At 73.8% G+C, this 55,961-nt stretch carries 53 protein-coding genes and 2 pseudogenes (2 of these 55 cut by a window edge); 35 read left to right on the top strand and 20 right to left on the bottom strand.

The features are described 5' to 3' along the window. The 3 genes in view from ACSHWO_RS32130 to ACSHWO_RS32120 are tightly spaced (at most 36 nt apart) and all read right to left on the bottom strand, a layout consistent with a single transcriptional unit that may run on beyond the window. On the bottom strand, positions 1–1,213 hold the 5' portion of the coding sequence (locus tag ACSHWO_RS32130; RefSeq protein ID WP_361086975.1) for an MAB_1171c family putative transporter. The gene continues 14 nt to the left of window position 1, outside the view; only the first 1,213 of its 1,227 coding nucleotides appear in the window; it begins with the start codon at positions 1,211–1,213; the stop codon falls past the left edge of the window. Between the two features lie 13 nt (positions 1,214–1,226). Next, positions 1,227–1,781, bottom strand: coding sequence for a hypothetical protein (locus tag ACSHWO_RS32125; RefSeq protein WP_438317613.1), 555 nt, complete (start codon positions 1,779–1,781; stop codon positions 1,227–1,229). 36 nt (positions 1,782–1,817) lie between these two features. Next, positions 1,818–2,318 carry a hypothetical protein gene (locus ACSHWO_RS32120; RefSeq protein WP_361086969.1) on the bottom strand — a complete coding sequence of 167 codons (501 nt, stop codon included), beginning with the start codon at positions 2,316–2,318 and terminating at the stop codon, positions 1,818–1,820. 147 nt (positions 2,319–2,465) lie between these two features. Here ACSHWO_RS32120 and ACSHWO_RS32115 point away from each other — a divergent pair, with 147 nt between their 5' ends. Then, positions 2,466–2,987: a hypothetical protein gene (locus ACSHWO_RS32115; RefSeq protein ID WP_361086966.1), complete on the top strand. Its 522-nt coding sequence runs from the start codon at positions 2,466–2,468 to the stop codon at positions 2,985–2,987. Here the strand turns inward: ACSHWO_RS32115 and ACSHWO_RS32110 are convergent. Next, positions 2,981–3,976 carry a class I SAM-dependent methyltransferase gene (locus ACSHWO_RS32110; RefSeq protein ID WP_438319320.1) on the bottom strand — a complete coding sequence of 332 codons (996 nt, stop codon included), beginning with the start codon at positions 3,974–3,976 and terminating at the stop codon, positions 2,981–2,983. The two genes, ACSHWO_RS32115 and ACSHWO_RS32110, sit on opposite strands and share 7 nt — an antisense overlap. A gap of 161 nt (positions 3,977–4,137) precedes the next feature. Here ACSHWO_RS32110 and ACSHWO_RS32105 point away from each other — a divergent pair, with 161 nt between their 5' ends. The 6 genes from ACSHWO_RS32105 (at position 4,138) to ACSHWO_RS32080 (ending at position 15,536) form a co-directional block, all read left to right on the top strand. Beyond that, complete coding sequence (locus tag ACSHWO_RS32105; RefSeq protein WP_361086963.1) at positions 4,138–4,914, top strand: ATP-grasp domain-containing protein; 777 nt, start codon at positions 4,138–4,140, stop codon at positions 4,912–4,914. Positions 4,915–4,998: 84 nt separating this feature from the next. After that, on the top strand, positions 4,999–8,661 hold the full coding sequence (locus ACSHWO_RS32100) for a DUF4132 domain-containing protein (RefSeq protein ID WP_438317608.1): 3,663 nt from the start codon (positions 4,999–5,001) through the stop codon (positions 8,659–8,661). Then, a complete protein-coding gene (locus tag ACSHWO_RS32095; protein WP_438317605.1) occupies positions 8,658–9,773 on the top strand; it encodes an AAA family ATPase in 1,116 nt (371 codons plus the stop codon). The genes ACSHWO_RS32100 and ACSHWO_RS32095 overlap by 4 nt, the downstream gene beginning before the upstream one ends. Beyond that, the gene (locus ACSHWO_RS32090) at positions 9,770–12,124 is read left to right on the top strand and encodes a DUF5682 family protein (protein ID WP_438317602.1); all 2,355 of its coding nucleotides are present in this window, start codon (positions 9,770–9,772) and stop codon (positions 12,122–12,124) included. Before ACSHWO_RS32095 ends, ACSHWO_RS32090 begins: the two co-directional genes overlap by 4 nt. Then, the gene (locus ACSHWO_RS32085; RefSeq protein WP_438317599.1) at positions 12,121–13,296 is read left to right on the top strand and encodes a VWA domain-containing protein; all 1,176 of its coding nucleotides are present in this window, start codon (positions 12,121–12,123) and stop codon (positions 13,294–13,296) included. Before ACSHWO_RS32090 ends, ACSHWO_RS32085 begins: the two co-directional genes overlap by 4 nt. Next, complete coding sequence (locus ACSHWO_RS32080) at positions 13,293–15,536, top strand: hypothetical protein (protein WP_438317596.1); 2,244 nt, start codon at positions 13,293–13,295, stop codon at positions 15,534–15,536. The genes ACSHWO_RS32085 and ACSHWO_RS32080 overlap by 4 nt, the downstream gene beginning before the upstream one ends. Before the next feature lie 103 nt (positions 15,537–15,639). Here the strand turns inward: ACSHWO_RS32080 and ACSHWO_RS32075 are convergent, their stop codons facing one another. Continuing rightward, positions 15,640–16,575, bottom strand: coding sequence for a 5'-nucleotidase (locus ACSHWO_RS32075; RefSeq protein WP_438317593.1), 936 nt, complete (start codon positions 16,573–16,575; stop codon positions 15,640–15,642). 109 nt (positions 16,576–16,684) lie between these two features. Then, positions 16,685–17,524, bottom strand: a complete 840-nt coding sequence (locus tag ACSHWO_RS32070) for a class II glutamine amidotransferase (protein ID WP_438317590.1) — start codon at positions 17,522–17,524, stop codon at positions 16,685–16,687. Positions 17,525–17,855: 331 nt separating this feature from the next. On the opposite strand from ACSHWO_RS32070, the gene ACSHWO_RS32065 reads away from it, so the two are divergent. From ACSHWO_RS32065 to ACSHWO_RS32010, 12 genes and pseudogenes are all read left to right on the top strand, one after another. Next, positions 17,856–18,311, top strand: a complete 456-nt coding sequence (locus ACSHWO_RS32065) for a DUF6325 family protein (protein WP_361086939.1) — start codon at positions 17,856–17,858, stop codon at positions 18,309–18,311. 47 nt (positions 18,312–18,358) lie between these two features. Further along, entirely contained in the window at positions 18,359–18,664 is a 306-nt protein-coding gene (locus ACSHWO_RS32060; RefSeq protein WP_361086936.1) for an SHOCT domain-containing protein, read from the top strand. Between the two features lie 52 nt (positions 18,665–18,716). Continuing rightward, complete coding sequence (locus ACSHWO_RS32055; RefSeq protein ID WP_438317586.1) at positions 18,717–19,697, top strand: hypothetical protein; 981 nt, start codon at positions 18,717–18,719, stop codon at positions 19,695–19,697. Positions 19,698–19,830: 133 nt separating this feature from the next. Further along, a complete protein-coding gene (locus ACSHWO_RS32050) occupies positions 19,831–22,371 on the top strand; it encodes a discoidin domain-containing protein (RefSeq protein WP_438317583.1) in 2,541 nt (846 codons plus the stop codon). Positions 22,372–22,543: 172 nt separating this feature from the next. Then, positions 22,544–23,098, top strand: a complete 555-nt coding sequence (locus ACSHWO_RS32045; RefSeq protein WP_438317580.1) for a YbaK/EbsC family protein — start codon at positions 22,544–22,546, stop codon at positions 23,096–23,098. A gap of 296 nt (positions 23,099–23,394) precedes the next feature. Continuing rightward, a complete protein-coding gene (locus ACSHWO_RS32040; protein ID WP_361086923.1) occupies positions 23,395–23,796 on the top strand; it encodes a GntR family transcriptional regulator in 402 nt (133 codons plus the stop codon). Then, a complete protein-coding gene (locus ACSHWO_RS32035; protein ID WP_438317577.1) occupies positions 23,793–24,659 on the top strand; it encodes an ABC transporter ATP-binding protein in 867 nt (288 codons plus the stop codon). Before ACSHWO_RS32040 ends, ACSHWO_RS32035 begins: the two co-directional genes overlap by 4 nt. Beyond that, positions 24,656–25,522, top strand: a complete 867-nt coding sequence (locus ACSHWO_RS32030; protein ID WP_438317574.1) for a hypothetical protein — start codon at positions 24,656–24,658, stop codon at positions 25,520–25,522. Before ACSHWO_RS32035 ends, ACSHWO_RS32030 begins: the two co-directional genes overlap by 4 nt. 244 nt (positions 25,523–25,766) lie before the next feature. Continuing rightward, positions 25,767–25,898: a hypothetical protein gene (locus tag ACSHWO_RS32025; protein ID WP_438317572.1), complete on the top strand. Its 132-nt coding sequence runs from the start codon at positions 25,767–25,769 to the stop codon at positions 25,896–25,898. Between the two features lie 261 nt (positions 25,899–26,159). Then, positions 26,160–27,356 (top strand): IS110 family transposase, encoded by a 1,197-nt coding sequence (locus ACSHWO_RS32020; RefSeq protein WP_438309625.1) that lies wholly within the window; start codon positions 26,160–26,162, stop codon positions 27,354–27,356. A gap of 426 nt (positions 27,357–27,782) precedes the next feature. Further along, a complete protein-coding gene (locus ACSHWO_RS32015; protein WP_438317569.1) occupies positions 27,783–28,100 on the top strand; it encodes a hypothetical protein in 318 nt (105 codons plus the stop codon). Continuing rightward, positions 28,061–28,295, top strand: a pseudogene (locus ACSHWO_RS32010) (VOC family protein); the annotation flags it as partial. The gene ACSHWO_RS32015 and the pseudogene ACSHWO_RS32010, both read left to right, overlap by 40 nt. A gap of 101 nt (positions 28,296–28,396) precedes the next feature. Here the strand turns inward: ACSHWO_RS32010 and ACSHWO_RS32005 are convergent. Beyond that, positions 28,397–28,909, bottom strand: a complete 513-nt coding sequence (locus ACSHWO_RS32005; protein WP_438317566.1) for a MarR family winged helix-turn-helix transcriptional regulator — start codon at positions 28,907–28,909, stop codon at positions 28,397–28,399. A 167-nt stretch (positions 28,910–29,076) separates the two neighbouring features. On the opposite strand from ACSHWO_RS32005, the gene ACSHWO_RS32000 reads away from it, so the two are divergent. From ACSHWO_RS32000 to ACSHWO_RS31985, 4 genes and pseudogenes are all read left to right on the top strand, one after another. Then, the gene (locus ACSHWO_RS32000; protein WP_438317563.1) at positions 29,077–29,373 is read left to right on the top strand and encodes a DUF1330 domain-containing protein; all 297 of its coding nucleotides are present in this window, start codon (positions 29,077–29,079) and stop codon (positions 29,371–29,373) included. A gap of 227 nt (positions 29,374–29,600) precedes the next feature. Beyond that, positions 29,601–29,903 carry a hypothetical protein gene (locus tag ACSHWO_RS31995; protein WP_438317560.1) on the top strand — a complete coding sequence of 101 codons (303 nt, stop codon included), beginning with the start codon at positions 29,601–29,603 and terminating at the stop codon, positions 29,901–29,903. A 68-nt stretch (positions 29,904–29,971) separates the two neighbouring features. After that, on the top strand, positions 29,972–30,319 hold the full coding sequence (locus tag ACSHWO_RS31990) for a hypothetical protein (protein ID WP_361086908.1): 348 nt from the start codon (positions 29,972–29,974) through the stop codon (positions 30,317–30,319). A gap of 2 nt (positions 30,320–30,321) precedes the next feature. After that, positions 30,322–30,468 (top strand): annotated as a pseudogene (locus ACSHWO_RS31985) (N-acetyltransferase); the annotation flags it as partial. A gap of 60 nt (positions 30,469–30,528) precedes the next feature. Here the strand turns inward: ACSHWO_RS31985 and ACSHWO_RS31980 are convergent. The 4 genes from ACSHWO_RS31980 to ACSHWO_RS31965 all read right to left on the bottom strand — a co-directional run bounded on the left by ACSHWO_RS31980 (position 30,529) and on the right by ACSHWO_RS31965 (position 34,973). Then, positions 30,529–31,224 (bottom strand): hypothetical protein, encoded by a 696-nt coding sequence (locus ACSHWO_RS31980; RefSeq protein WP_404232274.1) that lies wholly within the window; start codon positions 31,222–31,224, stop codon positions 30,529–30,531. An 89-nt stretch (positions 31,225–31,313) separates the two neighbouring features. Further along, the gene (locus tag ACSHWO_RS31975; protein WP_438317556.1) at positions 31,314–32,486 is read right to left on the bottom strand and encodes an NAD(P)/FAD-dependent oxidoreductase; all 1,173 of its coding nucleotides are present in this window, start codon (positions 32,484–32,486) and stop codon (positions 31,314–31,316) included. 31 nt (positions 32,487–32,517) lie between these two features. Continuing rightward, positions 32,518–34,149: a LodA/GoxA family CTQ-dependent oxidase gene (locus ACSHWO_RS31970; protein WP_438317553.1), complete on the bottom strand. Its 1,632-nt coding sequence runs from the start codon at positions 34,147–34,149 to the stop codon at positions 32,518–32,520. A gap of 68 nt (positions 34,150–34,217) precedes the next feature. Next, positions 34,218–34,973 (bottom strand): hypothetical protein, encoded by a 756-nt coding sequence (locus ACSHWO_RS31965; protein WP_385805692.1) that lies wholly within the window; start codon positions 34,971–34,973, stop codon positions 34,218–34,220. Positions 34,974–35,239: 266 nt separating this feature from the next. Between ACSHWO_RS31965 and ACSHWO_RS31960 the strand changes: the two genes are divergently transcribed. The 3 genes from ACSHWO_RS31960 (at position 35,240) to melC2 (ending at position 37,532) form a co-directional block, all read left to right on the top strand. Next, on the top strand, positions 35,240–36,184 hold the full coding sequence (locus ACSHWO_RS31960; RefSeq protein ID WP_438317550.1) for an AEC family transporter: 945 nt from the start codon (positions 35,240–35,242) through the stop codon (positions 36,182–36,184). A gap of 71 nt (positions 36,185–36,255) precedes the next feature. After that, entirely contained in the window at positions 36,256–36,690 is a 435-nt protein-coding gene (gene melC1, locus ACSHWO_RS31955) for an apotyrosinase chaperone MelC1 (RefSeq protein WP_438317547.1), read from the top strand. Then, positions 36,687–37,532 carry a tyrosinase MelC2 gene (melC2, locus tag ACSHWO_RS31950; RefSeq protein WP_385805698.1) on the top strand — a complete coding sequence of 282 codons (846 nt, stop codon included), beginning with the start codon at positions 36,687–36,689 and terminating at the stop codon, positions 37,530–37,532. Before melC1 ends, melC2 begins: the two co-directional genes overlap by 4 nt. Before the next feature lie 21 nt (positions 37,533–37,553). On the opposite strand, the gene ACSHWO_RS31945 is transcribed toward melC2, so the two are convergent. The 3 genes from ACSHWO_RS31945 to ACSHWO_RS31935 all read right to left on the bottom strand — a co-directional run bounded on the left by ACSHWO_RS31945 (position 37,554) and on the right by ACSHWO_RS31935 (position 40,066). Beyond that, entirely contained in the window at positions 37,554–38,510 is a 957-nt protein-coding gene (locus ACSHWO_RS31945; RefSeq protein WP_385805700.1) for a YhjD/YihY/BrkB family envelope integrity protein, read from the bottom strand. A gap of 110 nt (positions 38,511–38,620) precedes the next feature. Beyond that, positions 38,621–38,890, bottom strand: coding sequence for a protealysin inhibitor emfourin (locus ACSHWO_RS31940; protein WP_361086887.1), 270 nt, complete (start codon positions 38,888–38,890; stop codon positions 38,621–38,623). Positions 38,891–38,953: 63 nt separating this feature from the next. Then, complete coding sequence (locus ACSHWO_RS31935) at positions 38,954–40,066, bottom strand: M4 family metallopeptidase (RefSeq protein WP_438317542.1); 1,113 nt, start codon at positions 40,064–40,066, stop codon at positions 38,954–38,956. Positions 40,067–40,364: 298 nt separating this feature from the next. Between ACSHWO_RS31935 and ACSHWO_RS31930 the strand changes: the two genes are divergently transcribed. Both ACSHWO_RS31930 and ACSHWO_RS31925 read left to right on the top strand, forming a co-directional pair. After that, on the top strand, positions 40,365–41,699 hold the full coding sequence (locus ACSHWO_RS31930; protein WP_438317539.1) for a ricin-type beta-trefoil lectin domain protein: 1,335 nt from the start codon (positions 40,365–40,367) through the stop codon (positions 41,697–41,699). A gap of 113 nt (positions 41,700–41,812) precedes the next feature. Next, complete coding sequence (locus ACSHWO_RS31925; RefSeq protein ID WP_385805708.1) at positions 41,813–42,235, top strand: YjbQ family protein; 423 nt, start codon at positions 41,813–41,815, stop codon at positions 42,233–42,235. 46 nt (positions 42,236–42,281) lie between these two features. On the opposite strand, the gene ACSHWO_RS31920 is transcribed toward ACSHWO_RS31925, so the two are convergent. After that, the gene (locus ACSHWO_RS31920) at positions 42,282–43,706 is read right to left on the bottom strand and encodes a chloride channel protein (protein ID WP_438317535.1); all 1,425 of its coding nucleotides are present in this window, start codon (positions 43,704–43,706) and stop codon (positions 42,282–42,284) included. A gap of 269 nt (positions 43,707–43,975) precedes the next feature. Here ACSHWO_RS31920 and ACSHWO_RS31915 point away from each other — a divergent pair, with 269 nt between their 5' ends. Beyond that, positions 43,976–44,710, top strand: coding sequence for an RDD family protein (locus ACSHWO_RS31915; RefSeq protein ID WP_438317533.1), 735 nt, complete (start codon positions 43,976–43,978; stop codon positions 44,708–44,710). 94 nt (positions 44,711–44,804) lie between these two features. Here the strand turns inward: ACSHWO_RS31915 and ACSHWO_RS31910 are convergent, their stop codons facing one another. The 3 genes from ACSHWO_RS31910 to ACSHWO_RS31900 form a co-directional block, all read right to left on the bottom strand. Further along, on the bottom strand, positions 44,805–45,821 hold the full coding sequence (locus tag ACSHWO_RS31910) for a quinone oxidoreductase family protein (RefSeq protein ID WP_385805714.1): 1,017 nt from the start codon (positions 45,819–45,821) through the stop codon (positions 44,805–44,807). Positions 45,822–45,985: 164 nt separating this feature from the next. Next, positions 45,986–46,972, bottom strand: a complete 987-nt coding sequence (locus tag ACSHWO_RS31905) for a hypothetical protein (protein ID WP_361086869.1) — start codon at positions 46,970–46,972, stop codon at positions 45,986–45,988. Next, positions 46,969–48,276, bottom strand: coding sequence for an FAD-dependent monooxygenase (locus ACSHWO_RS31900; RefSeq protein WP_438317529.1), 1,308 nt, complete (start codon positions 48,274–48,276; stop codon positions 46,969–46,971). Before ACSHWO_RS31900 ends, ACSHWO_RS31905 begins: the two co-directional genes overlap by 4 nt. A 358-nt stretch (positions 48,277–48,634) precedes the next feature. Between ACSHWO_RS31900 and ACSHWO_RS31895 the strand changes: the two genes are divergently transcribed. Beyond that, entirely contained in the window at positions 48,635–49,249 is a 615-nt protein-coding gene (locus ACSHWO_RS31895) for a hypothetical protein (protein WP_438317526.1), read from the top strand. A gap of 69 nt (positions 49,250–49,318) precedes the next feature. Here ACSHWO_RS31895 and ACSHWO_RS31890 read toward each other — a convergent pair whose 3' ends face one another. Continuing rightward, positions 49,319–50,512, bottom strand: a complete 1,194-nt coding sequence (locus ACSHWO_RS31890; RefSeq protein WP_438317523.1) for a cytochrome P450 — start codon at positions 50,510–50,512, stop codon at positions 49,319–49,321. Between the two features lie 191 nt (positions 50,513–50,703). Here ACSHWO_RS31890 and ACSHWO_RS31885 point away from each other — a divergent pair, with 191 nt between their 5' ends. The 5 genes from ACSHWO_RS31885 (at position 50,704) to ACSHWO_RS31865 (ending at position 55,599) form a co-directional block, all read left to right on the top strand. Beyond that, a complete protein-coding gene (locus tag ACSHWO_RS31885) occupies positions 50,704–51,459 on the top strand; it encodes a TetR/AcrR family transcriptional regulator (protein WP_438317520.1) in 756 nt (251 codons plus the stop codon). A 37-nt stretch (positions 51,460–51,496) separates the two neighbouring features. Beyond that, positions 51,497–52,024 (top strand): hypothetical protein, encoded by a 528-nt coding sequence (locus ACSHWO_RS31880; protein WP_438317517.1) that lies wholly within the window; start codon positions 51,497–51,499, stop codon positions 52,022–52,024. A 108-nt stretch (positions 52,025–52,132) separates the two neighbouring features. Further along, positions 52,133–52,909, top strand: a complete 777-nt coding sequence (locus ACSHWO_RS31875) for a MerR family transcriptional regulator (RefSeq protein ID WP_438317514.1) — start codon at positions 52,133–52,135, stop codon at positions 52,907–52,909. Then, positions 52,906–54,159 (top strand): glycosyltransferase, encoded by a 1,254-nt coding sequence (locus ACSHWO_RS31870; protein ID WP_438317511.1) that lies wholly within the window; start codon positions 52,906–52,908, stop codon positions 54,157–54,159. Before ACSHWO_RS31875 ends, ACSHWO_RS31870 begins: the two co-directional genes overlap by 4 nt. A 216-nt stretch (positions 54,160–54,375) precedes the next feature. Continuing rightward, positions 54,376–55,599, top strand: a complete 1,224-nt coding sequence (locus tag ACSHWO_RS31865; RefSeq protein ID WP_438317508.1) for a cytochrome P450 — start codon at positions 54,376–54,378, stop codon at positions 55,597–55,599. Positions 55,600–55,608: 9 nt separating this feature from the next. On the opposite strand, the gene ACSHWO_RS31860 is transcribed toward ACSHWO_RS31865, so the two are convergent. Continuing rightward, a protein-coding gene (locus ACSHWO_RS31860; RefSeq protein WP_404232316.1) for an RICIN domain-containing protein crosses the window boundary here: on the bottom strand, positions 55,609–55,961 show its 3' portion. It continues 103 nt past the right edge of the window; the window shows 353 of its 456 coding nt (coding positions 104–456); its start codon lies beyond the right edge, outside the window — the gene reads right to left on this strand; its stop codon occupies positions 55,609–55,611.

Here is a 55,961-nt window from a genome sequence, read left to right as displayed (position 1 = left end):
CTGAGGTGGCGCTGCGGACGTCGGTTGCGCTGCGGCGGCTCTGGGCCGTGGGAGGTCTGAAGTGCGCGGCGACGCGCTGGAGGTGCGCCAGCTCGTCCTCGGTCGTGGCGAGGGCGAGTTCGGCGTCGGCGTACTCGGCGGGCGTGTCGACGGGGTCGTCGGCCGCGTGGCGGACCAGCGCGGCACGGATCTGGTCGGCGGTGACGGCGGCGGCGAACTCGGCGGCGGAGAGGCCTTCGCCGGCGCGGCGGGCCTCCGACTCCGCCCGTACGGCCGGGTCGAGGTAGCGGCGCATCAGCTTCTGGCCCTGGCGGATCTCGACGCGGCGGCGCAGCAGGGGGAAGTGGGCGCTGCGGCCGCGCAGGATGTCCTGGCCCTGGCGGGTCGGGCGGCGCAGCGTGATGCCGGGGTCCGCCTGGTCGAGGGCGGACCACAGGGGGCCCAGGCGGCGGTGGCTGAGGTGGGCGGCGGCCCAGTCGCGGGCGCTGCCGGCGCGCCGGGCGACGGTCGGGATGAGGTAGCCGATCTGGGTGAGGGTGGCGCCGATGTCCCCGCAGGCCCAGGCGAACCCGTTGAGGTTGCTGACGCTGAATCCGGTCTCGGCGCCGATGACGGCGGCGATGCGGATGCCGCTGTAGCCGAGGGTGATGACGGCGCCGACGGTGACGAGGCGCAGGCTGAACGCGATCGACGGGGTGGTGGCGGTGCGGGCGTACTTCCAGCAGGACACGGCGAGGTAGGTCTCGGCGACGCTGTACGTGCCGAAGTAGAGCAGCACGTAGGCCTGGAAGACGGGGTCGTGCGCGTAGTACAGGGAGAAGTCGGTGGGCCGGGTCGTGGCCGGGGTGAGCGAGGCGAACAGCACGGCCATGGCGGTGATGACCGCGGCGGCCGCGGCGAGCAGGAGCCGGCTGCGGCGGCGGGCCGCGTCGCGGGGCTTCGACCAGTGGGCGAGGACGGTGGCCTGGAGGGCCAGGACGACGATCACGAAGCCCTGGGCGATCGGCACCACGATGTTCGGGACGCCGAGGAGGCCGTCGACGCGCACCCACACCCAGGTGAGGGAGACGGCGTAGCTGAGCGCGGAGAAGCCGTACGTGAAGGCGAGGGCGACGAGCGCCGGGTCGCGGCGGCTCTTACCCAGGTCACGTATGAGGATGAGGAATCCCGTACCGGCGATGGCCAGGCACAGGGGGTGAAGGATGTCTTTCACGGGTCCCTGTCGGTCAGCGCAGCAAGGTGCGGGTGATGGGGTCGGCTTCCCGGGCGTCCGCCGGGTGGGAGGTGCTCACGTGCTCCTGGAGGAGGGAGCCGAGGAGTTCGGCTTCGAACTCCTCCGGCTCGTTGTAGCGGGTCCGGCCGAGGACGAGTTGGACGGTGGCCGGGTCGATGTCGGTGATGAGGCCGCCGAGGCTGCCGGCCTCCACGGAGGTGTTGCCGCGGTGCCGCTTGAGCATGTGGCCGAACTCGTGGCCCACGATGATCTCGGCGTGGGCGCGGCTGATGGCGGTGTCGTAGAAGACGTAGTCCGTCTCGCCGGTGGCGAGCCACAGGCCGCACGGGGCGGAGGCGTCGAGGGAGTCGGGGTCGGCCGGGTCCGACACGAACGGCATGAGCCGGATCGAGCGGCCGAGGTAGTCCTCCATGAAGGGCACCAGGTCCAGGACGCTGTCGACCGCGGGCAGGCCGAGGTTGCCGACGAACTCCCGGTTCCGGCGCTCGACCTCGTAGGCCTCGTCGGCCTTGCGGCCGGCGCGGCGGCTACGACGGCTGAGCCACATGGGGGTTCCTCCTCTCCTGGCGACGTCGGCCGCTGGTCACGGCAGTTCCCTTTCGGGGTCGGCGGGCAGGCCTTCCTCCTTGCGCACGGCTTCGAGCGCCGCCAGCACCTTGCGCTGGCCGGCGGCGGAGACGCCCATCGCGCGGAGGGCGATCTGTTCGACGCCGTTCTCCTTGAGCTTGCGCAGGATCTCGAACTGGGTGGCGACCTTGCGGGTGACCTCGTCCTCGACGAAGTAGGCTGCCTCCACGCCGAAGAAGCGGGCGAGGAGGGGGACCATGGTGATGGTCGGGGTGCGCTTGCCGGCACGGAGCAGGCTGATGTGGGCCCGCGTGTAACTGTCCTCGCCGTACGAGGAGATGGTGCGGGCCACATGGGCGTTGGTGTACTCTTCCGCGCCCGGCGGGCGCACCCGGTCGAACAGGAAGTTGAGACGGTCGCAGAAGGGGGCGCCGGGGCCCGGGACGGGAACCGGAGCGGAGGCCCGGTCCGGCCGAGGTGTGTCCGACCCGTCGGGTCCGTGTGCTGATTCCGCCACTGCCTGCTGCCCCCTTTCCCTAGGCGTAACTATAGTTGACGCCCGTTGGACGTAACTATAGTTGACGATCCGAAACCTGCAAGCGGTCATCCATATGCCCTGCCGGGTCGCGCGGCCCGCGGGCGCCTCCCGGCGTTGACTGGTCGTATGCGAAAGACTTCCCAGAGGCAGTGGCACACGGCCGGGCGCGTCCTGGCCGGTGCGGTGGTGGCGGTGGCGGCCCTGTGCACGGCGGGCTGTTCCGACGGCGGCGGTTCCCCCTCGGAGGCGGTGTCCAAGGCGGCGTCGGCCGTGGCGTCCGCCGGGGCCGAGGTCTCCGCGGCCGCGTCGAAGGCCGGGGACCTGGTCGCTTCGGCGTCCGCGGCCGCCCGGGACAAGCTCGATCAGGTGAAGGGGGTGAACGCGAAGGAGGCCGTCACCCTCGGGACCCCGTCCACCGAGTCGAACGGGGGCACGGCGGTGCCGGTGACGGTGGAGAACACCGACAGCTCCACGAAGTCCTTCGCTGTACAGGTGAACTTCAAGGACGACGGCGGCAACACCGTGGACGTGGCCGTCGTCACCATCGAGAACGTGGCCGGGAAGTCCAAGGGCGAGGGCACGGCACGCAGCACGCACACCCTCTCCGGCAAGATCACCGCGGATACCGCCAGGGCGGTCCGCTACTGACACCGCGTCGGGCGCCGGCCCCACACGGTGAGCATGCCGGGGCCCAGTTCGGCGAGCGCGGGCGAGGCGAGGTAGGCGAGCGCCCCGTCGAGGGTGGCCGCGTCGAGGCGGCCCGCCAACAGGTCGGGCCGCATCCGCTCCCAGGTCCCGCGCCAGAAGGCGGCGAGCGGTGCGCCCGCGGTGAGCGGCGGGCACACCAGCTCCGCGGCGACCCCTTCCAGTCCTGCGGCGCGCAGGACGTGCGGGTGGGCGCGCACGGCCGTGACGTCGGTGCCGATGGTCTCGGCGAGGGTCCGCCACATGGCGTCCAGGGTGCGGCGGTACGCGGAGTGCCGGTCGGCCGGGTCGGGCACGTCGGCTGCGTCGCTGACGACGAGACAGCCGCCGGGGTTGAGGCGCTCGACGAGGGCCCGGACGACGTCCCCAGGCGGCCCCGGTTGAGGCGCTCGACGACGGGCCCGGGTGCGGCGGTACGCGGAGTGCCGGTCGGCCGGGTCGGGCACGTCGGCTGCGTCGCTGACGACGAGACAGCCGCCGGGGTTGAGGCGCTCGACGAGGGCCCGGACGACGTCCCGGCGCTCGGGCAGGTGCATGAGCACGAACCGGGAGTGGACCAGGTCGAAGGTGCCGAGGTCCGGCTCCGCCGCGAGCCGGGTGAGATCGGCCTCACGGACCCGCAGCCGCGGCCCGGCGAGCGGGGCCAGGCGGCCGGTGTCCCGGTCCAGGGCGACGACCTCGTCGGCGCCGGCCTCGTCGGCGAGCCACCGGGCGACGGTTCCGGTGCCCGCGCCGGCCTCCAGGCAGCGCCAGCCGGGGCCGACGCCGAGGCTGCGCAGCCGGGCGCAGGTGAACGGGTCGTAGACGAGCGCGGCGTGGTCGATGCGCTCGCCCTCCCGGGGGTGTTCGGGCCGGAAGAGGGCCTCGCCGTACCGGCCCGGTGCCTCCTGCGGCGTGCTGCCCGGGGGTCCGGGCGGGTGCTCCTCGGGCACGGGCGCCACCACCTGCTCCTTCCTCCCGGGCGCGGTGCCCGCCCAGGCCCTCCAGCGTCGCCGTCGGGCCGGCGGGGTGCCGGGATTGGGCCGGGCGGGGGCGTGGCCGCGGTCCGGCGCGCACCGGAACCTCCGCGGCGGGGGCCCGTAGGCTCCGTGCCATGAACCACGGCACCGGCTCCGCGCTCCTGCTCCCTCCGCCCCGTACGTCCACGGCGGAACTCCTCGGGCAGGCGGCTGCCTGGCGCGGGTACGAGGTCGTCGGCCACGTCGCCGGGGCCGACGGCCGCCGGACGCACTGGTACGGGGGCCCGCTCGCCGCCGACCGGTGGGGCGAGCGGCTCGGCCTCGGACTCCTCGAACCCGGCGACGACTGGCTGACCACGGTCCCGTACGCCCTGCTCGGGCGGTCCGTCCGGCTGACGACGCTCGGCGCGGCACGCGCCGCCCTCACGGAGCGGGCCTTCGTGAAACCGCCCTCCGCGAAGATCGACGCCCTGCCCGCCGCCGTGTACCGGGACGCGTCCGGGCTGCCGGACGGCCTGGACGCCGCCACGCCCGTACTCGTCAGCGGTGTCGTCGAGTTCGCCGCCGAGTACCGGCTGTTCGTCCTCGACGGGGAGGTCCGCGCGGGCAGCCGCTACGCGGTGTACGGGCGCCCCGATCCCGCACCGTTGGAGCCTCGGGTCCTCGACTTCGCCCGGGAAGTGCTGGACGCCACGGCGGATGGTCTGCCGAGTGCGGTGTGCCTCGACGTGGGGCGGCTCGTCGGCGGCGACTGGGCGGTGGTGGAGGCCAACATGCCGTGGTTCGCGCACTGTTACGCCGCCGAGCCCGACGGCGTCCTGGACGTCGTGCTGCGCGCCGCGGGACCGCGGGCGGAAGTCGCCGGACGTGACCTGCCGTTCCTGCGCGGCGCCGGAGGCGTCCGGGTCTGACTCCCCGAGCCCCTTTCCCGGTGGCGTTGTCAGTGCCGGCCGCTAGGGTTCCGGCAACTGATCACGCGGGAAAGCGGAGGGGCCGTGCAGCGCTGGGAGTACGTCGGGGACGGGTCGGCGAAGTTCTGGGAGGGGGAGGTCGACGGCACCTCGGTGACCCTCCGCTTCGGCCGCACCGGCACGACCGGGCAGACCCAGGTGAAGGACTTCGGCACCGCGGAGGAGGCCCGCGCGTACTTCGCCAAGGCCGTCGCCACCCGTGAGAAGAAGGGGTACGCGCAGCTCGGCGAGGGCGATCCGGCGGCCCCGGCCGCCGCGGTCACCACCGGTACGGCCCCCGGGACCGCCGCCGGCGCCGCCGTGCGGGACGCGGCCGCCGCGCCCCCGTCCGCGACCGGGGGGACGGCGCCGGTCCGGGTCGACGAGGACGCCTTCGAACTCCCCGAGGACTGGAAGCGGAATGTGATTCCCCGGCGCGGCAGCGTGTTCCGGCCGGACACTGCGGCACCGGCCGCGCCCGCCCGGGCCGATGCCTGGATCGAGCAGGAAGCCGAACAGATCGCCCAGGTGCTGGACTTCCCGCAGAGCGATCCCGGGCTGGTGGCGGCGGCCCGCGCGCACCTGGACGGCACGCCGGACCCGCTCGGCGCCGCCGTCCTGGCCCACCTCGTCCGCGTCGGCAACGGCCACAGCAAGCGCGAGCTGTTCGTGGACGCCTGGGCCGTCCGGCACGGCCTGCCGTTCGCCGCCCGCGCCGCCGTGGAGTTCGGGCAGATCCGGGCCGGCTGGCACACCACCGGCCCCGGCGTGACCGTGACCGGCCTCGGGTGGGTCACCCCGGCCAACGGCTGGGACCACGCCCGGGTCCCCGTCGCCGAGCGCGCGCGGCGGCTCCTCGCCAGCGCCCCGGAGGCCGACTACCGGGACGCCGTCGAGGCGCTGGCCGGACACCGCGACACCACGCGCCGCCGCATCACCGTGAGCTTCCTCGTCCCCGGCGAGCTGGACTGGGTCGGCGAGTGCTGCGCGGACCCGCTCCCGTCCCGCTCCAACGGTTCGACCCAGGAGCTCTTCATGCTGGCCGCCTCCCTCAGCACCGCCGAGCACGTCGCGGCGGTCCGCGCCGCCGGCTTCGATCTCGGCTGGCACGGCTGGTCCGCGCAGCTCATCGCGACCTGCGCCGACGGCCTCGGCGCGGACCTCGCCCCGCTCCTCGCCGACCCGATGGGCCGCTCCTGGGTTGACGCCGACACCCTGCGCACCCATTCCGACGCCCTCGCGGAACTCCCCGGCGACGACGCCTTCCGGGCCCTCCTCGCCCGGATCGACGACAGGACGGTGCGGGCCGCCCTGCTCACCGCGGCCCGCCGCTACCCGGTGCGCGCCGTGCGGCTGCTCGCCGACGGCGCCGCGGGAACCTCCGCCAACGCGTCCCTGGCCCACCGTGTGCTGAGGGCACACGTCGCCGCGCACCGGGAGCTCGCCCTCGCCGTGCTGCCCGAACTGCCCGCCCGCGCCGCCGAGCTCGTCGGCCCGCTGGCCCGCCGGGAGGACGTACTCGCCGAGGCGGACGCGGCCTCCCTGCCCGAGGTCCTCACCAGCCCGCCGTGGACCCGCGTGCGGACCCGCACCAAGCCCCCTGCGGTCGCCGGGCTGAGCGCCCCCGCGGACGCCCGCATGAGCTGGCTGCCCGGGGAGCAGGAGGAGTGGGCCGCCGTCGAGGGCGGCATCCCCGGGTGGGCCGCCCACGAGGACTTGGCGCAGCTCACCGCCGAGGCGCAGGCCGGCCGGCTCCCGGGCGACTACCGGTCCCTGGTGCTGTTCACGCTGGGCCCCGCCGACGTCGTCCGCCCCCTCATCGACACCTGGGACGGCCCCGAGTGGACGTACGAGGGCACCGACAGCTTCATGCCGCTGATCGCCCGCCACGAGACCGCCGCCCTGCGCATGGCCCTCGGCATGGCGGGCCGGCACCCCGCCAGCATGGGCGGCCTGCTCATGCCGTACGTGGACGTGCGCGCGGCCCGGCTCATGGCGGACTGGCTGGTCCGCCTCAAGGCCGCCGGACGCACCGCCCGCGCCTGGATGGTACGGCACGCCGGGGACGCCGCGACGCTGCTCGTCCCCGACGCCCTCGCAAAGCCCGGCAAGCCCCGTACGGCCGCCGAGGCCGCGCTGCGGGTGATCGCCGCCGCGCACGGCCCGGACGCCGTCCGGGAGGCCGCGGCCGGTCACGGCCCGCAGGCCGTCGAGGCGATCGACGCACTCCTCGACGCCGACCCGCTGGTGACGGCGCTGCCCGCCAAGACGGTCGAGCCGGGTGCGTGGGCCGACCCGGCCGCCCTGCCGCAGCTCAAGCTGCGCACCGGCGAGGCCCTGCCGGCCGGGGCCACCGCCGCCCTGCTGCGCATGCTGGCGTTCAGCGGCCCCGGCACCCTCTACCCGGGCGTGGAACAGGTGCGGGAGATCGCCGACCCGGCCTCGTTCGCCGCGTTCGGCTGGGGCGTGTTCGACGAGTGGCGGCTGGCCGGCATGCCGGCCAAGGACGCCTGGGCGCTGCACCAGCTCGGCGGCGTCGGCGACGACGACACCGTCCGGCTGCTCAGCCCGGTCATCCGCAGCTGGCCCGGGGAGGGCGCCCACCACCGGGCCGTCGACGGCCTCGACGTGCTCGCCTCGATCGGCACCGACACCGCCCTGCTCAGCCTGCACGCCATCGCCCAGCGGGCGAAGTTCAAGGCCCTCAAGGCCCGCGCCGGCGAGAAGATAGCCGAGGTCGCCGCGGCCCTCGGTCTGACCGGCGAGCAGCTCGCCGACCGGCTGGTGCCCGACTTCGGCCTCGATGCGGACGGAACCACCACCGTCGACTACGGCAGCCGCCGCTTCACCGTCGGCTTCGACGAGCAGCTGCGGCCCTACGTGGCCGACGCCGCCGGGAAGCGGCTCAGGGACCTGCCCAAGCCGGGGGTGAAGGACGATCCGGAGCTCGCCCCGGCCGAGCGCAAGCGGTTCGCCGCCCTGAAGAAGGACGTCCGGGCCGTCGCCGCCGACCAGGTGCGCCGGTTGGAGGCCGCCATGGTCGACGGCCGTACCTGGACCGCCCAGGAGTTCCGGACGCTGTTCGCCGAGCACCCGCTGGTGTGGCACCTGGCCCGCCGCCTGGTGTGGCGGGCCGTGGACGGCGACTCGGCCGTCGAGTTCCGCATCGCCGAGGACCGGACCCTCGCCGACGCCGACGACGAGGCGTTCACGCTCGGCGCGGACGCCGTCGTGAGCCTGCCGCACCCGCTGCGCCTGGGCGCCGACGCGACGGCCGCCTGGTCTGAGCTGTTCGCCGACTACGAGATCGTGCAGCCGTTCCCGCAGCTCGGGCGGGTCGTGTACGCGCTCACCGAGGAGGAGGCCGCCGGGCACCGGCTGACCCGTTTCGAGGGCGTCACCGTCCCCGTGGGCCGGCTCCTCGGCCTGACCAAGCGCGGCTGGGAGCGCGGCGCTCCCCTGGACAACGGGGTGGAACGGTGGATCTCCCGCCGTCTCGGCAAGAACTGCCACCTCGTCATCGCACCCGACGAGGGCATCGCGGTCGGCATGGTCGACACGTACCCCGACCAGCAGCTGGAGACGGTCTGGCTCGCCAAGAGGCCCTCCGACTACTGGCCCGCCCGCCACCAGGTGCTGACGTTCGCCGAGCTCGACCCGGTCCTGGCCTCCGAGGTGCTGGCCGACCTGACGGAGCTGACGGCATGACCTCCACGGCCCGCACCGTCCAGCGGCCGCCCGCCGAGATCCGGTACGCCGAGGAGCTGGCCGTGCTCCGGGCCGCCGACGACGCCCCCCGCCCGCCCGGCTGGCAGCTCAGCCTGCGCGCCGCGCTCCGGTTCGTCACCGGGGACCCGGACACCGGCGTCAGCCGCAAGTTCGTCGGCGACCGCTCCCTCGTCGAACGGGCCCTGGTCGCCCTGGCCACCAACCGGGGCCTGATGCTCGTCGGGGAGCCCGGGACCGCCAAGTCCCTGCTGTCCGAGCTGATCGCCGCCGCGGTCAGCGCAGACTCCACCCTGGTGGTCCAGGGCGGTGCCGCGACCACCGAGGACCAGATCAAGTACTCCTGGAACTACGCCCTGCTGGTGTCCGAGGGCCCCTCCGAGCGCTCCTTGGTGCCCGCGCCGGTGCTGCGCGGCATGCGGGAGGGCAGGCTCGTCCGCTTCGAGGAGATCACCCGCTGCCCCCTGGAGGTGCAGGACTCCCTGCTGTCGCTGCTCTCCGAGCGGGTCGTCACCATTCCCGAGCTCCCCGGAGACGCGGGACTGGCCTTCGCCGCCCACGGGTTCAACGTGATCGCCACGGCCAACACCCGGGACCGCGGGGTCAACGAGATGAGCGCCGCCCTCAAGCGCCGCTTCAGCTTCGAGACCGTGTTCCCGATCGCCGACCGGGACGCCGAGGCCGCGCTCGTCGAGGCCGAGGCCACCGCCCTGCTGCGCGCCTCCGGCGTGACCGTCGCCCCCGACCCGGACCTCGTGGACGTCCTCGTCACCACCTTCCGGGAACTACGGGCCGGCAGCACCGGCGCGGACGGCCCCCACCACGGCGGGCACGGCGGACCCGACCGGATGAGCGCGGTCATGAGCACCGCCGAGGCGGTCGCCGTCGCCCACGCGGTCGGCGTCCGCGGCTGGTTCCTGCGCGGCGAGCCGGGCAACGCCGCCGACCTGGTCACCTGCCTGGCCGGTACGGCGGCCAAGGACAACCCCGAGGACCTGGCCCGGCTGCGCCGCTACCTGGAACAGCGCGCCGCCACACACACCGGCCCCGCCTGGCGGGACCTGCACGCCGCCCGCCACCTGCTGGCCGGGTGAGCACCCTGACGGCCCGTTTCCTCGGCGTCCGCCACCACTCGCCCGCCTGCGCACGGCTGGTCTCCCGCACCATCGCCGCGCTGCGGCCCAGCCACGTCCTGGTGGAGGGACCGGCCGACCTCAACGACCGGCTCGGCGAGCTGCTGCTGGGCCACCGCCTGCCGATCGCCGTGTTCGGCCACTACCGGGACGCGGAACGCACCGCCACCTCGTGGACCCCGTTCTGCGACTACTCCCCCGAGTGGGTGGCGCTCACCGAGGGCAGGGCCGCCGGCGCGCAGGTCCGCTTCATCGACCTGCCCGCCTGGCACCCCGCGTTCGCCGACCGCAGCAACCGGTACGCGGACGCCGAGGCCCGCTACGAGCGGGCCACCGCCCGGCTGTGCGACCGGTTCGGCGTGGACTCGGCCGACGCCCTCTGGGACCGGATGTTCGAGGCGCCGGAGCCCGGCGGGCAGGACGACGCCGCCCTCGCCGAGCGGCTCGCCCTGTACTTCGACGTGGTCCGCGGTGACACCGTGGCCGACGCCTCGGACCGGGCCCGCGAGGAGTACATGGCGTCCTGGGTCCGCGCCGCCCTGGCCGAACCCGGCTCCGGCGACGTCCTGGTCGTCACCGGCGGCTTCCACCGCCCCGCGCTGGTCGCCCTCACCGCGGCCGCACCGCCCGCGTGCGGCGCCGCGGACGGGACCCCGCCGGTGCCGCGGCCCCCGGCGGACGCCCTCGCCGGCAGCCATCTCGTCCCGTACTCCTTCCACCAGCTCGACGCCTTCACCGGCTACCAGTCCGGCATGCCCTCACCCGGCTTCCACCAGCACGTGTGGGAGCACGGGCCGGCCACCGCCGGGGACTTGCTGGTGCAGGACGTCACCGCACGGCTCCGCAGCCGCGGACAGCACGTGTCCACCGCCTCCCTCATCGCCGCCCGGGCCACCGCGCAGGGCCTGGCCGCGCTCCGCGGCCACCACCGGCCCGCCCGACTGGACCTCCTCGACGGGCTCGCCGGCGCGCTCCTCGACGAGTCGGTCGACGAGCCCCTGCCGTGGACCCGGCGCGGCCCGCTGCACCCGTCCACCCACCCGGTCCTCGTCGAGATGGTGGCCGCCGGCTGCGGCGACCGGACCGGCCGCCTCCACCCGGACACGCCCGTCCCGCCGATCGTGCACGACGTCGCCGCCCGGCTCGCCGCCCTCGGCCTGGACGGCACCCGCGCCGTCACCCTCCGCCTCACCGAACCCGGCGGCCTGGACGCCAGCCGCGTCCTGCACCGCCTGCGCGTCCTCGGCGTCCCCGGCTACACCCGCACCCGCGGCCCCGTCGACGGCGCCGACCCCGAGGCCACCGAGCGCTGGGAACCGCAGCCCGCCGCGGGCGGCCGGGAAGCAGCGCTCATCGAGGCCTCCGCCCGGGGCATGACCCTGGAGGACGCGGCCGCCACCGCTCTCGGCGAGCAGGTCCGGGCGGCCGGGCCCGCCCCCGACGCCCTCGCCGGGGCCCTGTTCGACGCGGTGGCCTGCGGGGCGACCGGACTGCTCGGCCCGCTCCTCGCGGACCTGCGGACCGCCGTCGACCGGGCCGCCGCCCCCGGCCCGCTCGGCGAGGCCCTGCACACCGCCCTCGGGCTGTGGCGGCACGACCGGGTGTACGGGGTCGCCGGGGACCCGCTGCTGGCCGGCTTCACCGACGCCGCCGTGGCCCGGGTGCTGTGGCTGGCCGAGGGGCTGCACGGCGGCACGGGCGTCGACCTGGGCCGGCTGCGTGCGCTGACCGCCGTACGGGACGCCGTGCTGCACGCCGCACCGCTGCTCTCCCTGGACCGGGCGGCGGTGACCGCCGTCTGCGGCCGGATCGCCGCCGACCCGGCCGCCCCCGCCGATCTGCGCGGCGCCGCGTTCGGGTTGTGCCGCGCCCTCGGCGACGTCGGCCCGGGCGAGGACACCGCGGCCGCGGTGCGTGCCGTCGCCGGCACCGCGGCCCTCGGTGACTGGCTCGCCGGCCTGTTCGCGTTGGCCCGTGAGGAACTCACCGCTCCGGCCGCCGGGCCCGGGGGCGGGGGCGGCGGCTCCGGCCGGGGCGACGGCCTGCTCGGCGTGCTCGACGTCCTGGTCCGCGAGCAGCCGGAGGACGAGTTCCTCGCCGGCCTGCCCGCCCTGCGCCAGGCCTTCGCCTGGTTCCCGCCCCGCGAACGCGAACGCATCGCCGCCCGCCTCATCGAACGCCGCGGCCTGCGCGGCTCCGCCCGCGGCCTGCTGCGGACACCGGCCGACCCGCTGCTCATCGCCCGGGCCCGGCGCCTGGAGGACGACGTACGCCACCTGCTCGACCGCCACGGCCTGGGAGCCGCCCCGTGACCACCCCGTCCCCCGACTCCTCCGCCGCACCCGCACCCGGCGCGGCCCGCGGCCCCGCCCCCGACCCCGGCCTGGAGCGCTGGCGGCTCATCCTGGGCAGCCCCGCCGAAGGCCACACCGGCTGCCCCGGCCCGCGCGCCGCGGCCCGGGACTCCGCCCTGGAGTGGCTGTACGGGCGCGACCCCGGGCAGGGCGACCGGGGCGTCCGCCGGACCGCCGGCGACGGGCCCTCCGCGGTGACCGCGGTCGACTGGCTCGACGACGTGCACCGGCTCTTCCCCCGGGAGACCATCGAGCGCCTCGAACGGGACGCCGTCGAGCGGTACGGGATCCACGAGATCGTCACCGACCCGGCCGTGCTGGAACGCGTACGGCCCAGCCCCGCGCTGCTGCGCGCCGTGCTGCGCACCAAGCACCTGATGAACCCCCAGGTGCTGCGGCTGGCGCGGCGCCTCGTGGAGGCCGTGGTCCGGCAGCTGATGGCCCGGCTCGCCCCGGAGATCCGCCGCTCCTTCACCGGGACCCGGTCCCGGCGCCCCAGCCTCGTCCCGCACTCGCGGAACTTCGACTTCCATGCGACGGTCCGGGCCAACCTGGCCCACTACCAGCCCGAGCACCGGCGGCTGCTGATCGAGCGGCCCCGGTTCTCCTCCCGCACCCGGCCGCATCTGGAGCAGTGGCAGCTGATCCTGCTCGTGGACCAGTCCGGCTCCATGACCGGCTCCGTCATCCACTCCGCGGTGACCGCGGCCGCCCTGTGGGGACTGCCGGGGCTGCGGACGCACCTGGTGGCCTTCGACACCTCCGTGGTCGACCTCACCTCCGACGTCACGGACCCGGTGGAACTGCTGATGCGCGTCCAGCTGGGCGGCGGCACGGACATCGCCCGCGCGGTCGACTACGGCGCCGGGCTGATCGACAACCCGCGCCGGGCCATCGTGGTCCTGGTCACCGACTTCTACGAGGGCGGGGACCGCTACCGGCTGGTCCGCACCGTGCGGCAGCTCGTCGCCCAGGGCAGCACGGTGCTCGGTCTGGCCGCCCTCGACGAGGACGCCGCCCCCGCCTACGACCGCGACCTCGCCCAGGAGATCGCCGACGCCGGCGCGCACGTCGGCGCCATGACCCCCGGCATGCTCGCCGCGTTCGTCGCCGAACGGCTGGGCCGATGACCGCCGACGGGGCAGCCCGCCCCGACCTGTTGGCCCTCACCGAGGACACCCTCGCCGCGCTCACCAACCGGGGCCTGGTGAAACGCGCCGCGAAGGAGCTCGCCGCGGGCGCCGGAGCCGTGGTGGGCGCCGCCGCCGACGGCAGCCTCACCGGGCGCTTCCCGGACGGCACCGAGGCCGTGCTGCCGCCGGGGGCGGCGATCGACCTCGGGACGTGCAGCTGCGCCGCCACCGGCACCTGCCGCCACCTGCTCGGCCTGATCCTCGCCTACCGGCAGCAGGCGACGCCGCAGTCGGAGCCGGAGCCGGAGCCGACCGCCCCTGCCGCCGCCGCGGGGGGCGACACGCCCGCCGCACCCGACGCCCCCACCGACGCCCCCACCGGCGCCGCCGCTCCCGCCGGGCCCGGCCCTGCCGGTGGACCCGACGGCTCCTGTCCGCCCGTACGTTCCCGCCCGCCCGGCACCGCCGACTCCACCGAGCCCGGCGGCACTCCGGTCCGTGACGGGGCGGCGGCCGGGGAGGGCGGCCCGACGGGCGGGGGGCCGGACGGGATACCGGTGTGGTCGCCCGGGAGCGTCACCGACGAGGAGCTGACCGCGGCGCTCGGTGCGCGGGCCGTCGCCACCGCCCGCCGCACCCTGGCCCGCGGCTACTCCGCCCGGCTCACCCACCCCGCCCCGGGCGCGCCCGAGGCACGGGCCGAACTGGCCACCGCCACCGTGCGGTTCACCGTTCCGGGTGCGCTCGGGTACGCCGTCACCGACGCCCGCCCCGAGCAGCGCGGCCCGGTCGTGGCCCTCGCCGTGTGGGCGTTCCGTGCCGCGCTCGCCGCCGACCCGGGGGACCCGCCCGCCGACGTCCGGGCCGGCGGGCCGCTCCGGCCGGCCCGGAGCGCCGACGAGGCCGCCCGGGCCGCCGCCGGGCTCGCTGCGGACCTCCTGCTGGACGGGGCCGCGCACGCCGGGCCGGTCCTCGCCGCGGGCCTGCACCGGGTCCGCGGCGAACTCGCGGGCCACGGCATGCACTGGACCGCCGACACCACCGCCGACCTCGCGGAGCAGCTCGCGGAGCACGCCTCCCGGGGCGCCCGCCACCGGCCCGAGCGGTTCGCGGAGCTCCTCGCCGAAGTCGCCGCCCGGCACCGCACCGGCCGCCACGGCACCGGGGAACCCGGGACGACCCCGTTGCGCCGGGTCCGGCTCACCGGGCTCGGCTGCCGGGTCACCGGAGACGCCGCGTCCCGTACCGCCGAGGTGTACTTCGCCCACGCCCGCGCCGGTGTCTCCCTCGTGCTGCGGCGGCGCTGGGAGCTGACCGACGCCCAGGCCGCCGGGGACCGGCCCGCGCCGCACGGTCCGGACCTGGCGCGGCGGCGTGTCGCCGGCACCACCTTCGGCGCGCTGGCCGCCGGCAACGTGGTCAGCGAGACCGCGTCCCGCACGCCGGGGCACGTCGTCGCCTTCGGTGCCTCCCGGACCGGCGGTACCGGGGTCACCACGGTCGGCGGATCCTGGACCGGGCTGCCCGAGCCGCTCCTCGTACGGGACTTCGGGGCGCTCGCCGAACGGGTGCGGGCCCGCCCGCCCCGGCCGGTACGGGCGCGGGTGGCGGCGGACGACCTCCACGTGCTGGCCGTGCACGCCGTCGAGGACCTCGGCTACGACCCGGCCGAGCAGCGCGTCGAGGCCGTCCTGCGGGACGGCCGCGGCAACCGTGCCCTTATGGCCGCGCCCTACAACCCGTACGCACCGGGCGGCCTGGACGCCCTCCTCGCGGCGCTCGGCAGCATCGGCGGCGGACCCTGCCACCTCAGCGGCTTCGTCCGTGCGGCCGCCGGCGCGGGGCCCGCCGGGTCCCCGGGCCCCGTGGTGGAGCCGCTCGCCGTGCTCGCCGGGTCCGCGGTCGTCGTGCCGGACCTGGCGGCCGGGCCGCCGACCGCCGGTACGGCCCCGGCGGCGCGCCCCGCGCCGGACCCGGTCGCGGGGGCGCTGGCCGAGGCGCTCGGCGCGCTGGCCGACACGGCCCACCGGGGCCTGCGCCGCCTGGACCGGGCCGGACTGGACCGGCTCGACCGGGCGGCGGCCGCGCTGGACCGCACCGGGCTGGCCACGGCCGCGTCCCGGGTGCGCGCCGTACCGGCCGCCGTCGCCGGGGGCGGTGCGGACGCCGCCGTGGGCCCGTGGACGGACGCCCAGCTGTTCCTGCTCACCGCTGCGGACCTGTACGGCTCCCGGTGAGGGGCGGGGGCCGCTGTCCGGGAGCCGGACGCGGGGTACCCCTGGAGGAACCCCGGAGCCGGGAGGGCCGGGAGCCGGGAGGGCCGGGAGTGGGGGCGCGGGATCAGGAGCCGACGTTCGCGACTCCGAACGGCACGTGGACGCTCGGGGCGCTGGACGCCGTTCCGCCGAGGTGGCCGACCTGGTCGTCGAAGAATATGTGCGGCTGGAGGGTGGCGATGACGGCGGACTTGTCTATGCCGCCGAGGAAGAAGGCGTCGTCGACCCGCAGTCCCCACTTCTTGAGGCTGCGCACGGCCCGTTCGTGGGCGGGTGCGTTGCGCGCGGTGACCAGGGAGACGCGGACCCGTGGCCGGTAGTCGGGCCGGTCGCGGTGGGCGTCCTCCTCCCGGCGCTGGATGCGGTTGATCCCGGCGAGGAAGTCCCGCAGCGGGCCCGGGTCGTGGGGCGTGGCCGCGTTGAGGACCTCGTGCGCGCGGAACCCGTCGATGCCGTCGGCCTGGAAGACGCGCTCGGAGCTGTCGTCGGCGAGGACCCCGTCGAAGTCGAAGGCGATGCGCAGTTCCGGGTCGTCCGGGTCGTCGGCGCAGGCGGAGGCCAGGACGTGTCCGGCGGGGAGGCCTGCGGCGACGGCCTCGCGGACGTCCTGCGCGTTGGCGGACAGGAACAGGGACATGTTGAGGGCCGGCATGTAGTGGTGCGAGGAGCGGCCCGGGCGGAAGATCGCACGGGTGATGGGCAGGTCGTGCGCCTGGACCGACCGCATCACCCGCAGCCCGGTGTCGGGGTCGTTGCGGGAGAGGATGATCACCTCGACCAGGGGGTCCTCGGGGCGGGCGGCGAGGTCGTTCAGCGACAGCAGGCGGCGTATGAAGGGGAAGGCGACGCCCTTGTCCAGGGTGTCCTCGCGGTGCTCCTCCTGGTGGGTGCGGTAGGCCTGTTCGCCCTGCTCGCGGAAGACGGTGTCGGATGCGCTCAGGTCGAACAGGGCGCTGGAGGCGATCCCGACGACCAGGCGCTGGGAAAGGTCGTACCTCATGCCCCTCCCCCGCCCTTGCCCCTGCCCTCGTTGGTGCTCATGCGCCGAGAACGATCCTCCCCGAACGGGAGTTCCCCTCCGCCGAGGTCGCTCCGCGGGCCGGCGCCCGTCAGACCGGGATCGGGGTGAAGGTGTGGAGTTCGCCCGCGCCGGGGCGGACGACCCCGTACGCCCCCTCGGGGACCTCGTTCCAGGCTCCGGGGAGGTCGCCGAGCGGCTCCGACACCACCAGGCGGGTGTCGTCGGACACCTCCTGCAGGAGCTGCACCTCGGGGTGCAGGGCGCGCAGGGACTCCACCTTTGAGCTGTAGTACAGCGACCGGGCCTTGCCTCCGGAGGCGTAGCGGAACGCCCAGATCGCCGTGCCGTCCGTCACGGCGACCGTCATCTGCATGGGAGCGGCGATGCCGTGCTCGTGGCCGACGCGCTCCACCAGGCCGACCATCTTGGCCACCGCGCCCGGAGGGTCCTCCTCCAGGCCGAAGGTGAGGGCGAGGAAGAACATCATCTCCGAGTCGGTGGTCCCCTCCATGTCCAGGAAGAGCAGGGGGTCGACGGTCATGGCCAGGTCACGGCGCATCCGGTGGAACTCGGCGATGGAGCCGTTGTGCATCCACATCCAGCGGTCGTGCCGGAAGGGGTGGCAGTTCGTCTGCTGCACCGCCGTGCCCGTCGAGGCCCTGATGTGGGCGAAGAGCAGCGGGGACACGACGTGCCCGGCGATCTCCCGCAGGTTCCGGTTGTTCCAGGCGGGGCCGACGTCGCGCACGACCGCGGGGGTGCCGACGGTGCCTCCGTCCATGTACCAGCCGATGCCGAAGCCGTCCCCGTTGGTCGTCTCGACGCCCATGCGTGCGTGGAGACTCTGGTCGATCAGGGAGTGCTTGGGTTTGTACAGGATGGTGTCGAGGAGCATGGGACTACCCGAGTACGCGAGCCACCGGCACATGATCGATCACCCTTTCTAGGCCGTCGGTCCGATCATGCGGGCGGCGGTGAGGCGGTGCATCACCCCCGCGGGGTGAGCGCGGGAGCACTGCGCGGGCCGGCTCCGGTCCTGGCCCCTGCCCCGGCCGGTCCCCGGCCCCTGCCCCGGGCGGCGCCCCTGCGGCGGGCGTGCCGGGCCGGGCGGGGCGCGCTGCCGGGGTCACCCCCGGCAGGTGATCCCCGGCCCCGGAGTGCGCGTTACGGTCGTGCCAAGGTGCCGACGCCCCCAGACGGCAGCTCGGCCCACGCCCCGGCCCGTGACCGCGTCGCGGGGCCTTGCGACAGGAGCTGACGTGACCAACGAAACCAACGACAAGCTGGAAGAGATCGGCCCCATCGACTACCTGGTCGTCGAGTTCCCCGGCAGTCACCTGACCGGTGAGGGAATGCCCCTGCTGGTCGATCTCGTCGAGCGCGGGATCATCCGCATCCTCGACCTGACCTTCTTCACGAAGCTGGAGGACGGCTCGGTGGAGGGCATCGCCCTGGCCGACGTGAACGGCGACGGGCAGCTGGACCTCACCCTCTTCGAGGGCGTGTCCTCGGGGCTGATCGGCGAGGACGACATGGCCGAGGCCGGCTCCCTGCTCCAGCCCGGGGACTCCGCTGCCGTGCTCCTCTACGAGAACACCTGGGCCGGGCCGCTGGCCGCCGCCCTCCGCCGCGCCGACGCCCGCATGATCGCGAGCGGGCGCGTGCCGGTGCAGGACGTGATCGAGGCGCTGGACGCGCTCGACTCCGCGGCCTGAGGGCTCCGACCCCGACCCACTCCCGACACCGACAGAGGCAGGACACCATGCCCGGACTCCTTCGCGGCGTCGCGCGCACCGCCGTCGTCGCCGGTACGGCCACCGCCGTCTCCAACCGTGTCTCGCGCCGCCAGGCCGGCCGCTGGGCCCAGCAGGACGCGGAGCAGGCCCAGGCCGCCTACGCGCAGCAGCAGGCCGCGGCGCCCCCGCCCCCGCCACCGGCGGCCCCGCCCGCCGAGGTCGGCATGGACGACAAGATCGCCCAGCTCAAGGAGCTCTCGACCCTCAAGGAACAGGGCGTCCTCACCGAGGAGGAGTTCGCCGCCCAGAAGGCGCGCATCCTGAGCTCCTGAGCCGTCGGAATCACGAGCCCCTGAGCGCCCGCCGCCGGAGGCGAGGTGAGCCGTGCCGGACACACCCCGCGGGGAGCGGGACCCCGACCCGCTGCGGGACCGCGTCCTGACGCGCTCGCTGCTGCGGTCGGCGGGCGCGGACCCGCACCACCTCCCCGAGTTCCTCGCCGCCTTCGCCGTGCGGCACATGGGCCCGGTCGCGGCGGGCTCGGTCGCCCGGCTGCGTGCGGCGCAGCCCGACGCCGACCCCGCCGAGCTGCGGTCCGGGGTCGCCACCAGCGGCAAGCGCCGGACCGTGTCCGAAGGGGCCTTCGTCGGCGGCCCGTTCATCGTCCTGATCCCGTTCGCCTTCTGCGTGGCGATCCTCAGCCAGGCGCGCACGTGCCTGGAGCTGGCCGCCCTCGACGGCCGCGACCCCACCGCCCCGGAGCGGGCCGCCGAACTCCTCGTCCTGCAGGGCGTGTACGAGGACGTCGGCCGGGCCCGGACCGTGCTCGCGGAGGTCTACCTTCCCGAGGACGGCGCCGCTGGGGCCGGGCCGCCGCCGGGGCGCATGAGGGCCGCGCACCGGCTGGTGCTGAGGATGGCTCGGCTGCTCGGGCTGGTCACACCGGGGGACGAGGTCCCGGGGCGGCTGCCGCGCCGGCTGGTGCAGACCGGGCGGTACGCGCTGCTCGGCGCGGTGCTGCTGGTCGGCATGGTCGCCCCGCTGGTCTGGCTGCCGTACATGGCGCTGTCGTACGACCGGTCCACCGATCAGCTCCTGGCCCGGGCCACCGCGTTCTACTTCGGCGAACGGCCCGCCGCCCGGCCGCGGCGGGGTGCGCGGGTCGAACCCGAGATGGTGGCTTCCGCCCTGAGGGCCCTGCTCTCGATGCTGGTCCCGCTCGGGTTCGTGCTCGGCGTCCTGGCCGCCAACCTGCGGATCGCCGACCGCGGCTGGCCGGTGCTGGCGATCGCCCTGACCGTGGCGTCCATCGGGGTGGGGGCCGTCTGGCAGTGGCGTCGGCGGCACCGGCGCCCGGCCGACTGACGCCGCTACCGCTACCGCACCGGCGGGTTCGCGTCCGTCGCGCCTTTCACGCCAACTCCGTTGTGACGCTGCCGGGTTGTCGTGTCACTGACCTATGTTCTGGGGACATGTCGGTTCGCCCCAGGAGGCCCGGTTGCAGTCCAGGCGCTTTCTCGCCCTCACCCGTGCGTTACGCCGCTCCCATCTGCTCATCGTCTTCGGCCTCGGCTCCCTGCTGGTCGGGCTGACCCCGTTGCTCGGAGTCGCGAGTCCGACCCGCCCCTCGCCCAGGCCGGCACCCGTGCCCTTCGACCAGCAGACGGCGGTGGATTCACCGCACCACCCCGTCGCGCCCGCGAACGCGATGGAACCGGCGGCTCCCGTGCTCGACCGGACCGGCTGGACGGCCACGGCCAGCGACGAGGAGACCGTCGGGGAGAACGGCCGCGCCGGCAACGTCCTCGACGGCAACACCGCCACCCTCTGGCACAGCAAGTGGACCGGCACCCCGGCCCCGCTGCCGCACAGCATCACCATCGACATGCACCGCACGGCGGTCGTCTCCGCCCTCGTCTACCTGCCGCGCACCAACTCGTCCAACGGCCGCCCGGGCGAGTACAGCATCAGTCTGAGCGCGGACGGCCAGAACTGGGGCGGCCCGGTCGCCACCGGTACGCTCGCCGACGACGCCAGCGCGAAGACCCTCGGGTTCGCCCCGCAGGGGACCCGGTTCGTACGGCTGACGGGGCTCACCGAGGCCGGCGGCCGCGGCCCCTGGACCTCCGCCGCCGAGATCAACCTGCTGGGCGACCCCGGAACCCCGGCCGCCACCGTCGACCTGTCCCGCACCGGCTGGACGGCCACGGCGAGCGACGAGGAGACCACCGGGGAGAACGGCCGCGCCGGCAACGTCCTCGACGGCAACGACGCCACCCTCTGGCACAGCAAGTGGAGCGGCACCCCCACTCCGCTGCCGCACAGCATCACCATCGACATGCACCGCACGGCCGCCGTGTCGGCCCTCGTCTACCACGCCCGGTCCGACGGGCCCAACGGGCGCGCGGGCGCGTACACCGTCGCCACCAGCACCGACGGCACCACGTTCGGCGCGCCCGTGGCCTCGGGCAGCTGGCGGGACGACGACACCGTCAAGACCGCCACCTTCACCCGCACCGAGAACGCCCGCTACGTACGCCTGACCGTGACCAGCGAGGCGGGCGGCCGCGGTCCGTGGACCTCGGCCGGCGAGATCCGCCTGAGCGGTCCCGCCGATCCGGCCTTCCACGGCTCCTGGGACCGGATCACCGGCTTCCCGCTGGTGCCCGTGGCCACCGCCGTCCTGCCCGGCGACAAGCTGCTGGCCTGGTCGGCGTACGCCGTCGACCGCTTCGGCGGCAGCAACGGCTACACCCAGACCGCGATCCTGGACCTGAAGACCGGCAAGGTCACCCAGCGCCGCATCGACAACACCGGCCACGACATGTTCTGCCCCGGCATAGCGATGCTCGCCGACGGCCGGGTGCTGGTCACCGGCGGCAGCAACGCGGAGAAGGCCAGCATCTACGATCCGGCCACCGACGCCTGGTCCGCGACCACCAGCATGAACATCGCCCGCGGCTACCAGGCGATGACGCTGCTCTCCACCGGCGAGGCCTTCGTCCTCGGCGGCTCCTGGAGCGGCGCCGGCGGCGACAAGGCGGGCGAGGTCTGGTCGCCGGACACCCGTACCTGGCGCAAGCTGCCCGGCGTGCCCGCAGCCCCGGCCCAGACGGCCGACCCGGCCGGCCCCTACCGGTCCGACAACCACATGTGGCTGCACGCCACTTCGGGCGGCAAGGTCCTCCAGCTGGGGCCCAGCAAGCAGATGAACTGGATCTCTACCGGCGGCAGCGGCGGCATCAGCGCGGCCGGCACCCGGGCCGACAGCCCGGACGCCATGACCGGCAACGCCGTCGCCTACGACGTAGGCAAGCTCCTCACCCTCGGCGGCTCACCCGCGTACGAGAGGACCCCCGCCACCCGGCTCGCGTACACCGTGGACATCTCGGGCCAGCAGGTCCGGGCCGCCCGCACGGGTGACATGGAGCACGCCCGCGGCTTCAGCAACAGCGTCGTCCTGCCCGACGGCAAGGTGGCCGTCTTCGGCGGGCAGGCGTACCCGGTGCCGTTCAGCGACGCCACCTCCGTCCTGACCCCCGAGCTGTGGGACCCGGCCACCGGCACCTTCACCCCGCTCGCCACCATGGCCATCCCGCGCAACTACCACAGCGTGGCCAACCTGCTGCCCGACGGGCGGATCTTCTCCGGCGGCGGCGGGCTGTGCGGCGACTGCGCCACCAACCACGCCGACGGCGCCGTGTTCACGCCCCCGTACCTGCTGGCCGCGGACGGTACGCCGAAGCCGCGGCCCGTCATCACCGGCGGGGTGCCTCCGCGGGCCGCGCCCGGCGCCTCGCTCACGGTGAGCACCCAGGGCCAGGTGGCGTCGTTCGTCCTCATGCGGTCCGCGGCCGCGACCCACTCCACCGACAACGACCAACGGCGGGTGCCACTGGCCGCCACGGCCGCGGGGAACGGCACGTACACGGTGTCGATCCCCTCCGACACGGGGGTGGTCCTGCCGGGCACCTACATGCTCTTCGCCCTCGACGCCCAGGGGGTGCCGAGCATCGCCAGGTTCGTGACCGTCGCCTGACGTTCGCCCGACGCACGCCTGACGGACGCCTGACGGACGCAGCCCCCGCCCCCGGTGCACGGCCGGCGACGGTCGGGGACGGGGGTGCGTTCGCGGCGGTCGACGGGTGGCGGGCGGCGGTGAGCGGGCGGTCAGCGGCCCGCCGACCGCGGGTCCTTGTTACGGTGCCGGGATGCGCGCACCGATCGGACCCTTCGAGGACGCCCGGCCGGCACCGGAGTGCCTCGCCGAACTGACCGCCCCGGTCGCGGAGGCGATCCGCCACTGGCAGGGCGGGACGCCCGCCGACCGGATCGTGTACGTGGACACCGACCCGGCGATCGCCGACACCGCGGCCTTCGTCGAGCACTACGGCCGTGACCTGCTCGGGCAGTCCGCGAACTGCGTGGTCGTCGCCGCCCGGCGGGGCGGCGAAACCACCCTCGCCGCCTGCCTGGTGCCCTCCGCGGGCCGGGTCGACGTCAACGGCGTCGTGCGGCGCCGGCTCGGAGCCCGCAAGGTGTCGTTCGCGCCGACGGACACGGCCGTCGCGGCGACGGGCATGGAGTACGGCGGGATCACCCCGGTCGGGCTGCCCGCCGACTGGCCCCTGCTGGTGGACTCCTCGATCGCGGTGATGCCGTACGTACTCGTCGGCAGCGGCCGGCGGCGCGGCAAGCTCATCGCCCCCGGATCCCTCTTCGGGCTGCTCCCCGGTGCCGAGCTGGTCGAGGGCCTCGCCGTCTGAACGACGCGCCGGCGTGCGCTTCGGGCGCAGAGTGCGTGCGCTGGCGGGCAACGCCGCGGTGGCGGTCCGGCCCAGCGGCCGGAGAAATCGGCGGGTCGGTCGGCCGGACGACGTTCGGGGCCGGAAACGACGACGCACTGGCCTCGGGTGGCGGCGAGGGAGCGGTGGCCTGTGGCTCCGTTCCCGGGTACGAAGTGTCGGGCGGGCCTCAGCGCCGGTACGTTCGCGCTCTTGACAGTCGGGACTCCTCCACGCACCCTTTCACTACTTCCTTAGTGAAAGGAGGATGAGTCGGCGTGATCGAGTACCGCATCGACCGACGCAGTGGTGTGGCCACCTACCTCCAGATCGTGCAGCAGACCAAACAAGCCCTTCGCCTGGGCCTGTTGGAGCCGGGGGACCGGCTGCCCACTGCCCGTGAGGTGGTCGAGGCCCTCGCCATCAACCCCAACACCGTGCTCAAGGCCTACCGGGAACTCGAACGTGAGGGCCTGGTGGAGGGCCGCCGAGGCCTCGGCACCTTCGTCCACCGGACGCTGGGAGAGGGCAGGGCGGCAGACGGCGCGCTGCGCACCGAGCTCACCCAGTGGCTGACTCGGGCCCGCCGGGCGGGCCTGGAGCAGGACGACATCACCGCACTGTTCACCTCCGTACTGAGCGAATCCGACAGTGAACCGACCCAGGGGGACGAAGGATGACGGCAGCCATCGAAGCGCATGGCCTCGGACGGAGGTTCCGCTCGGGTAGCTGGGCCCTGAGGGACTGCTCCTTCCGGCTCCCTGTAGGCCGCATATGTGCCCTGATCGGCCCCAACGGGGCCGGCAAGTCCACCCTGCTGGCTTTGGCCGCGGGCGTACTGAAGCCCACCGAGGGCACCCTGACGACCCCGGCCCGCGAGGCCATTGCATATGTCGCCCAGGACAAGCCGCTCTACCCGCAACTGACAGTCGCCGAGACCCTGCACATGGGTGCCGACCTGAATCCCGACCGGTGGGATCCGGCCGCCGCGGACAAGGTGGTGCAGGCCGGCGGCCTCGATCCCGCCCGACGCGTTCGCACCTTGTCCGGGGGCCAGCGTTCCCGGCTCGCCCTGGCCTTGGCCCTCGGTAAGCGGCCCACCCTGCTGCTCTTGGACGAAGCACTGTCCGACGTGGACCCGCTCGCCCGCCGCGAACTGATGGGTGCCGTGCTGGCGACGGCCGCCGAATACGGCACCACCGTCCTGATGTCATCGCACATACTCTCCGAGCTGGAGGACGCCTGCGACCATCTGCTCCTGATCGACGCCGGAAGCGTCCGGCTCGGCGGCTCGGTCGACGATCTCCTGCAAGCCCACACCCTGGTATCCGGCCCGATCCGCGATCTGGCCCCGCACACCGTGGTCGCCACGCGCTCCACCGGGCGCCAACTCACCGCCCTGATCCGCCCGGCAGGAATCGTGAACACCGGCAGCGACGGCTGGCAGGCTATCGAACCTACCCTGGAGGAACTGGTGCTCGCCCACCTCGGCGCCCCGGACGTACCGGCCCTGCTCACCCCTACCGTGGAGGTAGCGGCATGACCCTCGCCGATCTGCGCGGACCCCTTCGAGTCACCGTCGGCCTGCACCGCCACGTTCTGTGGGCCGGCATCGCCGTGGCGCTGCTCGCTGCCATCGCCCTGCCCACCGGCCGGTGGTACGTCCACTCACTGGCCGAGGACCTCGCTGCGGCCGGCTGCGAGGTGGAAAACACGGTGCCGGGTTGCGGCATCCAAGTCCGCGGCTTCCTGTCCCGCAGTCTGTATGCCAACAAGGTGTTCTCCTTCGTCGGCCTTGCCGTGAGTGCGCTGCCCCTGCTCCTCGGTGCGTTCGTCGCGGGCCCGCTGATCGGGCGCGAGTTCGAATCCGGCACCTACCGACTCCAGTGGACCCAGTCGGTCAGTCCGGCCCGCTGGCTGGCCGCCAAGCTGGCGGTGCCGGTCGCCGCCGTGCTCCTCGTCTTGCCCGCGTTCGTGCTGCTGGCGGCCTGGATCCGGCGGGGCACACTGGACACCTGGTACCCCATCCCGTGGAACAGCCTCCCCGTATACGGTGTGATCGGACCCGTGGCTGTCGGCTACGCCCTCCTCGGGATCGCTGTCGGCGCCCTGGTCGGCCTGTTGATCGGACGTACAGTGCCCGCCATGGCCGCAGCCATGACCGTCGTCGGGCTCGTTGGGGCGGCTGTTGTCCTGCTCCGCCCCCGGCTCTGGCCCGCCCATGACGGGCCCCTGCGGGGCGGGGACGACCGGGACCTCTCCGATCCCTTCGGCCACATCGGGATGCATCATCACCCCGAGTCTCACTTCTGGCCGCTTCAACTGGTTGAGAGCGCCATCCTCCTGACCCTCGCCGCCGCTGCGATCGTCGCGGCCTTCGCGCTCCTGCGCCGCCGGCACCGCTGACGCATACGCGGCCGACGGCCGAAAAGAGGACTCCACAGCCCGGCACTCGGCCGGTCCCGAGACGGGGCTGACAAGCAGGCTCCACCTCGTCTGCGACGGGACCGGCTGCCCGCTCACCGTCGTCCTGGCTGGCTGACTGGCTGACTGGCTGACTGGCTGACTGGCTGACTGGCTGACTGGCTGACTGGCTGACTGGAACACCAACGACTGCACCCCGTCCACCGCGGTGATGGAGGCGATACGGGTGCCCCGGATCGGGACCGGCCGTGGCACCTGCTTCAACCGCCTCGAGCAACAGCGTGGCATCGCCACCACGTACGACAAGACCGCCCAGTCGTACAAGGCGGCCGTCGTTCTCACGTCGTTCCTGATGTAGGCCTGACATTCTGGCGACAACTCGTCAGGCGGCTCTACCTTCTTGATCGGGTTGATCGAGCCATTCGTAGGGTTGGGTCGCCCAGGGGTGCCGGGTGTGGCTATCAGGCGGCTGCCGTCTCGTGGTTTCCCTGGCTTCGCCGCCCGGCGCCCCACGACGACTCGGCCGCCGATTAGGAAGTGCGAACAAGTCGCTGTGTAGAGCAATGCCGGCGAGGTCGTCCGTGGTACGAACCGAACGAACACGTACGTCAGGAGCGCGATGAGCCGGATATGGGCGGGGATCGACAGCGGCAAGGGCCACCATCACGGCCTCGCCCTGGACGCGGACGGCAAGACGCTGCTGTCGCGGCGGGTGGCCAACGACGAACCTGAGCTGCTGAAACTGATCGGGGATGTCCTGGATCTGGCCGACGGCCGTGAGGTCACCTGGGCCATCGACATGACCGGCGGGGAGCCCGCGCTGCTGCTGGCCCTGCTCGTCGGCCACGGCCAGCAGGTCCTCTACATGCCGGGGCGGCTGGTGAACCGGGCTTCCGACGGCTACCGCGGTGAGGGAAAGACCGACGCCCGCGACGCCTACGTCATCGCGGACCAGGCCAGGATGCGCCGCGACCTGCGGCCCATCCGCCCCGCCGACGAGGCCGCCGTCGAGCTGAAGCTGCTGACCGGCCGCCGGGCCGACCTGGTCGAGGACCGCACCCGCTCGGTCAACCGGCTGCGTGGCACCCTACTGTCCATGTTCCCGGCCCTGGAGAGGGCCCTGGACGTGACGAACACCGGGCCGCTCAGGCTGCTGACGGGCTACCAGGCCCCGGCCGCGATCCGCCGTGCCGGGGCCACTCGGCTGACGACGTGGCTGGCCAACCGCAAGGTCCGCAATGCCAGAGCCCTGGCCGAGGCGGCCGTCGAGGCCGCCGCGCGACAGCACACCGCTGTCCCGGGGGAGAAGACCATCGCCAAGCTGGTCCACACCCTGGCCGAGGAGGTGATGACCCTCAACGAGCAGATCGCCGAGATGGACAAGCTCATCGAGGGCCGGTTTCGCGAGCACGAACTCGCCGACATCGTCCTGAGCGTTCCCGGCATAGGCGCGACACTAGGAGCCGAGTTCCTCGCCGCTGTCGGCGGCAGCCTTGACGAGTTCGATTCCCCGGACGCGCTGGCGGCCTTCGCCGGCGTCGCCCCGCGACCACATGATTCCGGCAAGGTCAGCGGCAACCTCCACCGCCCGCTCGTCTATCACCGCAGACTTCAGCGGGTCTTCTACACCTCCGCGCTGGTCAGCGTCCGGTACGACCCGAACTCGCGGAGGTTCTACGACCGCAAACGCGCCGAGGGCAAGAAGCACGTCCAGGCCGTTCTCGCCCTCGCCCGCCGACGCGTCAACGTCATCTGGGCCCTGATCCGTGACCGGCGGTGCTACGAAGTGTCACCGCCGGTCACGACGGCCGCTTGACAACACGATTAGGAAGCCAGGGCCACTGAGAGCGAGGCCGTGGCAGTCTCGGCCGGCCCTGTGCCCCATCGAGGTCCGTCCTCGGAGGCGAGCGCCTCGCCGGGGAGTTCGCGGCGGGCGGCGAGCATACCGGTGACCGGCCCGGCGAAGTATGCGGTTGTTCGTGAAGGGCTGAGCCTGCGACGGTCAGCGGCATGAACGTGGTGCTGGGAAAGCTGCTCAGGTTCGCCGCAGAGGTCGGTGAGCCGGGCCCGCTGTGCCGGGTCGACCTGTGGGCAGCTGGAAAGTGGCTGACCTGCGACGACAACATGGCGTACGCCCCCGGTTCCGCCGCGGTGTGCTGGACGCCGCTGCCCGGCTGCGGTCCGGCGACGGTTTTCCCTGCCGTTCGCCGGTCTGTCGGCCGAAGCCACACACCGTCGTCTCATGCAGGATGCGGGGCACGACGAGTCCGACGGCGACCACCGACTGCACGGCCGGTTTCGGGCCCTGCTCTGGGGCCCCACCACCGACAACGTGACGGCCTGCCTGTTCCGCGAAGGGGACCGCCTGGTGATCACGTTCGAGTTCTGGCGTGAGGAACACCTGCTCAGCCACCCTGAAGACGCCGGTGCGGTCTTCGTGGCCGAGATCCCGGCCGAGGAGTTCGTCGGAATCCTGGAAGACATCGCCGCCGCGCTCAACGCAGGCCCGAGTGAGTGCCATTCCTCGTCGAAGACGTGGACCGCGTCCACCGGAACCTGACCGGCTTCGTCACGGACTTCGTCAACGGGCCCGCCACGATGCCCTGGGGCAACCGGTCGCTGCTGTTGCGCGACCCCGACGGCAACCTCGTCAACTTCTTCACTCACCCCGGCCGCCATCGAGACGTTCGCACGCTCGGGCCAGGCACGGCCGGTCACCTTCATGCGGGAATCCCGAGGTTCCGGGCCCTGGTGAAATGCGACGGGCACGGGGCACGGTCACGAGTCCGACACCGGCCCGAGCCCGCCCCGGCCCCTGGAGCGTGAGCCGGGCCTTCGCGGCGCGGCCCCGCCGCGTCAGGAGTTCTTGGTCTTGGAGGAGTCGCCCTCCAAGGGCACCAGCAGCTTGCGGAGCAGGGAAGCCAGCTGCTGGCTCTCCTTGGGGCTGAGGCTCTCGATGAGTTCGCGTTCGTTGGCCAGATGGCCTTCGATCAGGCCTTCGGCGATGCCGCGGCCCTCGGCGGTGAGCTCCGTGCGTACCAAGCGCCGGTTGTCGGGGTCGGTGGCGCGGGTGACCAGGCCCTTGGCAACCAGCCGGTCGACGCGGTGGGTGAGGGCCGCGGGGCTGATCATCGCGGCGCCGGCCAGGTCGCTCATGCGGAGGGTGTTGCCGCCGCCCGCGCGAAGGAGCGTGGTCAGGATGTCGTACTCCCACGTCTCCAGCCCGTGTTCGTCGAAGTAACCCTTGATCCCCTGCTCAAGGAGCCGTGATGCACGGAAGATCCGCAGGACGACGCCGATCGGCTCCGTGTCCAGTCCGGGGCGGACCGCGTCCCACCGCTCGATGACCTCGTCCACCGTGTCGCGCATGGCACCAAGACTACCACCACACTTCGACGTCAAACCGTTTGACTCCGACAGGGGGCCCGTCTACCGTTCACTCAGCGAAAGCTTTGACATCAAATCTTTTGCGGTACGACCTTTCGAAGTCATGCGTGTGCCCTCGCGGGGCACGCCTGAGCGATCAGGAGAAGCCCGTGCACTACGTGCTGTTCGCCCGCACCGACGACACACCCGACAGCGCCCTCGGCCACTACCTCACCCACGTCGGCCCGACCCTCGACGCGTTCGGCGGACGACTGCTCGCCTTCGACAGCCCGGCCCGGCTGGAAGGTCCCTCCACGTTCACGAAGACCGCCCTGGTGGCCTTCCCCACCGACCGGTCGGCGCGCGACTGGTACACGTCGCCCGCGTACCAGGAGCTCGTCGCCTGGCGGGTCAGGACGATGGGCCACGAGGTCGACGTCCACCTCGTGGCCGGCCTCCCCGACTGACCGGACCCGCCCCTGAGTCAGCGGCAGATCGCGCACCGCAGCACGAAGGCCTGCGCACACGACACACGCCCGTGGGGAACCACATGAATCACGCTCACGCACAGCACGCCGAACGCAGGCAGAGTCCACAAATACCGTCAAGCATGGGAGTCGTAATAATGAGTTCGCCGAAATGGACCAGGCCGGCCGCCAGGGTCGTCGCTGCCACACTCATTGCCGTCGGAGGGATGACGATCTCCTCGCCCGCCCAGGCGGCAGTGAAGTGCTATGACATCGGCAACGGAAACCTCTGCGCCGAGCTGGTGAACGATGGCTACAACGCCACCTACTACAAGGTGAAGGGCCGCACCGTGACCCTCGAGTTCACCCTGCACTGCAAAAGGGGTGATTACGAATCCGAGGGGGCGTTCCAGATGAGCGCCGGCGAGACCCGGAGCTACTTCTTCGCCACGGGAAACCTCGGACCCTGCCATGTAACCCTGCACGACGTCGGCAGTGGCGCAACGTTCGACTCCCCTCGCGTTCCCTGACCCAGCCGGAAGAACCGAATCACTAGATCCCAGAGAGGGAAATGATGCGTGCACGACACAAGCTCGGCGTGATCGCCGCGGCGACGGCCGCACTCCTTGCCGGCGGCGGAGTAATGGCCTCCGCCGCGTCAGCCGTACAGAAGTGCCAGGACACGGGTAACGGCCTGTTGTGCATAGAGCACTTCAAGCTCAAAGGATATGACGCCACATACGTCAAGCGCAGCGGATCCACCGTACAAGCCGACTTCAACCTGGTGTGCGGTCGCCAGCGCTTCGGCGACGAGGGAGCTTTCTGGATCAGCGCAGGGGCCCGCAACACCTACTTCTTCTCCGTCGGCGACCAGGGGCCGTGCCGCATCGAGATGTACGACTACAGCACCGGTCAATGGATCAGCTCTCCCAGTAGCCACGGCTGATCCTGGCCGGCGTGCGCCGGTCCGGGATGCGGATCGTGCCCGTCTGCCCGTACGTGGCCGCGTACCTGGAGCGGCACCGGGAGTTCGACGACATCACCGACCCGGTCACCCCGGAGGTCCTGCGCCGGCTCGACGCGGAGCTGGCCTGAACGGCGGCCCGTGCGGCCGCATGCCCGCCCGCCGGTGCCCGTCGGGCTACCGGTGCCGGCTCAGGAGACCGCGTACCACTGGCTGCCCCAGCCGGTGTTGATGGTGCTGGTGGACTGTTCGGCCAGGTTCACCTTGGCGGGCAGGGAGGTCTGGCCGGTCAGCAGGGTGCTGTAGCGCAGCAGCGGCGGGTTGAGACCGGCGTTGACGGAGATCCCGGCGCCCGTGGCCTTGAGGGTGAGGAGGTTGGTGGCCCAGGTGCCGTTGAGCAGCAGGGCGATGAAGTAGGTTCCCGGTTCGGCCGTGAACGGCTTGGCCAGGGGGAACGGTTTGGCGATCGCGTCGGTCATCAGCTGCGGCGAGACGTCCGCGGTGGCCGCCCGCAGGGTACCGGAGGCGTCGTACACGCCGAGGTAGCAGTCGGCCAGTTGGGCCTGCGGGTCGATCCCGGCCAGTCCCAGCCAGATGTTCGACCAGGTGATCCGCTCGTGCAGGACGATGCGGACCAGGGTGACCCGGCCGCCGACCCCGGCCGCGGACTGGGCGGTGACGTGGCCCGCGTCGTTGGGGTCTCCGGTCCAGGCGAGGAGGTTCTGGTCCTGGGGCAGCGGCGCCTGGACCGCGCGGGGGCCCGGGGAGGCGGGCTGCGCCGAAGCGGTGGTGGCCGGACGGTTGTCGGCGGGCGTGCTGGTGCAGCCGCTGAGGACGAAGAGCGCGGTGAGCGCGGCGCAGAGGCCGGCGAGGGTACGGGTGTGCATGGTCTCCCCTGGGTTCGGACGACCGAGTGTACGAGCGGTCGCCCCACCCGAACCACCGTTCCCCCCTTCCCCCGTGCGGGTGGGCCGGCTCAACCGGGCGGCCGGTGCCGGCGCCGCCAGAACGGGGTGTCCCAGCGCCGTTCCCGCCCGTACTGCACGGCCCGCGCGCGCAGGTGTTCCTCGTGGAGCGCGGTGATGCGCCGCGCGTAGGCGGGCAGTGCGCCGCCGTCCCCGGCGTGGTCGGCCAGGACCGCCCGCGCGCCCTCCATCCCGGTGGCCAGGGCCATGACGATGCCGCGGGCCGCGAGGGGGTCGGTGGTGGTGGCTGCGTCCCCGACCGCCGCCCAGCCGGGGCCGGCGGCGGGGCGGGTGCAGGAGGCTCCTGCGGCCGTCACCTCCAGCAGCGGGGGCGGCTCCCGCCAGGGGGCGAGGTACTCCCGGACGTGGCCGGTGTCCCGGGCCCGGGCCCACCACGCGTCCCGGTGGTGCAGGCGGGCGCCGGCGACGAGGTCGGCGTCCGTCATGGCCATCAGCACCCGCCCGCCGTACGGCAGCGGGGCCGTGTACCACCAGCCCCAGGGCGTGGCCTCCACCAGCGAGGTCTGCTCCGGCTCGGCCTCGGTCCGGGAGTCGCCGGCCGGCGCGGCCAGGATCCCGGCGACCGCGGTCAACCGGTCGGAGCGGGCGGGGTCCGCGCCGAGGCGCCGGGCAAGCCGGGCCGGTCGGCCCGTGGCGTCGACGAGGTAGCGGGCCGCGAACGTGCTGGCCGCGGCTCCCGTACCGATGGTGGTTGTAGCGCCTGTGGTAGGGGTGGTCGTGAGGCGCCAGTGGTCCCGTCGGCGCTCGACCCCTCGGATCCGCCCGGTCCTGCGAACGGCTCCGGCCGCCTCCGCCGCCTCCAGCAGGGCCGTGTCGAACCGCGCCCGGTCCAACTGCCGGCCCGGGCCGTAGGGCCCGGACACGGAGCTCACCTCCACCGGCCCGTCCCCGCCCCACACGGCCCGTCCCCCGTAGCAGGGTGCGTGTGCGTCGAGGTCGACCCGCCCGAGCACGCCCAGGCCCTCCAGCAGCGGACCCGCCGCCGCAGCGAGGCTCTCCCCGATCCGCGGGCGGCCCGGTGCGGCGGGGGCGACCAGGACGACGTCCGCGCCGGCCCGTACCAGGGCCAGCGCGACCGCGCAGCCGGCCGGGCCGCAGCCGGCGATCAGCACGTCGCAGCGGACGTCGACGTCACAACTGCACGGTTTCGTGGTCCCGTTCACCGCACGGCTCCCGGCCGGACCCGGTCCGGCCCTACTCGGGCTCGCGGGCGGAGCGTTCGGTCTCGACCAGGGCCTCGGTGCCGTCCGGGCCTGGCCGGGGGACGATGAAACCGAGGGTGCTCCAGTGGTCCACCATCTCGTTCATGCCGAGTTCGGCGTCCTTGCCGTCGCCGATGCCCCGGTCCCATTCCCGGAACGCCCCGGCCGCGCCGTGCAGGAGCGCGTCGAGTTCCGTCTCGGGCAGCACTTCGCCCGGGCGGGCCGCCGGCCACCAGTAGTTCTGGCACAGGTAGAAGTCGGCCTGCCAGGGCACGGCCATGTACTTGGTGACGTCTCCGGCGGCCAGGTCCTCGCGCAGCCTGAACGGCGCGGACCAGGTGGCCGGGTCGTCGGCGATGAAGGTCATCTCGATGCCGGGGAAGAACCCGCCGCCAACGGCCGGCTCCAGCGCGGCGCGTACCAGCGCGTGCGGCTGTTCCGCGGCCGGCAGCGCCTCCAGGGCCACGGGGGCCGGAGGTCCTCCGGTCCAGTCGGCTACGAAATCGCCGGCGGCCCAGCGGCGCATCCGCTCGTACGGGCCCGGGAGCAGGGTGAGCCAGGTCCGCGGCTCGTCGTCCGCCAGGTCGCCGTCCGCCGCGAGGATCGGCATGAAGCCGCTGTTCGCCTGGGCGACGTCCATGGCCCCGGGGGTGCGCAGTCTGCGGAAGACGGCGCGGCGGAAGCCCTTGTCGGCCTCCGCGGCGGAAGCCAGCCGGGCGAGGCGGTCGGGCGCGAGGAAGTTTCCCCCCCGGTCTCCGTGGCGCTGGCGGGCCGTCTGGTTGACCCAGGCGAGTGCGATCGGCCGGGTCAGCAGGGGGTGGACGTCGCGGGTGAAGGAGACCTCCGGGGGTGCGGGCAGCATGCCCGACGCGCGGGCGGTCTCCAGGGCGACGTCGTAGAGGGTGATCAGGCTCTCGGTGTGCGGGGCGAAGTCGGTCGGGGCCACGATGCACCAGGCCGGGGCCACCGGTACCTGCCGGCCGTCCGGCCCGAGGGCCACGGTCGCCCGGACCGGGCCGTCGGAGACGTCGTCGCACCAGAAGTCGTTGTCGGCGTAGTCGTGGACGGGGTTGGCGGGCGCGGCCGAGAACGAGGTTCCGAAGCCGCCGAGGACGAGGAGCCGGCCGGCCGCGTCCGTCCGCAGTTCACCCAGCGGTACGGGCCTTCCGAGGAAGGTGCCGGTGTCGAAGCGGGCGCCCGAGCCGTCGCGGGACGGGCCGGTCACGGTGCGGGGGCCCGGCCGGACCACCAGGCGGGCGCGGGCCGGGCTGTCGGCGGGGTCGATGTGCAGGTTGCGGCGGTGGGTGTCGGCGGTGGACTGCCCGAAGCGGCCGGCGAACCTGAACCAGGCGCCCTTGGCGTTGGCCAGTTCGGCCGTCCAGGTGATCCGGGCCTCGGCCCCGGTGAGTTCGCCGAGGACGGCCCCGGCCCGGTCGTAGGCGTACACCCGGAACCGGGCGGCCTGGCGTTTGATCCGGCCGGCGGAGTCCCGGAAACCACCGTCGGGGGCGGGTCGGACGCCCGGGGACTCCGGGCCGATGAAGAAGGCGTCGGGACTGTCGCCGACACGGGCGATGCCGATCGACGGGTGGATCTCGCAGTGGGCGATGTCGTCGGGTCGCACGGCTCCTCCCGGATGGAGGCGCGGCGGTTCCGTGGTGACGGTGTCGATGACGAGCGCGGGTGACGGCGTCAGTGGTGGTCGTGGTGTCCGCCGCCGCCCGAGGCCAGTTCTCCCTCTTCGAGGTAGAACTCCCGCTTTACCGTGAACCGCAGGTCGATGGCGTCGGGCCCGCCGACTCCGCCGTCGAGGAGCTTCGCCGCCACCTGCTGGCCCTCGACCAGACGGTCAGCAGGGGAGTCGTCCCTACCGGGGATGGCGAGCCGCGGGCCCTTCGCGAGGAGTGCGTCGGTGAGCGACACACCGGAGACGCTCCGGATGTTGCCCACCTGGACGTGGTGCTCGAAGTCGGGCGGCGTCACGACCCGGTGCGCCAGGAACAGCTCACCGGCCTTGCCGAAGGCGAGGTAGGTGAGCGCCGGCGGCCGGGGGTCCTGCTCGTCCAGGTGCCGGAAGTGGACCACGCGCCGGACCTCGACCCGCACGGGGTCGACGATCTCCACGCCGCCCCGTTCGAAGTGCCCCCGGAACAACGTCCCGTTGAAGGAGGTCAGCGCGGGATGCCCTGCGGGCGTGACCAGGTCGGAGATGCGGAACGGCTCGGGGTCGAGCGTGTAGAGGTCCGTGCCCGTCTCGCGGCGGTCCTCCACGTACACCTTCTGCGCGTTGCCCGCGTCGTTGTCCAGGGTCACTTCGAGGAGCACCTGGAACGCGTGAACGGGCATGGCGAACATGGGCAGGTGGGACAGGTAGATCGTCTCCTCGCCCATGACCGCCATTCCGTGGCCTGCCTTGGGTTCGACCGGCATCGTCCTCATCTCCAGCATGCGCCCAGCTGTCACGTGCCTCGTACCAGCTGTGGGAGGGATGCACCTACGTCACTTCCGAGGCTGGCACACGGATCCGTTGATCGCCATCGCGGGGGCGGGCCGTGCTGCGGGACCGCACCGGCCGCCCTGCTGTTCGCCGTGTTCGCCCTGGCCGGCCTCGCGCAACGGAGCCCCGGGCCGGCCGGGGACCCGGGGTCGGGGTCCGGACGGGGAGCGGCCTACGATCCCGTCGTCGGTCGGGGGATCACGGGAGCGGGGCGCAGATGGGAACGGTGGGGGCTCTGGAGAAGCTGGCACCGGTGGTGCTGGCATTCGGCTGCGGGGCCGTCCTCGCCCGCCGGAAGGTGATTCCGGCGGAGAGTTCCAAGGTCTTCGCCGACTATGCGTTCCTCTTCGCCGTCCCGTGCTTCCTGTTCGGCAACATCTACCGCAGCGACCTGGCGGCCCTGTTCCACTGGCGGGCCGTCACCGCCTACGCGGCCGCGGCCGCCACCGCGGCCGTGCTGACCGGCGTCCTGGCCGGGACGCTCGGCGGTGTCCGGGACCCGCGTGGTGTGGCACTGCGCATCATGGCCGCCGTGCAGGTCAACACGGCCTACTTCGCCGTGCCCGTGTTCATCATGCTCTTCGGGGATGCGGCTCCGATCTTCCCGGTGCTGCTCTTCCAGGTGTGCGTACTGTCCCTGGTCGTCATCGCCGTCATGGAGCTGGGGCGGCCGGACCGGACCGGCAGCCCGGTCCGGCGGCTCGGATCGGCCGTCGGAGCCTCGCTGCTGACGCCGGTGGTGGTGGCCTGCAACGCGGGCGTCGCGCTCAACCTGCTGTCCGTTCCGGTGCCCGGGGTCGTACTCGACGGCTTCGCGTTCGTCGGTGACAGCGCCTCGCCCGTGGCGTTGTTCGCCCTCGGGCTGCACCTCGGGGGGAGCGGGCTGGAGGTCCGCGGCACCACCCTGGAGGAGGTGTGGCTCATCGCCGTCAAGTGCGTGGCCCTCCCCCTGATCACCTTCGCCGTGTGCCGGTACGGCTTCGGGTTGGAGGGCGAGCGGCTGAGCCAGCTCGTCCTGATCGCGGCGATGCCCGCACCGCAGAACCTGTTCGTCTTCGCCCAGCGCTACGACGTCGGCGTCGACGTCGCCGCCGCGCTCGTGGTGAAGAGTTCGGTCGTCGCGCTGCTGCTGCTCCCGCTGTGGACCCAGTGGGCTGGGTGACGGCGAACCGGTGTGACCTGCGACGGGCCCGTGACGAGACCGTCGCAGGATCCGTGGTACATGTTCATGCCATGAAGAAGATCACCCGCAGACAGGCCCTGGGCACCGCTGCCGGCGCAGCGACCGCCCTCGGTCTGACCGGCCTCGTCGCGTGCGACGCGGCCAAGCCCTCGCCGGCCCCCGATCCGAAGGCGCAGCCCGGCGTCAGCGCCTCGGGGTTGTCCATACCCGCCAACGGCATCGACGAGGTGTTCGAGGGGCGCAGGATCCAGATCTCCCTCGCCAAGGGCGGCGGCGGGCACGAGGGGCACGGGCTGCCCGCCTGGCCCACCATCAAGATCGACGGCAACGAGCTGCACATCATGCGCAACGCCGACGGCACCTGGGTCAGCGTCATCAACCACTACGAGACCTTCCCGGACCCCGTCGCGGCCGCCCGCGCCGCCGTCCGCACCCTCCAGGGGGGCCACCTCGCCCCCTTCGCCCCCGAGGGGGCCGCGCAGTGACCGTCCGCAAGAGCCAGGCCACGCTCACCTCCGACGAGAAGCGCGCCTTCACCAACGCCCTTCTCGAACTCAAGCGCACCGGGGTCTACGACCGGTTCGTCGCCACGCACAACGCCTTCCTCAGGACCGACTCCGACTTCGGCGACCGGGTCGGCCACCGCTGCCCGTCCTTCCTGCCGTGGCACCGGCGCTTCCTGCTGGACTTCGAGGCCGAGCTGCAGAAGGTGGACCCGAAGGTCTCCCTCCCGTACTGGGACTGGACCGTGGACCGCACCCCCGCCTCCTCGCTGTGGGGCCCGGACTTCCTCGGCGGTACCGGCCGGCCGCTGGACGGGCAGGTACTCGACGGCCCGTTCGCCTACTCCGGGCGCCGGTGGAACATCACGGTGGGCGTCGACCGGCACGCGTTCCTGCGGCGTTCGCTCGGCGCGGGCGGGGCCCAGCTGCCGACGAAGGCCGAGGTGAACGCCGTGCTGGACATGCCCGAGTACGACACCGCCCCCTGGAACAGCTCCTCGGGCGGCTTCCGCAACCACCTGGAGGGGTGGCGGGGCGCCGGCCTGCACAACCGGGTCCACGTGTGGGTCGGCGGGCACATGGGCACCGCGGCCTCCCCCAACGACCCGGTGTTCTGGATGCACCACGCCTTCGTCGACATGCTGTGGGCCGAGTGGCAGCGGCGCCACCCGAAGTCCGCCTACCTGCCGGCCGCCGCCACGCCGAACGTGGTGGACCTCCGGCGCCCGATGCGGCCCTGGAACAACGTGACCCCGGCCGACATGCTGGACCACCGCAAGTTCTACACCTTCGACACCGAGGGACCCGCGCCGCACCGTCCCTAGGCCGCAGGCGCCCGCCGCGGGTCACGGCGGTGTGTGCCGCCACGCCCCCGAGCGGGCGCGCCGGGGCGGGCTGCCCAGGCGGTGGGCGAAGTACGGTTCCTGGGCGACGGCGGCCCCCGTGGCCATGCTCACGGTGATCCCGACGCACAGCACGATCAGCCACGACAGCAGCACGAACACCGGGCCGGTGGAACCGTATGCCTCCAGCGCCCGGTTGAGGGCGTGCGGCATGTAGAAGCCGGCGGTGAAGGACAGCCCGGTGACCGTGACCGCGGTCAGCACCGCGCCGGGCAGCAGCGCCCGCGGCGCCAGCCGACCGCCGAGCAGCAGGTGCTGGGTCCACCACCAGGCGGCCGTCTGCAGGGCCAGGGCGAGGGGGACGCCGAGCCACAGGCCGACCCCGAAGCCCTGGCGCACCGGGCCCTGGACGACCAGCAGCACCGTCCAGACGAGGATCCAGGCCACCCAGCGCCAGACGGAGATCCGGGCCTCGGTGCGCGGGATCTCCCAGGCGCGTTTGCACAGCCGCTGCATGGCCCGGCTCACGGCCGTCGCGGACACCAGGACCATCAGCCCTCCGACGAGTCCGATCGCGCTGCGGAAGTCCTCGTACTCGCCCCCGGAGTTCTTCCCGAGGAGGTCGTCCACCTGTTCCGCGGCCGGCCCGGTCAGACCGAAGGTGGTCCGCACGGAGTCCACCAGCTGCTCGCTCACACCGTCCGGGGCGAACGAGGCGATGACGAACAGCAGGGGCACGGCGGTCAGGAAGACCTGGGCGGCGAGGCGGGTGGCGGAGTCGAAGACGTTCACCGCGATCAGCCGCTCGATGACATGGGTGATCACCGGGAACCGGGTCTCGGCCCGCTCCTGCTGCCTCTTGGCGGCCGTGACCAGCTTCCGGGACCGGGCACGCCACCAGGCACGCCGCCGGGACGGGTACCCGGCGCCGCGGGCGGAGGGGGTTCTGCGGCCGCGCATGGGGCCCAATCTCGCATTCCCGGACCGCGGGAGCCGGTACCCGCGCGTACCCGGTCGGCAGGATCCCCCGTCGGACCCAGACCCGCCGCGGTGACGGGCCGGGGCCGCGGTCACCGCGTTCCCTCCCGGAGTACCCGCTCGACCAGTTCCTCCAGGTCCTCGCTGGTGTCCGGGTCGGCGCGTTCCACCGTACGGCCGTCCACGGTCACGGTGTACCGGTAGCCGTCGGGGACACCGGCCGGGACCCCGGGTCCCGCCTCGGCGAGGACCCGGCGGGCGAGGCGTTCGACTGCGGCTGCGCCGGGCCGGCCGGCCGTGTCCAGGACGGCCCGACGCGTGATGCCGGCGAATCCCCCGCTGCGGGTCACTTCGATGCGCACGGCACCGGCGACGGGGTGGAGCGGGGCGCGGCCGGGCCGCGGGGTGGCGGGGCAGCTTCGGCCTCAGCCATTGCCAGGGCCGCCGCCGTTGCCGTTGACGCCGACCTCCGCCCAGGCCTTGACGACCGCCTCGTACTCCGTTCCCCGCCCGTAGCGCCGTTCCGTCGCCGCAGCCGTCGCCCGGGCGAAGTCCTGGAAGTCGGCGCGCGGCGTCAGCTCCCCGGAGGTGAGGGTGTCGAACCAGATCTGACCCGGCCGCTCCCAGGCGAAGCCGCCGATGCGGGACGCGACCAGGTAGAAAGCCCGGTTCGGGATACCGGAGTTGATGTGGACACCGCCGTTGTCGAGGTCCGTTTCGACGTAGCGGTCCATGCTGTCCGGCTGGGGGTCCCGGCCGCCGAGCAGCCGGTCGTCGTACGCCGTGCCGGGCGCCTTCATCGACCGCAGGGCCTGGCCGCGCACCGTGGGCGTGAACAGTCCGGCGCCGATCAGCCAGTCGGCCTCCTCCGCCGTCTGGCGGCGGGCGTACTGCTTGACCAGGCTCCCGAAGACGTCCGACACCGATTCGTTGAGCGCGCCGGACTGGTCCTCGTACACGAGGTCGCAGGTGAACTGGGTGATGCCGTGGGTGAGTTCGTGGGCGATGACGTCCACGGAGATGGTGAAGTCGTTGAAGACGACGCCGTCGCCGTCACCGAAGATCATCTGACGGCCGTTCCAGACGGCGTTGTTGTACTTCCGCCGGTAGTGGACCGTCGCGTCGAGCGGAAGGTTCCGGTCGTCGATCGAGTGGCGGCCGTAGATCCCCTCGAAGAAGGCGAAGGTGAGGCCGAGGCCGTCGTAGGCGCGGTTGACCGTGCCGTCGACGACGGGGTCGGCGCCCTCGGGCCGGACGGCGTCACCGGGGACCTCGCGGCTCTCGTGGGTGTCGAACACGGTCCGCTCCAGGACGCCCGCGGCCACGGGGGCGCGCGGGACCTCCCTCGGCGCGGCGGCCCGGACCTCACGCAGCCGGGCGTCGACCTCGAGCGTCTTCTGGGCGGCTTCGCGGATCCGCGGGTCGTCCGCCTCGGCGAGCTTCTCGAGGATGTAGGGGGGCAGGACGGCGCACTGGCAGGGTCCGGACGCGGACGGGCGGTGCGCACCGTCGCCGGCGGGGTGGTGAGTGGGATGCACACTGCGAAGGTTCCCGCCGGCGGCCCGCGCGGGCCCGGCACCGCCCGCGGATCTCACCCGCCGAACCGTTCCGGCTGGTCCGAACGGCCTCGTGCGTCCCACCCACACGGCGGTGCGCGGCCGGATGCACCCCTTCCTCCCGTCGGCCACCCGGCCCTGCCGCAGGGGACCGACGGGTCAACTCCTGTGGGAGGGCGGGCGCTTGAGGCGCCTCCCCTATCATGTGTTCGATTCCGGCCCCGCGTGTGCGGTTTCGCACCGGGGTCCGGGGCGAACCACGGAGAAAGGCAACGGGGACTTGGGATTCACATCCGGAAAACGGGCATCGGTGGTCGCGGTGTGTGCCGCCGCCGCGATCGTGGGCGGACTGCAGATGTCGTACAGCGCCTTCGGCACCGAGGGCACCGGCGACGGGCCGGTGGCGGCCACCGCCACCCCGGACACACCGGCGCCGGAGGAGGCGCCCGACGTCCACGCGGAGGACTCCGCCGCCTCCGCGAGCGACCACACCGCGTTCAGGGACGGTGTCATGGCGCTCGACGCCGGCAAGCGGCAGTCCGCGGCTGCGCGGGCGGCGGCGGCAGCCGCGGCAGCGCCCCAGGGCGAGGGGTGGAAGATCTACGACGCGTCCAAGTGGCTGCCGACCGGCTACACGATCAAGTTCTACGACCAGAAGTCCGCGGACTGGCTCGCTCCTTACGTGAAGGCGTCGGCGGCGGACCTCCAGCGCATCACGAACCTGCCCGTCACCGTGGACACCCGGCCGGTGGGCTGGGACTACGCCAGGCCCAAGGGCGAGGTGGTCATGGGCGTGCTGCACCGTCCGTGCCTGCCGCCCGCGGGCGAGGGCAGCATGGGCAGCACGGGGTGGAAGGTGGTCCGGGACGGGTCCGGGAGCGCCAACCTGAGCTGCGGCTTCACGAACTCGTCCGTGCCGGACACCGTGACGAGCGGGCACTCCTACATCGACGACGAGTTCTTCACGCCGCAGGGCAAGCCCACCGCAGCCATGGGCGAGACGTACATGAAGAACCACATCAGCCACGAGCTCGGCCACGCCCTGGGGCTCGCCCACGCGAACCGCAGCCTGACCAAGGGCGACTGCGCCAAGGGCACCGACTCCGGGCAGTTCCCGGTGATGTGCTCACCCGCGTACGCCTACCAGGACAAGCGGGCCGGCACGTACGTCCAGCAGTTCGACGTGCAGGGCCTGCGCCGGCTCGCCGCCGGGGGCGGGGCCGCGCTGGCCCCGCAGGGCAAGGTGACCGGCCTGGGCGGCAAGTGCCTGGACGCCAAGGGCGGCAAGGCCGACAACGGCACCCAGATCCAGCTGTACACCTGCAACGGCACCGTGGCGCAGTCCTGGATCCTCTACAAGGACGGCACCTTCCGGGCGCTGGGCAAGTGCCTGGACAACTCGCGCAACGCGAACACCAACGGCAACAAGATCCAGCTCTGGGACTGCAACGGCTCGGCCGCCCAGCGCTGGTCGGTCAACGCCAAGGGCCAGATCGTGAACGCCGGGACGGGCAAGGTGCTCGACGTGAAGGGCGGCTCGACCGCCAACAGCACTCCGGTCCAGCTGTACGCGGCCGGCACCGACAAGCGGCAGGTCTGGGTGGCTCCCCAGTAGGGGCACCCGGCCGGGCCGGCGGGCCCGCTCCGGCGCACGGGGCGGGCCCGCCGGCCACCGCAGCCTCCGGCGGGTGCGCGCACCGCACGCCGCGATGGACCACCATGGTGTCCATGTCCGACCGATTCACCACCCGGGTGCTCGACCTGGCCACCGGCCGTTCCGAGACCGTCACCGACCTCACCCTCCACTGCGAGCGGTTCCTGTCCGAGGCCGCGGCCGGCCGCGACGGGCTGCTCAACGTCTTCGTGCCCCACGCCACCGCCGGCATCGCCGTCATCGAGACCGGCGCCGGCAGCGATGACGACCTGCTGGCCGCACTGCGCACCCTGCTGCCCGCGGACGACCGCTGGCAGCACCGGCACGGCTCCCCCGGCCACGGCCGCGACCACGTCCTGCCCGCCTTCGTTCCCCCGCACGCGACCCTGCCGGTCGTCGGCGGCCGCCTCCAGCTCGGGACCTGGCAGTCCGTCTGCCTGGTCGACACCAACAGGGACAACCCCGACCGGCAGGTCCGGCTGTCGTTCCTCGGGTAGCCGCCCGCGGCCGGGCACGCGGCCCGGCTGTCGGGCCATCGGGCCGTCAGGTCGACTCCGGGTGCGCGAGGACCGGGCCGGGGGGCCGGCGGCGGTAGACGACGAACCGGCTGGTGATGAACGCCACGACCGAGGCGATGACGATGAGCGGCACCTGGTTGCTCGCGTCGGGGCCGAGCAGCAGCGCCCCGAGGACCGCGCTGGTCAGCGGCAGTCCGCTGACCACCGCGGTCGCGGCGGCGATGCCGACGCCGAGCGCCGGGGCGGCGCCGAAGCCCGGCAGCCCCGAGCAGGCGATGGCCAGCGCGGCGCCCATCAGCACGGCGGGGAAGATCGGACCGCCGCGCAGGGCGCCCAGGCAGATGCCCCAGGCCAGACCCTTGAAGAGGACCAGGGCGAGCAGTGCGCCCACGGGCCAGGCGGCGTAGTTCCCGGCGAGTTCGCCCAGGGTGATCTGCCCGGAGAGCGCCGCTTCCTCCGGGGAGCGGCCGGTGGTCAGCGCGTAGGCGGTGAAGCAGACCCCCACGGCCAGGGCGGCCAGTACGGTCTTGCGCGCGGTGTGCTGCTTGGTCCAGGCGAGGACGGGCCGGCCGAACTCGTGCGCGACGCTGACCACCAGGGCGACGGCGATCGCGACGGGGATGCCCCACAGGAAGTCCCCGGCGTCGGGGCGGGCGTCGGGCGGCACCTGCGGCAGGGTCAGGCCGCCGACGGGCAGGCCGGTCCACGCGCCGAGGCTGGTGAAGACGACGGCTCCGGCGGCGCTGGCCACGAGGCAGGGCAGCAGCAGGACGACGAGCTGGGGCCCGGCCAGTCCGGCCGCCTCGACGACCATCAGGGCGGCGACGATCGGGCCGCCGAGGATGGTGGAGATGGCGGCCGTCGACCCGGTGGTGGCGACGATCGCCTGGATCTTCGGTTCCACCGGGCGTTTCACGGCGTGCAGCCACAGCAGGGCGAGTCCGCTGCCGAGGGCCATCAGGGGGGCCTCGGGGCCCAGGGACGCGCCGAGCGGGAGGACGGTCAGGGCCGAGAGCACGACGCCGGGCAGTTCCCGGGGTCCCATGGGGGCCCCGCGGAGGCCGTTGACCGGCACGTGGCCGCCGCTGCCCGGCATCCGGGTGATGATCGGGGCCGCGATCAGACCGGCCAGCAGCAGGGTGGGCAGGGGCCACCACCAGGGCGCCCGGCCGAAGCCGAGGGTCTGCGGAAGGGACTCCCACAGGAGGTGTTGCAGGTAGTGCTGGAAGCCGACGAAGAAGAAGCACGCCGCCGCGACGGGTACGCCGATGAGGACGGACAGCAGCATCAGCCGGGCGTAGCCGCGGCTGAGGATGATCGCGCGGAGTACGGGCTCGGCGTCGGCGGGCGACACGTGGGGGTCGGACTGGAGGCCGGGCGCGGTGGCGACCGACGGCGGGGGCGGGGGGTGTGGAGAGGGCGGGGGCGCCGGGTGGTCGGACGGGGTCATGGCCGCTCCCGGGCATCGGTGAGGAAGTCCCCGAGGGGGCGGAGGGCGGTGGATACGGCTGCGGTGTCGTCACCCTGCATGTGTGCCTCCTGGTGGCCCTGCTCCACAGGCAATCCCGGTCGGGCGGCGGCGGCGAGCGGGACGCGCCGAACGGGTGACGCGGACGCGCCGTCCTGACGCGGTCTCACACCCCGCCCCCATCGAACGGAATGCCGAAGGGTGCCGCGCGCCTGGCCGGATCCGCCGGTGGGGTGCCGCATGATGCGGGCATGAACACGCCACCAGGTCGCCCGCAGTACCAGCCGTACCCACCGCAGTACCCGCACCCCCAGCAAGCCCCGCCGCAGCCGTACGCCCAGCAACCTCACACCCGGCAGCCGTACGGTCAGACCCCGTACGGCCAGGCTGCGTACCCCCGGGCCCCGCATCCCCAGGCGGCCCCGTACGGCCACGCCCACGGGCCGCAGCAGCATGCCGCCCCCTACGGTCAGCAGCCCCCGTACGGGCAGCAGCTCCCCTACGCGCAGCACCCGCCGTACGGGCAGGCGCCGCGGCCGCGCGTGCCGGGCCCCGCCGGGGACGCGCGGCGCGGGCTCGCCGCCACGCTGGACGTCGTCGTCGCCGCGGGCGTCCCGTACCTGATGGCGCGGGGCCATGAGGGCCGGCCGCTGACCGCCCTCGCGGTGCTGCTCGGCATGTCCTTCGTCAACCAGGTGCTGCTGACGTTCCTGTTCCGGGCGACCGTGGGCAAGCTGATCACCGGGATCCGGGTGGTCCGCGCCTCCGACGGCGGGCGCCCCGGATTCTGGCGCACGGTGTACCGCTGGCTGTGCGGCCTGTGCTGGCTGCCGCTCCAGCCGTACTACTGGGTGCGGGCGTTCTTCCGCGGCCTGTTCGGCGGCGGTGACGCCCGGGGCACCGTCACGGACAACGACGACGGCGAGATGTACCACGCCGACCTGGCCGGGCTCCGGTACGCCCGCCGCCGGGACCTTGCGTCCTGACGGGTCCTCGTCGGGCCCGACGGGTCACCACCCGCCGGGCCGGCCGGATCCTGTGCGCACGCCCGGCCCGACCCGGGGCCGTGTGAGGGAGCGGTCAGACCGCCTCGCGTTCCTTGCCGAGCTGCGCCGTACCGGAGTGGTGCGCCTCACCGCCGGCGGGGACGAAGACGATGCGGGTACCCGAGCGCAGCGGGGTCTCCCAGGCGGTCTCCACGTCGGCCAGCGGTACGGGGACGATCTCGCTGGTCGGCTCCAGGGACGGCAGCCGGGTGAGCAGTTCGCGCAGGCAGGCGCTGCGGCGGGCGGTCGAGATGGAGCCGAGGCCGCTGCCGCAGATGTCCACGTCGGCCTTGCGCAGCCAGGCGGACGGCAGCGTCATGTCGGGGCCGGCGGCGGAGCCGACCTGGACCCACCGCAGGGTGCGGGTCAGCTCGGAGCGGTGGCGCAGGATGCCGTCGAGCGCCAGTTCCGCGGGCCGGCCCCACAGGTAGTCGAGCACGATGTCGGTGTCGGCGGCCGCGGCACCGAAGGCGTCGGCGACCTGCTCGTCGGAGCCCTCCAGCAGGACCGTGCGGGCGGCGCCCAGCGCGGTCGCGGCTTCGAGGGCCAGCGGGTCGCGGCCGGCCGCCACGACCTGTTCCGCGCCCTGGTCGAGGGCGAGTCGGACGGCGGCCCGCCCGGCGTTCCCGGTGGCGCCGAGGACGAGCACCGACTCCCCGCCCCGCAGCCGGCCCCGCTCGCGCAGCGCGATCCAGGCGGACGAGGCGGGGTTCATGGCGGCGGCGACCACGGCCGGATCGAGGCCCTCCGGTACGGGCAGGAGCGAGGCGGAGGGGACGGCGACGCGTTCGGCCATCGTCCCGCGGGGCGGCTCCAGCGCCGGGACGTAGACGAGTGCGCCCTCGGCGGTCCGGCCGACGCCGTCGAAGCCGGGCACCAGCGGCAGCGCGTCACCGCCGGTGTAGTGGCCGCCCGAGGCGAACGAGCGCACCAGCGGGTACAGGGCGGCCGCCAGCATGTCGACGACGACCTCGCCGGCCGCGGGGGCGGGCTCGGGCACGGACTCGTAGCGGGGCGGCTGACCCAGGGCGTGGACCACGGCTGCGTACATCGGCTGGCCCCCAAAACGGGTGGAGAGGCGGTGTCGGATCGGTACGGTCCGATTGTGGCGGCTCCGGGCGGTACGCGGCGGCTGCGCCACGCGGGCGGGGCGACCGCCCCGCCCTCCCGACCACCCCGCCTCCCGACCGCCCGACCTCACCGGCCCTGTGTGCCTCAGCTGCCGGTGCCGGTGAACCCGGGCGATCCGGCCGACGGGACGAAGTCCGTCAAAGAGACGGTGTAGTCGCCCAGGTCGGGCCGGTAGGCGGTGCAGTACCGCGTGGGGTACCAGCCGGAGGTCCGCCAGGCCGCGGGCTGGGGGATGGGGTCGCAGGTGCGGTGGCCGGTGGCGGGGTCGCGGTGGCGCAGCAGGAAGTCCTTGGTGAGCATGGGTTCCATGAAGATGAGGCCGCCCGCGTACGCCCCGTAGATGAAGGTCTGGCCGGTGAGGGTTCCGGTCGTCGGCGGCCGGCTGTCCAGGTGCGCGCCCATGGCGCCTTCGGCGGTCTGCGGGCTGCTCGCGGGATAGCCGGCGGGCAGGTACGCGGCCGGGACCGGTCGGGCTGCCGTGGCGAGTTGGTCGCAGGCGATGAGCAGGGCGCAGCCGCCGGTGCGGATGCCCGTGCGGACTTCCTGGGGCACGAGGTAGAAGTGCACGTCGAAGTGGGGGACGTCGTAGCGGCCGTGCGGGTTGTGGCCGTGCGGGTTCCAGTTGAACAGGGCCCACTGGAAGGGCAGTCCGGCCGCGCCGGCCGGTGTGCCGGGCAGGGCGAGCTCACGGCTGTGGCCGCCGACGCATTCGTGGACGGGGTCGGTGCTGCCGTCGGCGTCCGCGTCGTGGCAGTGCCTGCCGTCGGTGGGGGTGGTGGGCAGTGCGGTGAGGGCGGAGGCGGTGAGGGATATGCCGACCGCCCGGGGGACGCCGTTGCGGTATTCGCTGTACGTCCGTACCGTGCCGCGCCCGAGCGCGGCGGCCTGTCCGAGGCTGACGCAGGCGGCCGCCCCGGTACGGGCGCCGCAGACGGGCAGCCGGGCGGCCGGGCCGGAGCGCGACAGGTGGGCCGGGCGCTGCCAGATCGAGGGCAGGAGCGCGGCCAGCAGGGCGACGCAGGCCAGTCCGGCGGCGGTGGCGGGGCGGAGGATCCGGGGGCTGCTGTTCATACCGCGACGCTCCAGGAGGTGCGTGAGTTGAGTGCTGCGGCGTCCACCCCGGTGACCTGGAGGGTGCAGGACCTGATGCCGGCGAGGCTGTCCTCGGGCAGGACGTGGCGGATGTCGGTGAACCCGTCGGGGGCGAGGGCTTCGACCTCGCGGAGCACCGGGTCGGGTTCCATGCGGCGGTGGGCGGCGAGCAGGCGGGTGGTCTGCGGCAGTCGGGCGGACTCGTACCGGTCGAGGGCCTCGTCCACGGCGTGGTGGGCGAGTTCGTACGCGAGGACCCGGGCGTCGACGACGGCCTGCGAGGCGCCGTTGGAGCCCGTCGGGTAGACGGGGTGGGCGGCGTCGCCGAGCAGCACGACGCGGCCGTCCCGCCAGGTCGGCAGCGGGTCCCGGTCGATCATCGGGTAGCGGGCGATGCGGGGGGCCGCGGCGATGACGGCGTGGAGGTCGAGGAAGTCGCTGCGCCAGCCGTCGATGTGGGCCAGGACGGTCTCCGGCGGCACGGTGTCGCGCTCCCAGTCGGGGCCGCCGCGCGGGAGGTCGGCGTCCGCGTCGTCGGTGCGGCTCTCCACGACCCAGTTGATGAGGCAGCGGCCGTGCGCGTCGGGTCGGGAGACGGCGTAGGCGACGGCCTTCACCCTGCTGTTGCAGCCGATGATGACCATGGTGCGGCCGTCGAGAAACGGAGCGGTCTCGGTGATGCCGCGCCACATGCATATCCCGTTGCGCAGCGGCGGTCCCTCGTCGGGGTACATGGCGGCGCGTACGGCGGAGTTGATGCCGTCCGCGCCGATGAGGAGGTCGCACGGGACCGGTTCGGCGCGGCCCTCCAGGAGGGCGCGCACGGGGCTTCCGCCGCGGTCCCGGCCAGGACCGCCGGTGTCGTAGCCGGCCAGACGGCTGCCGGTGAGCACCACGTCCGGGCCGAGCCGGTCGCGCACCGCGGTGAGCAGCAGTTCCTGGAGGCGTGCCCGGTGCACCGAGAACTGGGGCCAGTTGTAGCCGGCGGCGCGGCCGCGCGGCTCGCCCCAGATCAGGCCGCCGTAGCGGTGGTGGTATTCCAGCCGGGCGGTGGCCACGGCGACTTCGCCGAGCGCTTCGCCCAGGCCCAGTTCGGTCAGTTCGCGAACGGCGGCGGGCTGCAGGTTGATTCCGGCGCCGACGGGGCGCAGTTGCGGGCAGGATTCCACGATCAGTACGTCGTCCAGCCCCGCCGCGTGGAGGCTGAGGGCGGTCGTCAGTCCGCCGATTCCGGCACCGGCTATCAGGATGCGCGGAGGATTCCTTCTGCCGTACCGAGACATTCTCGCTACCTCCAGGGAAGACCTCTTCAGCCCAAAAATGCGGTAGTTCGGCGAGGAGCACAACCCCGGGACCAGCAAAAGGCGAAATGTGCAGGTCAACGAGGAACGGTCACCCGATCAGCGTACGGCCGGGTGCCGCCTGATGGGTGACATGACTTTAATCGGGTGTCGGCAACAGAAAGGCTGCGACATGCATCATGAGACGTTCGAACCGTGCGACGTCCAGCGCCTCCAGCATGCTGTTGACTACGCCCTCCACGCCTCCAGGAAATCGCTGGACTATCTCCTGCCGCCCTGGATGCCCGGCGATCTCAAACGGGAAATAGGAAGCGGCTGCGTTGTTTCACACTGCGCGACGTTGCTGTTCCCGGAAACGGTCGAATCGGCCCTCGACTACTTCGGGGAGAACGGCTGGGCCGCCTCGACCACCATACCGAGCGTGCTCGTGAAGCGCCGTCTGGTGGAGCGCCATTGGCTGCCGGAGGACGTGGACATACGGGTGACGCGACTGCGCGTCACCGCGGGCCCGTCCCCCGACGTCGAGGTCTTCCTCTTCCCGCGGTCCAGCCCCGCCTACAAGGAGGACGTGGGCGAGAAGGAGCGCGTCCACGGCTTCGAGAACCACGTGGGCCTGTTCATGGAGCGGGCCGAGGAGAGCACCCTGACCCGTCTCGCCGACCGCTTGGAGACGAGCGGCCGAATGGTGTACGAGGGGTCGGCCCACAACCCGCACGAGAACACCACCATGCTGTACTTCGCCCCCAGCGCCCCCGTGGCGCGGGTGCGCCGCCGCTTCCCCCGGTGGGAACTGCAGTGCGGGGGCGACCTGTCGGCGTCCGCGGCGCGGCGGCCGGTGCGGACCCAGGCGCTGAGCCGCGCCTACGCGGCGCTCAAGGCGAACCACGTGCCCGTGGACGTCATCATGACGCGGGCTGCCCGGCGTCCGGTTCCCGTGGCGGTGCCCGAGAGCTGACCCGCCGCCCGCCTTCGCGCGCTCCCCGCCTCCGGACCCGGTCCGGCGGCGGGGAGCGCGCGTGCGCGGTCATACGAGGGAGACCGGGAGCCGGTGCACTCCGTAGATGCTCATCCCGGTGCGCAGCGGGACCTCGGCGGGCGGTACGGCCAGGCGCAGCGCCGGGAAGCGGCGCACGAGGGCGGGCAGGGCGACGCGCATCTCGACGCGGGCGAGTTGGGCGCCCAGGCACTGGTGGATGCCGTGGCCGAAGCCGAGATGCCCGGTGGCCCTGCGGCGGATGTCGAGGGTGTCGGGGTCGGGGAAGCGCTCCGGGTCGCGGTTGGCGGCCTCGACGGACAGGGTGACGGTCTGGCCCGCCCTGATGGTGCGGCCGTCCAGCTCGATGTCCGCGAGGGCCACCCGGACCATGGTGTGGGCGACGCTGAGGTAGCGCATCAGTTCTTCGACGGCACTGTCGGCGAGGCCCGGATCGGCACGCAGCGCGGCGAGTTGCTCCGGATGGGTGAGCAGGGCGAAGGTGCCGTGGGCGAGCATGTTGGCGGTGGTGTCGAGTCCGGCGCCGAGCAGGAAGCCGCCCAGGCCCGCGAGCTCCTCCTCGGTGAGGTCACTGGCGGTGAGGTCGCCGAGCAGGTCGTCCGTCGGCGCGGCCCGCTTGGCGCGGACCAGGTCGAGCATGTACCGCTGCATCCCCGTCACGGCCGCGATCCGGTCCTCGGCGCTCGCGTCCAGGCTCATCAGGGTGTGGGTGTGGGACTGGAAGGTGTCCCGGTCGGCGAACGGGACGCCGAGCAGTTCGCAGATCACGAGGGCGGGGACGGGCTGGGCGAAGGCCGGCACCAGGTCGGTTTCGGCACCGCCGCGCGCCATGGCCTCCAGGTGGTCGGCGGTGATCTCCTCGACCCGCTGGGCGAGCAGGCGCATGCGGCGGACGGTGAACCGGCCGGCGAGCAGCCGCCGGTAGCGGGTGTGCTCGGGGGCGTCGATCCCGGTCATGTCGCCGACCGGCGCCGGGGGCAACGGGCCGGCGGGACCCCCCGGTAACGGCAGGTGCATCAGCTCGTACCGCGAACTGAACCGGGGGTCGGCGAGGACCTCGCGGGTCGGACCGTAGCCCGTGACCAGCCAGCCTTCGTGGCCGTCGGGACAGGTCATCCGGCTGACGGGGTGCCGGGCGCGCAGCCCGGCGAGCTCGGGGGGCGGGTCGAAGGGACAGCCGGCGGGGCGGGCGGTGGGCAGGGCGGACAGCGGCGGCTCGGTCACGGTGCCTCCTGGGGCGCGGGCGGGGGCTACGGGCGAACGGATCGACGAGCGGACGGGCGGCGGAGTGCGGCAATGGGCCGCACCGCCACTTGCACGGCGTGCAAGTGGCTCGACGCCCACCGTAGGGCAGGAATTGCACGGCGTGCAAGAGATCGATTGAACGGCGTGCAAGCGTCCACTACGCTGTGCCCGTGCCCCGTGAGACCCTGAACCGCGACCAGATCGTCCAGGCCGCCATCGACCTGCTCGACGCCGAGGGGATCGAAGGCCTGAGCATGCGCAAGCTCGGCCGGCAGCTCGGATCGGCGCCCACCGCCGTGTACTGGCACGTGGGGAACAAGGAGAACCTCGTCGTCCTCGCCGCCGACCGCGTGTGGGGGGAGATCGAGCGGCCGGACCCGGCCGAGGTCGGATGGCGCGCCGCCGCACGGGCCCTCGTGCACGACGCCCACGCCATGACCCTGCGCCACCCCTGGCTCATCACCGCCGTCAGCACGCACTTCGTCTACGGCGACGGCATGGCCGGCCTCCAGGACCACAGCTACGCGGTCTACGAGGCCGCGGGCTTCACCGGCCCCGATCTCGACTGGGCCGTGAACACCGCCTTCACCTTCCTCGCGGGCGCGGCCATCGACGACGCGGTCAAGGCGGCGATGGTACGGGCGCGGATCCGCCCGGGCCGGGGCGCGGAAGGCGGGGCCGAAGAGGACGTCGTGACCTGGGCGACCGGGATCGCGTCCCGGTACCCGCGGCTGCGCGCCCGCCTGGAGGCGCAGGCGGGCGAGGACCCGGACCATGCGGCACGCCGGAAGTTCGAGTTCGGTGTCGAGGCCATTCTCGACGGCCTCGAAGCACGCCTCGCCGCCACAGGCACCGCCGCTGCCACCGCGCCCTCCGCCACCACCGCCCCCGGCCCGGACGGCGGTGACCTGCGGCCACAGCGCTAGCATGGGGCCAGGGCGTGAACGGCCGTCAGGGGGAAGCGTGGACATCGGCGCCGTGGTCGTCGCAGTGGCCGGCATGGCCGGCACGCTGGGGGGAGCCTTCCTCACCCAGCGTGCCGCAGAACGGGCGAAGGTCCGGGAGCTGGACCTGCTCCGCGCCCAGGAGCAGACCCGCGACGACCTGCTGCTGCGGCGCACCTGCTACGCGGAACTCAACCGCGACGCCCGCCAGTTCACCACGGCGCTCACCCACCACCTGCACCTGCTGCGCGACGGTTCCGTCGAGGACGCCGACCGGCAGGCACTCGACGAGGCGAAGCGGGCCCACCGGGACCGGTACTCCGAAGCGCAGATGATCGCGCCCGACGAGGTGCTCGTCCACGCAAGTGCCGTCAACAAGGCCCTGACCGAGGTCTACGGCCGGGTCAAGCGCCTGGAACGCGGCGACGCGGACGCACCGGGGGACACCTTCGACGCCGTGGCCGCGGCCCGGGACGGGATATGGGACCTGCTGCGGGACATGCGCGCCGCCATGCGCCACGACCTCGGGGTGTCCCCCGCCGGATGACGGCGCCGCCGCGCCGGCACACCCCCCGGCCGCGCCGTCCGTGCACTGCTTGACCCTCCCCCTACGTCAGGCTCCAGGCTCGGTGCGACGGAACGGAAAGGTCGTTTCATGAGTTATTCGGTCGGGCAGGTGTCCGGATTCGCCGGGGTCACCGTGCGCACACTGCATCACTACGACAAGGCGCAGCTGCTGTCGCCCAGCGAGCGCAGCCCCGCCGGCTACCGGCGCTACGGCGACGCGGACCTGGCGCGGCTCCAACAGATCCTCTTCTACCGCGAACTCGGCTTCACGCTCGACGAGATCCGGACGATCATGGCCGATCCCGACGCGGAAGCCCTGACCCACCTGCGGGATCGCCACCGGTCGCTGAAAGAGCAGATCACCCGCCTGCAGAGCCTGGTGGAGGTCGCCGAGCGGGCCATCGAGGTTCAGCAGACCGGCGTACGGCTCACCCCGCAGGAGCGGTTCGAGGTGTTCGGGGAGGTCGCGTTCGACCTGAGCTACGCGACGGACGCGCACCTGAAGTGGGGCGGGAGCGAGGGCCACCGGCAGTCCATGGCCCGGGCGGCCGCCCACACCAAGGACGACTGGCGCACCCTGATGGCCGAGGCGGCGCGCTGGCGGCGAGCGCTCGTCGCGGCCTTCGAGGACGGGGCGGCCTGCGACAGCCCCCGCGCCATGGACCTCGCCGAGGAGCACCGCGGGCACATCGGCCGCTGGTTCACGCCGTGCCCGCCGGAGATGCACTGCCGGATCGCGGACGAGTACGTCGAGGACGCGCGCGCCTTCGCCCTCGTCGTGCCCGCCCCCGAGCAGCGGCCGGGGCTCGACCAGTACCTGCGGGACGCCGTCCACGCCAACGCGGGGCGGGCGGGGACGCGATGAGGGTACTGATCCTGGCCGCCGGCTCGTACGGCGACGTCGCCCCCTACACCGGGGCGGGCCGCCGGCTGCTGGACGCCGGCTTCGACGTCACCCTGGCGGCGCCCGAGCAGTTCGCGGACCTGGTGGAGCGGGCCGGGCTGGACTTCCGGGGCATCGCGGCCGACCCGACCGGGGGGCCCGACGGCGGCGGGGGCATGATGCGCCGGGCCTCCGTCTTCATGCGGGAGCTCGGGCAGGGCCTGGCAGCGATCGCCCCGTCCGCCGCGGCGGGCGGCGGGGCGGGCGGCGGGGCGGGCGGCGCCGGCGGGGCGGACGTCCTGCTGCTGTCCACGACGACGGCGCCGCTCGGCTGGCACCTGGCCGAGGCCCTGGGCGTACCGGCCCTGGGCGTGTACCTCCAGCCGGTGGCCCCCACGAGGTGCTTCCCGCCCGTGGTCGCCGCCGGCCGCTCCCTCGGCCCGCGGGGGAACCGGGCCGCGGGCCGCCTGGCGCTGCGCGTGGTCGACCGGATGCACGCCGGGGCCGCGCGGGAGCTGCGCCGCACCCTGGGTCTGCCGCCGGCCGCCCAGCGGGCGGTGCGCGAGCGGCAGGACCGGGCCGGGTGGACGGTCCTGCACGGCTTCTGCTCCGCCCTGCTCCCCCGCCCGGACGACTGGCGGGCGGGCCTGGAGGTGGTCGGCAACTGGTGGCCGCACTGCCCGGACGACGCCGCGCTCCCGCCGGAGCTGGCCGACTTCCTGGACGCCGGGCCGCCGCCGGTGTTCGTCGGCTTCGGCAGCATGGCGGCCGGCGAGGGCGAGCGGCTCGCCGACATCGCGGTACGGGCCCTGCGGGAGGCCGGCCTCCGCGGCGTCCTGCAGGTCGGCGCGGCGGGACTGCACGCCACCGGTGACGACGTCCTGACCGTCGGAGAGGTGCCGCACCAGCTGCTCTTCCCCCGTACCGCGGCCGTGGTCCACCACGGGGGCGCCGGTACGACGGCCGCCGCACTGCAGGCAGGGGTGCCGGCGGTGCCGGTACCGGTCACTGCCGACCAGCCGTTCTGGGCCGGACGGGTCGCGGCCCTGGGCGCCGCCACCGCACCGATCCCGTTCGGGGGGCTCACCGTGCCCGCCCTGGCCCGAGCGCTCCGCGACGCCGTGGAGGAGCAGGGGCACCGGGCCCGGGCCACTGCCGTCGCCCGGCGGATGGCCGCCGAGGACGGGGCGGGGCACGTCGTCCGGGAGGTGGAGCGCCTGCTGTCCCGCTGACGGCCGGGACGACCGCGGGCCGGGCGGGGCGCGGGCGGCGGCCCGTCCCGCAGCCCACGCGGTCGCCGGCACGGGCCGGCCGGGTGGGCGGTACCGGCGCCCGGGCGAGGCGGTCTTCCGGGCGGGCCCGGGGGTGGGGCAGGATGCCGACGCACCGGAACCCCGTCCGGTCGCCGGGCCCGGCGACCGGACCCGACCGCACCCACGGAGGCCCGTGTGGCACCGCAGGACCAGGCGAGGCGGGACGAGTTCTACCGCGACCCCTACCCCCGCTACACCCGCGCCCGCCGGGCCGAGGGCCTGGTGTACGTACCGGAAGCCGACGCGTGGCTGGTGGCGCGCGACCGGGACGTACGGGAGGTGCTGCGCCGCGCGGAGGACTTCTCCTCGGCGCACGCCCTCCTGCCGGACGTGCTGCCCTCGCCGGAGGCGCTCGGCGTGCTCGCGCGGGGATTCGAGCCGCGGCCCACCGTCGTCTCCTCGGACGGGGCCGCCCACCGCCGGCTGCGGGCCCCGCTGAGCCGGGGACTGTCCGCGGCCCGGGTCGCAGCGGTCGTCCCGTACGCCCGCACCTGCGCGCAGGGGCTGGTGGACGCCTTCGTCGCGGACGGTCGCGCGGAGCTGGTGGCGGCGTACGCGCGGCGGCTGCCCGGGCTGGTGATCGGACGGCTGATCGGGCTGGACCCGGCGGACGCGCCCGCCGCCGTACACGGCGGCTACCGGGCCGAGGAGCTGGCCTTCCGCCCCCTCCCGGCGCAGGCGCAGGCGGCGGCCGCGGAGGACGTGGTCGGCCTCCAGCACCTGCTGGACCGCCTCGCCCGCGACCGGCGCGACCGCCCCCGCGACGACCTGTGCTCGGAGCTGGTGGCCGCGTTGGCCCCCGGGGGCGCGGAGTTGACCCCCGACCAGCGCCACGAGCTGGTGGCGGCCCTGCAGAACCTGCTGATCGCCGGCTTCCTGACGACGAGCGCGCTCATCGCCACCACCCTGCTGCACCTGCTGGCCGACCGGGAGCAGTGGCGGATGCTGTGCGCCGACCCGGGCCTGATCCCGGGCGCGGTGGAGGAGGGCGCCCGCTTCGACGCGGCCGTCCAGGCCTTCCGCCGCACCACGACCAGGCCGGTGACGCTCGCCGGGACCGAGCTGCCCGCCGGCGCCACCCTGCTCGTGGCGTACGGGTCCGCCAACCGCGACGGGCAACGGTACGAGCGGCCCGCCGAGTTCGACGTCCGACGCCCGGCGGACCGGGGCCACCTGGCGTTCGGGCACGGCCCGCACGGCTGTCCGGGATCGCGGCTGGCCCGGGCACAACTGCGCCTGACGCTGAAACTGCTGACCCGTCGGATGCCGGACCTGCGGCTGGCCGCGGACCGGCCGCCGCCGCGGATGCGCCCGACCCTGGTCCACCGCTCGCCGGAGGTGCTGCACGTGACCTGGTAGGCCCGTCGGTCAGGCCTCGAAGCGCCAGTGCTGCCAGGCGTACGGGCCGCAGTTGCGGAGGTTGACGCCCGCGTGCTCGTTCGGGTCGCCGCTGTTCTGGATGCTCAGGCACTGGTTGTTGACCTGGGTGCGCAGCCAGGCGCCGTCTGTCCGCCACTGCTGGTTGGGCAGGCCGTGGCAGTCGCCGACCGCCTGGGCGGCGGCGTCGACCTCGCCGTTGCGGACGTCGAGGCAGTGGAGTTCGGCCAGGTTGCGCAGCTTGCCGGCGTCCCAGTACCAGAGCTGGTTGCCCGTGCCGCGGCAGGTCTGCACCTCGACGTTGTCGCCGTTGGAGGCCAGGCACTTGGCGTTCAGGGCCGTGA

It is taken from the genome of Streptomyces pallidus (ex Mingjun et al. 2026) (genome assembly GCF_051550185.1).
GTDB lineage: Bacteria > Actinomycetota > Actinomycetes > Streptomycetales > Streptomycetaceae > Streptomyces.
Note: the sequence above shows the minus strand (reverse complement) of the source record. Positions and strands in the feature narration are given on the sequence as shown.

Bases quoted from the DNA above. Each gene is read 5' to 3' on its own strand.
- ACSHWO_RS31905 (WP_361086869.1), bottom strand. From the start codon at position 46,972: ATGAACAGCAGCCCCCGGATCCTCCGCCCCGCCACCGCCGCCGGACTG.
- ACSHWO_RS32005 (WP_438317566.1), bottom strand. From the start codon at position 28,909: ATGCGCGACACGGTGGACGAGGTCATCGAGCGGTGGGACGCGGTCCGC.
- ACSHWO_RS31925 (WP_385805708.1), top strand. From the start codon at position 41,813: ATGTCCGACCGATTCACCACCCGGGTGCTCGACCTGGCCACCGGCCGT.
- ACSHWO_RS32015 (WP_438317569.1), top strand. From the start codon at position 27,783: ATGCAGGATGCGGGGCACGACGAGTCCGACGGCGACCACCGACTGCAC.
- ACSHWO_RS31920 (WP_438317535.1), bottom strand. From the start codon at position 43,706: ATGACCCCGTCCGACCACCCGGCGCCCCCGCCCTCTCCACACCCCCCG.
- ACSHWO_RS31900 (WP_438317529.1), bottom strand. From the start codon at position 48,276: ATGTCTCGGTACGGCAGAAGGAATCCTCCGCGCATCCTGATAGCCGGT.
- ACSHWO_RS32045 (WP_438317580.1), top strand. From the start codon at position 22,544: ATGCGCGCACCGATCGGACCCTTCGAGGACGCCCGGCCGGCACCGGAG.
- ACSHWO_RS32115 (WP_361086966.1), top strand. From the start codon at position 2,466: ATGCGAAAGACTTCCCAGAGGCAGTGGCACACGGCCGGGCGCGTCCTG.
- melC1 (WP_438317547.1), top strand. From the start codon at position 36,256: ATGAAGAAGATCACCCGCAGACAGGCCCTGGGCACCGCTGCCGGCGCA.
- ACSHWO_RS31995 (WP_438317560.1), top strand. From the start codon at position 29,601: ATGACGATCTCCTCGCCCGCCCAGGCGGCAGTGAAGTGCTATGACATC.
- ACSHWO_RS32060 (WP_361086936.1), top strand. From the start codon at position 18,359: ATGCCCGGACTCCTTCGCGGCGTCGCGCGCACCGCCGTCGTCGCCGGT.
- ACSHWO_RS31915 (WP_438317533.1), top strand. From the start codon at position 43,976: ATGAACACGCCACCAGGTCGCCCGCAGTACCAGCCGTACCCACCGCAG.
- ACSHWO_RS32035 (WP_438317577.1), top strand. From the start codon at position 23,793: ATGACGGCAGCCATCGAAGCGCATGGCCTCGGACGGAGGTTCCGCTCG.
- ACSHWO_RS32080 (WP_438317596.1), top strand. From the start codon at position 13,293: ATGACCGCCGACGGGGCAGCCCGCCCCGACCTGTTGGCCCTCACCGAG.
- ACSHWO_RS31910 (WP_385805714.1), bottom strand. From the start codon at position 45,821: ATGTACGCAGCCGTGGTCCACGCCCTGGGTCAGCCGCCCCGCTACGAG.
- ACSHWO_RS31870 (WP_438317511.1), top strand. From the start codon at position 52,906: ATGAGGGTACTGATCCTGGCCGCCGGCTCGTACGGCGACGTCGCCCCC.
- ACSHWO_RS32070 (WP_438317590.1), bottom strand. From the start codon at position 17,524: ATGTGCCGGTGGCTCGCGTACTCGGGTAGTCCCATGCTCCTCGACACC.
- ACSHWO_RS31960 (WP_438317550.1), top strand. From the start codon at position 35,240: ATGGGAACGGTGGGGGCTCTGGAGAAGCTGGCACCGGTGGTGCTGGCA.
- ACSHWO_RS32020 (WP_438309625.1), top strand. From the start codon at position 26,160: ATGAGCCGGATATGGGCGGGGATCGACAGCGGCAAGGGCCACCATCAC.
- ACSHWO_RS32095 (WP_438317605.1), top strand. From the start codon at position 8,658: ATGACCTCCACGGCCCGCACCGTCCAGCGGCCGCCCGCCGAGATCCGG.
- ACSHWO_RS31875 (WP_438317514.1), top strand. From the start codon at position 52,133: ATGAGTTATTCGGTCGGGCAGGTGTCCGGATTCGCCGGGGTCACCGTG.
- ACSHWO_RS32030 (WP_438317574.1), top strand. From the start codon at position 24,656: ATGACCCTCGCCGATCTGCGCGGACCCCTTCGAGTCACCGTCGGCCTG.
- ACSHWO_RS32075 (WP_438317593.1), bottom strand. From the start codon at position 16,575: ATGAGGTACGACCTTTCCCAGCGCCTGGTCGTCGGGATCGCCTCCAGC.
- ACSHWO_RS32125 (WP_438317613.1), bottom strand. From the start codon at position 1,781: ATGTGGCTCAGCCGTCGTAGCCGCCGCGCCGGCCGCAAGGCCGACGAG.
- ACSHWO_RS31965 (WP_385805692.1), bottom strand. From the start codon at position 34,973: ATGCTGGAGATGAGGACGATGCCGGTCGAACCCAAGGCAGGCCACGGA.
- ACSHWO_RS31980 (WP_404232274.1), bottom strand. From the start codon at position 31,224: ATGCACACCCGTACCCTCGCCGGCCTCTGCGCCGCGCTCACCGCGCTC.
- ACSHWO_RS32105 (WP_361086963.1), top strand. From the start codon at position 4,138: ATGAACCACGGCACCGGCTCCGCGCTCCTGCTCCCTCCGCCCCGTACG.
- ACSHWO_RS31945 (WP_385805700.1), bottom strand. From the start codon at position 38,510: ATGCGCGGCCGCAGAACCCCCTCCGCCCGCGGCGCCGGGTACCCGTCC.